We start from the raw sequence: 57,671 nt of genomic DNA, 5'->3' as shown, positions 1-57,671 counted from the left end.
CCTTTGTGTTCCCGATCTATGGCCGGGGGGCTACCCGGGTGGGCACCGTCTACCTGCTCGCGAATACCTCCGTCATTACGGACAAGCTGAAGGGCTATGCCCTGCCGGAGCATTCCCGGCTGCTCCTCACACTCGGCGAGCATCATTATCAGCTTAACGGAGATCAGGTCAAAGCCATTGAAGAGCCGTATGAGCCGGTAGCCTATACCAGTGACAAGCCTGTCGGCCCGGGTACCGAGCTGTCCATGGTGAAATTGCAGGATGATCGGGAAAGGCATATCGTGGTATCGTATCCGGTACGCAGCGGTGTCATGCTCTCGCAGACCTTATCGAACGACCAGTTCGCTCCCCGGAGCAATATATGGATTCTCGTCCTGCTCGGTGTCTGTCTGCTCGTGCTTGTCTTAAGCGCGATCATTACGCTGTATTTGACCCGCACGATCAGCCTGCCGGTGGAGAAGCTGAAGAAGCGCATGGACAAGATTGCCCAGGGCAACTTCCTGCTGGACTCGGGTATTGAATGGAACAGCGAGCTGGGCGATGTCGGCCGGGGCATTAACCGCCTGTCCCAGGATATCGTGGCCCTCATGGACAGCCGGCTCGCAGACGAGAAGCAGAAGCAGGAGCTGGAGTACCGGATGCTCCAGAATCAGATTAATCCGCACTTCCTGTATAATACCCTGAATTCAATCAAATGGATGGCTACAATCCAGAACGCCACCGGCATTGCAGAGATGACGACCTCCCTGTCCCGGCTGCTCCGCAGCATCGCCAAGGACAACCGGCGGCTGATGCCGCTGAAGGATGAGCTGAGCCTGCTGGATGATTATTTCCTGATTCAGAAATACCGGTACGGCAGCACGGTTACCATGGTCACAGAGATTGAAGAGGAAGCGCTGCTCGCCGGGCTTATTCCCCGCTTCACCCTCCAGCCGCTGGTCGAGAACGCGATCTTCCACGGCATCGAGCCCAAAGGCCGGGGCGATATTGTGGTCCGGGTCACGAAGAGCGGCTTCGCGGATCTGCTCATCACGATCGAGGACAACGGGGTCGGGATGAAGGAGGAGCAGATCTCCACCATCCTAACCGTTCCCGGGGACGAGGCTAAGGGAATGCTGGAGAATATCGGGCTGCGCAGTGTGAACGAGCGGCTGCAGCTTGCTTTTGGCGGGGAGTACGGCTTGTCGATTGAGAGCGAGGTCGGCCGTTACACCAGGATGAAGCTGCTGCTGCCCTTCCGGCAGAGAGAATAGCCCCCGGCGCCCTGCAAACTGAGCAAGGATGTGATGAGCTTGATCAAATTATTAATCGCAGATGATGAAGCCCTGGTCTGCATCGGACTCCAGTCCATGCTGAAATGGGAGCAATATAACATTGAAATCGTCGGCATCGCCCACAACGGTGCGCAGGAGGAAGAGATGATCGACACCCTCCGCCCGGACATCGTAATCAGCGATATCAAAATGCCGATTAAAAGCGGCCTCGAGGTTGCCGGCTCGGTCCGCCGCAAGTACGGGCGGCTTCCGCTGTTCATCATGCTGACCAGCTACGAGGAATTCCAGTATGCGCGCGGAGCGATTGAGGTCCAGGCCACCGATTACCTGGTGAAGCTGGAGCTGACCCCGGAGGCGCTGGGCGAATCGATCCGCCGGGCCATTAGTATCCTGGAGGAGTATCAGACGATAGAGAGCTATCCGAAGCTGGTCCACCGCGGCAATCTCCAGGCCCAGCGGGATAAATTCTTCATCCGGCTGTTAAGCGGCCTGTTCGAGAACAAGAACCAGTATCTGCTGCAAAAGGAGGATCTGGAGGTGGACCTCTCCGCGCCGGCCTATCTGGTCTGCACCTGCCGCATTCTCGGACCGGACACCGTCCCGCCGCGCGGGGATAAGCTGGTGGCCTTATGCTCAAGCACGGTACAGATGGCGAAGGATACGCTCTCTTCGCTTAGCGCCTGCTATGTAACCAGTCTGGATCTGCGCAACTTCGCGCTGATTCTGCCGGTTGCGGGACCTGATCCGCAGCTCTGGATGCCTGACATTCAGAAGCAACTGGCGGATATGGCTTCCGTGCTGCATAATTATTTCAACGTGACCATTATCGGGGCGATCGGCTTCGCGGCGGAAGATCCGTTTTTGCTGCAGGGGAGCTATCTAGCTGCCCGGAAGGCGCTGCCCGCCGCCGTGAAGGAGCGCTCCTTCGTCTTCTTCACGGAAGGCGAAGCCCCGCTGCAGGAGCAGCTTCTGTTTGACTTCTCGGAGTCTCGGCTGGAGATCCGCAGAGCTTTTGAAGAAATGGATACCCGCGCCCTGCACAGTATTATCTCCCGGATGATCGAGAGCTTCGACGGACGGGACGACCTGCTCGTTCCCGCCACCGATGCTGCCTGCAACATTCTGTATATGGCGACCTCCCTGCTAGCGGACGGCGAGAACATGGTGGAGCAGATCTTCGAACAGGAGCCGGAGGGTTACCGGGCGATCTACCAGATGCATACGATTGAGGAGATTATCGTCTGGCTCGTCCAGTTCCGGGACGGCTGCGTCCGGATGCTCGCCACCCGCAGACAGAGCTATAAGGAGCAGGTGGTGAAGAATGTCCAGGAGTATATCAAAAGAAATCTCGGCACCAAGCTCTCGCTTCATCAGGTGGCGGATGTGTTCAACTTCAGCCCCAACTACCTGAGCCACCTGTTCTCCAAGGTCGCCAAAGTGAACTATGTTGAGTATATCACAGAGACCAAAATCAACGCCGCCAAGGAGATGATGGTCCGCGGCGAAGGCCGGATCTACGAAATCTCCCAGAAGCTCGGCTATGAGAGCGCCTTCTATTTCAGCAAGGTATTCAAGAAGGTCACCGGGCTCTCCCCCCGGGATTATATGCAGCAGATTGAGGGGAATGCGGGAGGAGAGTAACGAAGGGAATAAGAGTAATGAAGGGAATAAACGAAGGAAGAAATTAAACGAAGCATGAAAGGAAGGAAAGGCAAATGAACCAAGGACAAATCGTATTTCTAAACGGAGTGACCAGCTCCGGCAAAACCTCAATCGTCGAAGCCATACAAGCGAGATCACCGGAATTCTTTTATGTGGTAGCCAATGATCTCTTCGAAGAGACGATCGGGGAACGCTACCTGCGTGAAGATTACTGGAAGTATCTTAGCGAAGCGATTATCATGATGTATCATACCGCCAAACTATTCTCGGATCATGGCAAGCATGTGCTGATTGACGGCATTATCGTGGAACGTCCCGGACTTGCGCCTCATTATGAGAAGGTAAAGGAGATTTTCAGCGGATACCCGCTATCCATTATTGAAGTATTCTGTCCTCTGGACATCTGCCGCCAGCGCAACCTTGCCCGGGAGCACCGGAGTGAAGACCAGTCGGAGGAGCAGCACAAGCTGATGGCCCGGGACATCGGGTATGGCTTCAAGGTGAACACGCATGAGAACACTTCTGAAGAGTGTGCGGATCTGATTGTGGGACATTTGTTCGGTGAGCATGCTGTAGGGTGATAGGGATGAGATAACTTTATTTGCTCGAAAAAAATGGACGAGGCTGCCTAAATAGGCTGCCTTTTTTTATTTGCGTACAAACGGAATAGTAGGCTGTGACATAGCTGTCTCCAAAGAGCAAGGGCTGAACAACAAAGCAAGACCTGTTGGGGGCTTGTTTGGGGCTTGTTCCAAACTCCTCCTAGGCTTACTTGGCATCTGGCGGACTGATATGACGCTATAACGCGAAAAAACCAACTTTTCTTATGTTTGCGGACTCAGGAGCGCCTATTTGACCATTTGCAGCTATAAATGAGGAGTAATAGGTTAGTTAACGGCCACTGAGTCCGCCCGGCCTGCCTAACCGTGTAATTTGGTGCTGATAAGGGCCTTCCAGTCCGCGAGGATGTTGGGGCGGGGCTAGGCGATGGGCGATGAGTGATGGGCGATGAGTGATGGGCGATGAGTGATGGGCGATGGGCGATGAGTGGTGGGCGATGAGCGATGGGCGATGAGTGGCGGGCGATGAGCGATGGGCGATGAGCGATGGGCGATGAGTGGCGGGCGATGAGCGATGGGCGATGGGCCGTACGACGAAATAGTGACGGGGTTATACGACGATAAGGCGGTACGTAGATGGGGCGGCGGCGATGAGGCGATGAGGCGATGAGGCGATACGGCGGTGCTCCTGCGTCCAATCCCCTCCCATGTAAGCGCTCGTCAAAATCTGCTTGAAAGAACTCCAAAGGGATGATAGGATTAAGGTGAAGATTTAGTAAATTTATTAACTAAAAAGGCGTGATCAGCTTGGCAACGATTAAAGATATCGCCCGGGAGGCCGGCGTATCAGCCGCAACCGTATCCAGAGTGCTAAATAACGACCTGTCCCTGGCTGTCAGCGAGGAGACGCGCAGCCGCGTATTCACCGTGGCCGGGCAGCTGGGCTACAAGCCCTCACGGGTACGGCAACTGAAGCGGGAGAATGAGCTGGGCAGCAAGACCGTCACGCTTCTGCTCTGGTGTTCAGCCGAAGAGGAACGGGACGACCCTTATTACGGCTCCATCCGGCGCGGCGTGGAGCTGCGCTGTGAGGAGCTGGGCATCCGGCTGGGCCAGACGCTGCGCGGACACAGCACGCCAGCCCCGCTCCGGCCCGCCGGTGACGGGCTTATCGTAGTCGGCGGAAGCTTCCAGCCGGGAGAGCTTGCGAAGCTGCACCAGGATACAAGCACCACGGTGCTTGTCGATCATTACTCGGAGCGCCCGGAATACGACTCCGTGCGGACCCATTTCCGGCAGGCTGTCGATCAGGCGCTGGGCCATCTGCTGGAGCTGGGTCACCGCGAGATCGCCTTCATCGGAGGCGGCAGCGGAGAGGAACGCCGCAGGCATCATTACACCCGGATCATGCAGAGCCAGGGCTGTTATGATCCGGCGCTGATCCGCACGGGAAGCTGGACCAGTGCTGACGGCTACCGGATGATGAGCGAGCTGCTGGCAGGTGTAAAGCGGCCTACGGCCTGCTTCGCCGCCAGTGATCCGCTGGCGGTCGGCGCCCTGCGTGCCCTGCATGATTACGGGATACAGGTGCCTGCCGGGATGGCTGTCGTCGGCTTCGATGATATCGAGATGGCAGCCTATGTTCAGCCTCCACTGACAACGGTCCGCGCCTACCCCGAGCAGATGGGCAAAGCAGCAGTTCAATTACTTGCCGAGCGGTTCGAAGGACGCGAAGCTCCTTCGCATACGATGATCGGCACGAAGCTGATTGTCCGCGAGACCAGCGGCGGGATAGCGGATTAGCCGCAGCCCGGTTTCACAGCAATCGCAGATTGCCTTTTCCAAGATATCCGCAGAAGTCCCGCTCAAGCTGGTCCAGATATTCAGACCTTATCCCAACATACAAGGAGTGTTAAGATCATGAACATTTTTGCAGATGAATCGCAAGGGTTGTTTCACCTTCAGTCCAAAGACACCAGCTACATCATCCAACTGGTAGAGGGTTACCCTGCCCATGTCTACTGGGGCGCACGGCTCCGTCATGATGACAGTCTGGCCGGAGCACTGGAGCTGCGTGAACGCGCCTCCTTCTCGCCAACCCCGCTGCCGCAAAAGCCCGCCCTCTCGCTGGATGCACTCCCGCAGGAGTATCCGCAGTATGGTACAAGTGATTTTCGCCGGCCGGCTTATCAGGTTCAGCTTGCAGACGGCACGCGGATCTCAGAGCTGCAATATGCAGGCTATGTAATCACGCCGGGCAAGCCGGCACTGGACGGACTGCCTGCGGTCTATGCAGAGAGCGAAGCAGAAGCCCTCACGCTTGAGCTCACCCTGAAGGATGATTACGCCGGTCTGACGGTCAGACTGCTCTATACGGTGTTCGCTGACCATCAGGCGGTTACCCGCTCTGTACGTTTCGAGCATAACGGTGAAGCCCCGTTCCGGCTGGAGCAGGCGCTTAGCGCATCGGTGGATTTTGCCGATTCTGCCTATGACACCCTACACCTGAGCGGCGCATGGGCCAGAGAACGCCATGTCCAGCGCCACCCGCTTAACCCCGGGGCCGCGCTGTCTCTGGAGAGCCGCCGCGGATCAAGCAGCCATCAGGTCAATCCTTTCCTCGCGCTTCTGCGCCCGGGTGCAGATGAAGACCAGGGTGATGTCTATGGCTTCAGCCTCGTCTACAGCGGCAGCTTCAGCGCTACTGCTGAGGTGGAGCAGTTCGGACAGACCCGTGTAAGCATCGGGATTAATCCGTTCGACTTCTCCTGGCTGCTGGAGCCGGGCCAATCCTTCCAGACCCCGGAGGCCGTGCTTGTCTATTCCAGCGAAGGCATCGGCGGCATGTCGCGCACCTATCACCGGCTGTACCGGACCCGGCTCTGCCGCGGTGTTCACCGTGATCAGGCCCGGCCGATTCTGGTCAACAACTGGGAGGCGACTTACTTCGACTTCAATGCGGACAAAATCGCAACCATCGCCAAAGCAGCAGGCCCGCTCGGCATTGAGCTATTCGTCCTTGACGACGGCTGGTTCGGCAGACGCGATAAGGACAACAGCTCGCTCGGCGACTGGTTCGAGGACCGCCGCAAGCTGCCTGAAGGTCTGGCGGATCTGGCAGACCGGGTCAATAAGGAAGGCGTACAGTTCGGTCTATGGGTAGAGCCGGAGATGGTTTCGCCGGATAGTGAGCTATACCGCAAGCACCCGGACTGGTGCCTGCATGCCGAGGGACGCCGCCGCACGGAAGGCCGCAACCAGCTGATCCTGGATCTCTCCCGCCCGGAGGTATGTGACTATCTGTATGAGACGCTAAGCGCGGTCTTTTCCAGTGCCCCGATCCGCTATATCAAGTGGGACATGAACCGTAACATGACCGAGATTGCATCAGTGAAGGCCGCCCCGGAGCGGCAAAAAGAAACCACCCACCGCTATATGCTCGGCCTGTATAATCTGCTGGAACGCCTGACCTCGCGCTTCCCTGACATTCTGTTCGAGAGCTGCTCCGGCGGCGGCGGCCGGTTCGATCCGGGCATGCTGTTCTATATGCCGCAGACCTGGACCAGCGACAACACCGATGCGGTGGAGCGCCTGGCGATTCAGTACGGCACTAGCATCGTCTATCCGGCCAGCAGCATGGGCGCGCATGTATCTGACGTTCCGAACCATCAGGTAGACCGCATTACTTCCCTCGCTACGCGCGGCGATGTGGCGATGAGCGGTAACTTCGGCTACGAGCTGGACCTCACCAGGTTCACCGAAGCCGAGAAGGACCTGGCCGCCCGGCAGATTGCCCAGTACAAGGAAATCCGCAAACTGGTGCAGCAAGGGGATATGTACCGTCTGCTAAGTCCGTTCGAGGGCAGCGGTGAGACCGCCTGGATGTTCGTCAGCGAGGACAAGACCGAGGCCTTCGTCGCTTACTTCCGTGTACTCGCGAGACCTAATCCGCCAATCTCGCGCCTTACGCTCAAGGGACTGAATCCGGAGCTGGATTACGTCATCGAGACCGGGGCTGCCGGCAGCAACGAGCATGTCCACGGCGGCGCTGAAGCTGCTGCGGCAGCTGGAGGCGATAGCTCCGGTCCGTTCCAGACGGCCTTTGACGGTACACCGCTCGGCGGCGACCGCCTGATGCGCATCGGCCTTGTAGTCTCCGACCTGCGCGGAGATTACGCAAGCTGCACTTACCGCCTGAGAGCGGTGCAGCGCTGATCTACAGCTTGCTTTTCATTATAAGGCTGCTGCTTCGTACAGCTTCGTACTGCTTAAGGCATACCACAGGCGTCAGCCTCCTTTTGGAGATTGACGCCTGTTTTTTTGGTGGAGAGATGCAGTCAGGAAGGCGGCTTTGCTGCCGGTTCATTAACTACTTACTACCTCCCCCTATTCCTCATCTACTCCTGTCCATGTTCATGATCCCGGCCAAATAACCCGCTGAGCGCCTCTGTTACGTCCATGCCGGTAAGTGTCTTGGTCAGCTCAGGCACCTGGGCCATGATTTTGGCGATATCGCCGGTAATTTTGTTCACGCCAGAGGAAGCGCCGTCCTGAGAGATGACCGTGATCTTGTCTACCTTGGCTAGCGGGGAGGCGATTTTCTCAGCCAGCTCCGGCAGGATTTTCAGAAATTCCACGGTCAGGGCAGCTTGAGTGAACTGTTTGTACGCCTCAGCCTTCTTCTGTAGTGCTCCCGCTTCCGCCGCTCCGGCGAGCTGTACGATCTCTGCATTCGCCTTCCCTTTTGCCAGCTCCGCCTCTGCTGTTGCCAGTCCGCGCTTGGTTGTGGTAGCTGCCTCGGCTTCCGCCTCCAGAATCTGCCGCTGCTTGGCGGCTTCTGCTCTCATGATCGTCGCCTGATTCTCCGCCTGGGCAGGCTTGATTACCGTCGCCTCCAGCTCCTTCTGCTTCAGCTCGACCTCAATCTCCCGGACTGTGCGGTTGGCTTCGGCCTCCATCTGAGTGATTTTCACCTGTTCCGTAACCAGTGACTGCTTGATCTTGTTCTGCTGCAATTCGTACGCCAGATCCGCTTGCGCCTTCTTCACCTCGGTCTCCAGCTTGAAATCCGCCTGCTTAATATTCAGCTCCTTCTCGAACAGGGATTCCTTCGCACGGGCGGCGGTTCCCGCTTCTATGGTCGCCTGATGGGCATTGGCTTTGGCAATGGAGGATTCCTTCTCCGCTTCGGCCTGCTTGATCTGAATGTCGCGTTCGGCTTCGGCCTTGGCAATACTGGCGTCGCGGCGGATACGCTCAATCTCGGGCACCCCCATATTGTCGATGTACCCTTTGTCGTCGGTAATCTTCTTGATGGTGAAGCTGACCACCTCCAGCCCCATTTTGTCGAGATCCTCTGAGCAGGTCTCCCGCATCTTGCTGTTGATTTCGTCTGGGGTCTTGAGTATGGATTCTACACTGAGCTGGCCGATGAGGCCGCGCAGATGACCCTCCACCGAATGCAAAATAATCGTCTCACGGTCCTCTTCCGGCCGGTCAATGAACTGTTCACTGGCAGTGAGAATCGCGGTTGGATCGCTTTTAATCTTAATTTGGGCGACTGCCTCCAGGTTCAGCTTGATGCCTTGACGAGAGAACATGGCCTGCGCCGGGATAACATCGAAGCTCATCAGCATCATGGAGATGGTTTTATTGTTCTGAAAGCCGGGGATGACGAACGTCCCGCCGCCCTGAACCACTCTTTTGCCGCCGAGACCGTATACGATCATGGCCTGATTGGGCGGAACCTTTTTATACGCGGTCACAATACTGGTTAACGCCAGCAGAATCACTACAACAATAGCTCCGGTTACATATAAAATTAACATTTGCTCCGACACTCCCCGTTAGTTATGTTCCATTTCCCGTTCGAACAGAGTGACCGCTGCGATCCCCTTATCCGTCTTCACAATAATCACCCGGTCGCCCCGCAGCAGCTGCTGGCCGGATTCCGCCCGCACGCCGATGGAGCGCATGGTCCCGTGCAGCACATACTTCATCTCTCCCACAGCCCCATCCGCTGCGGCGATGCTGATATACCCGAGCTGGCCGGCCGGATCATAATCCAGTTCACTCATACTGCTGTCATACCGGGTCATCACCCGTGCCAGCACGGTGTAGAGCAGAATGCCCGGCAGCAGGGCAATCAAAGTACAGACCAGCACTACGGCAAGCAATTGCATCCCGCTGTAATTGACAAGCATATACCCCGTGCCGCCCCAGACGGTGACAAACACCATCAACGGAAGAATCGGCAGGAAGCCCGGTCCACCCGCATCCCCGCCCCCGACATGCAGGTGGCCTGCCAGACCATGTCCATGAATGCTGCCGCTGAGGATAAGCAGGAGGCCCACCCAGAAGCAGACGATAAATACAGTAACGATGGTAACCCCTCCTTTCAATGTAATGTGATGATGCATTAGCTGACTATTTGGGTGATGCGGAAACAGACTAATGTGGTACATACAAGACTAATTCGTATTTAAATTGACTAATTAATGTTGTTATATGATTTAATTGTGCTTCTCTCCGTCACTATTTCCTTTAATTTTCACTTTAGGCTGCTTGGTTAGTAGGGGCTGAGACGCAACTTGGCATTGCCGGGATTCAGGTGCACTTGTGCTCTTCATTTGCTCGTTTAGCCAACATTGCCGGGATTCAGGTGCACTTGTGCTCTTCATCCTCCCACTTTCCTCTGCATTTGAGGGATTAATCCCTCTCATTTCCACCTCCAGCCCATTTTCAGCGCAATCTGAGGGATTAATCCCTCTCATTTCCGCATCCAGCCCATTTTCAGCGCAATTAGTGGGATTTATCCCTTTCCTGCACAACAAAAAGACCACAGCAGCAGCAGGGCTCTCCGTGGTCGGTTAATCGATCATGGCGCTCATCCTCTCTCTTCGAGGCTTACGGGGTTAGCTGACGGATTCGGACAGCGAGATTGCCCTACCTCACCAGAGCCATAGTAGCACGCTGGCAAGGATTCACCCCGGGTACTCAGCAGCCCATCCTTAAGCCGCCTGCACCAGTTGGTTCCCCCGTTCCCGTTACGGAATTCAGCCATTTCAAGAACAGTGTCATTTCATTCGGTTGTTGATTGAATCTTACGCCTGCAGCCATTTAATGTAAAACCTCACGGATGACAAAAGAAGCCAAAATTGCTGTCCCTTCGCGAATGAAGGCGCATTCTTCAGCTCTGCTCTTATCCGCCCGGGGATTTGCTCGCGCTATCGTCTGTTTACACCAACATTACTCATCCTCTCACTTACTCACCTACTCACTTACTCACCTAGTCATCTACTCATCTACTCATCTACTCACCTACTCACCTACTCACCTACTCACCTACTCACCTACTCACCTACTCACCTACTCACCTACTCACCTACTCATCTACTCACCTACTCATCTACTCACCTACTCATCTACGTACCTACGCACTTACTCGCCTACTCCACCATTTCTCATTATCCTCACAATGACTTCCTCCTAACTCATCCCTCATCCCCCACCTTTTTTCTCCAGCTCATTATTACAAATTTAAAACATTCACATTTCCGTCACTCGATGCTCATTGTGCAATCTTTCCCTTTGAGCAATAATAGAATCTATAGATTCTATAGCGCCTTTAACTTTTGAAGAAAGGAGGAACGTTGAAATTTGAATTCGAAACTGAATTTGCGGGACAAAAAAAAGGAAGCCACCTCCTACGCCTTAGCCGTAGCGGCCTTCGAGCTTGCGCTTGAGCATGGCATGGACGGCTTCATTGTCGACGATGTTGTTCAGAAGGCCGGGTATTCCCGGCGGACTTTTGCGAATTACTTCTCCTGTAAAGAAGAGGCAGTCGCTGCCTACTTCATTGGCATTATTGCTGTCCAAGAGAAAGAGGAAGAAAATAACCCGCTGGCTGCTCTGCCGCCCGATGCTACACCGCTCGATGCCCTGTACAATCTGCTGAAGCTGCAATTCACCTCGGAGTTCCTGCATAAGCTGCGGCAGTTCGTCTCCCTGGCGAATCAGTATCCGTCTCTGGAGCCTTACATTCTCAATGTCTTTCGGCATTTGCAGATCACCGCCCAGGACACGCTGGAGCAGTTCACCCGTGGACGGTATGCCGATGGATATACCCACCTGCTGGTAGGTGCTGTCTATGGGGCCTTCGTGCCTATCTTGGACGGACGGCTGAATGTCATGCTGCCAGGCGAACAGCTGAGTGAAGGCTCCGATGCCATGCTGTTTGAACAATACCTGAATTCCATGTTTGCTTATTTACGCAACGGCTTCTAAATTCACAGATAAAGAGGAGAAACCATTACATGTCTACCTTTCTATACCGCTTAGGAAAATCTGCTTATGCCAAGCCTTGGGCCTTCATTGCAGTCTGGATCATTGTACTCGGAGTTGTAGGCACCCTGATTGGAGTCAACGGCATTCAATCCAGCTCTGAGATGAAAATTGAAGGCACTGAGTCGCAAAAAGTGCTGGATAAGCTGACAAAAGAGCTGCCCGCTGCTGCCGGAGGGCAGGCAAGCATCGCCTTCACTGCTCCGGAAGGAGAACGTCTCGATACGCCTGAGCGTACTGCGCTGCTCCTGAAGGCCATTAATGATGTGTACAACATGGAATATGTCATCAACCCTATGGAGCTGGCAGCCCAAGCGGCTGCGGCGGCCCAGGGCGCCGGTGCTGACCCTTCCGCCGCTGATCCTTCTGCCGCCGCGGGCCAGGGCGCTGCCGCCGATCCTTCCGCCGCTGCCGATCCTTCCGCTGCGGCCGGCCAAGCTGCCGCCGACCCTTCCGCCGCTGCCGGCCAAGCCGCCGCCGCCGATCCTTCCGCCGCTGCGGGCCAGGGCGCTGCCGCTCAGGCAGCCCCGTTCGGCCCGCTGATGGCCGACGGGATGCCGGTTCCCGGCGTGATGCTGTCGGCTGACGGCAGCATTGCCCTGTTCCAGTTCCAGTTCACCGTTCAGCAGACATCTCTGCCATCGGATGTGCCGGATAATATCATCGATACCGTAGCCGAGGTCGAACAGTCCGGTTCAGGCATTACGGCGATTCCAAGCGACTCGCTCAAAAGCATGCCGGCCATCGGCTCCACAGAAGCGATCGGCGTGGCCGTTGCTGCCGTCGTATTGTTCCTGACACTGGGCTCAGTCGTAGCCGCAGGCCTGCCGCTGCTGACCGCGCTTCTCGGAGTCGGCATTAGCGTCGGAGGTGCGTTTGCCCTCGGCAGCCTGATCCAGATGAACGATATTACACCGGTTCTTGCCGTGATGATCGGTCTCGCCGTAGGGATCGACTACTCGCTGTTCATTGTGAACCGGCAACGCCGTCTGATCCTGGATGAGAAATTAAGCGCAGCGGAAGCAGCCAGCCGTGCTCTGGGCACCGCAGGCAGTGCTGTATTCTTCGCGGGTCTGACCGTTATTATCGCCCTGTGCGGCATGCTCGTCATTGGCATCGGCTTCTTATCGACAATGGCACTTGTGGCTGCGGCCAGTGTTCTGATCAACGTCCTGCTGGCCTTATCCCTGCTGCCTGCGCTGCTCGGACTGGTCGGTGAACGGATCGTAACTGCCAAAGCCCGGACCAAGCACAGCACCGCAGCCAAAAAATCACAGCACAGCTTCTCCCATCGCTGGGCGAATGCCACAGTGAAATACCGCTGGGCCATCATTGTACTCGTAGTGCTGGTGCTTGGCACAGCCGCAATTCCGGTGACCAAGATGGAGCTGGGTATTCCATCCGGCGCCTCGGCGAACCTGGATACTCCGGCCCGCCAGAGCTATGATGTCATCTCCAAAGGATTCGGCGAAGGCTTCAACGGCCCGCTGCTGCTGGTCGCTGAGACGAAGAATCCGTCTGAGAAGATCTCCATGCCAGTCCTGGGCAAGCTGGTTCAGGAGCTGCAAATGCACGATAATGTGACCCTAGTCTCTCCGCTTGGTGTCAGTCCCACCGGCGATATCGCTATTATCAGCCTAATTCCGAAGACGGGTCCCACTGACACCGCAACGAGAGATCTGGTGCAGGAGCTGCGCGATCCGAATTCCGCTCTGACCACCGGCAACAATATCAATCTTGGCGTGACCGGCTTCACCGCCATCAATATTGATATGTCCTCCAAGCTGTCCGATGCCTTCCCTGTATACATCGGGATCATCGTAATCCTGTCGCTGATCATTCTACTGCTGGTGTTCCGGTCGATTATCGTGCCAATCAAAGCGACCGTCGGCTTCGTGCTAAGTATTCTTGCCACCTTCGGCGTGACCACCGCCGTCTATCAATGGGGCTGGCTGCATTCGCTGTTCGGCTTCGATACCGGCGGACCGCTGCTCAGCTTCATGCCAATCCTGGTTACCGGTATTCTGTACGGACTCGCCATGGATTATCAGGTCTTCCTGGTCAGCTCCATGCGTGAAGCCTATGTCCACGGCCGCCATGGCAAGGACAGTGTCGTTCACGGCTATGATCTGGCCAGCCGGGTCGTACTGGCCGCAGGTGTGATTATGGTATCCGTCTTCGCAGGCTTCATCTTCGCCCCGGATGCGATGATTAAGCAGATCGGCTTCGCACTGGCCTTCGGCATCCTGATCGATGCCTTCATTGTCCGGATGACGCTGGTTCCGGCCGTCATGGCCGTCTTCGGCGACAAAGCCTGGTGGCTGCCGAAATGGCTGGACCGCCTGCTGCCGAATCTCGATGTCGAAGGCGATAAGCTGATCGCCAAGCTGAATGCCGAGAGCGGACACAACAAGTAGAAACGGCTTTGCCGTCCTAATAAGGACGGTACCGTTTCAGCGAGAAATAGAAGGATAAATTATCGTGTAAAACATATAAATTCTTCTATTTGCACTACATCTCCACGGAATAACGGACGGCACTCCCGCCGTTCTCCCTGTACAAATAGAGCCTGCGGCTTCGTCCGCAGGCTCTATTTTGATATAATGGCTATCATTGAATTCATATCCTAAGGAGGCATACCCATGAACATCATAGAACTGGACCTTGCTCAGAATCAGCAGGAAATCTCCAGGCTCCTGGAGGAACACAGCCGCCGCATGGACAGCAGCATTCCGCCTTATCAACGTGAGGTAATCTCCCTCGCCGCTTACGAGAACGGTATCTTCGTTGGCGGCATTACCGGGGAACTGGTCTGGAATATCCTGAACGTGCACTTACTGGCCGTTGATCCCGGATACAGGGGGCATGGACTCGGCGGAACTCTGCTGAAGGAGCTGGAAGCCAGAGCAGCGGGGCGCGGCTGTAAGGTTAGCGAATTGACAACGATGAGCTGGCAGGCACCGCATTTTTATCAGAAGCAGGGGTATGAGATCTTCGGTGAAATCAAGGACTGTCCGAATGAAGGCCAGACGAAATATTATCTTCAGAAAAAATTGCAGCCGTAACCCCCCACTCCTATGCAGAAACGGTACCTCCTTGTAACAAGGACAGTACCGTTTCTGTTAGCTATATAAGGAGGATAATTCAAGCCACACTGAAAATAACATGCTTCCCGGCAGCCGCTGCCCTCCGGTAAAAGTCCAGAAGTCCGGTAAACTCACTTGTCACCTGCTGCCTTAGCGCCTCTTCAATGTCACCTGTCTCCAGCGTATCTAAATCCACCTGCTGCATCGCTGCAATAATATCTTCCAGTTCATCCTGCTCCGTGCACGCGAAGAACCCGTCCTCCTCTTCCACCTCAAACACATGGACGCCGACAACCGCTTCACTTAACGGATCGCCTTCGATAGGCTCACTGGCTGAGACTCCGGTTAGCGCGAGATGCAGTTCCTCCCACAGCTTGTCGATATCGTAGTGTTCACTCCCGCCTTCAATCAGCTTCTCCAGCGTATCCATCAGCTCCGCCCCGTCCATCTCCATCATCCGCTCCAGCGTATCCTCATCCACCATCACGTATTGGCCCAGCATCCCCATCTGTCATTCCTCCTTTTATAGGTACGGCTGCATCACCAGTCTTCTTACAGAATAGGTGACAGCAGCCGGGAAATCCCCTCTTTCAGCTTAATTACCAGCGAGCGCTGCGCATAACGCTCCACGGTCAGCTCCGAGCACAGTTTGACATCATTCAGGAAAATGTCCTGGAGCTGTTCGGCAATCGCCCGGTCATACACAATGGCATTGACTTCGAAGTTCAGCCGGAAGCTGCGTGAATCAATATTCATCGTCCCGACAGAGGCAACCTCCCCGTCTGCGACAATCGTTTTGGCGTGCAGGAAGCCGTTCTCGTAGAGCAGGATTTTGGCCCCGTAATTCAGCAGATCTCCGGCATACGCCCAGGTGGCCCAATACACGAACGGATGGTCAGGCTTGTTAGGGATCATGATCTGCAGATCCACCCCGGAGAGCAGGGCGATTTTGCAGGCATCCATGAAGCTTGTGTCCGGTATGAAGTAAGGGGTCTGGATATACACGCTCTCCTTGGCTGACAGAATCAGCTTAATATACATGTTCTTAAGATGCTCCGTCGACGAATTGGGGCCGCTGGTAATGATCTGGACCGGGCTTGTCCCTGTATGCTGCTCCATGTTGAAGACGAATTCCCCGTAATCTCCGCGCTCATGCTTCCCGGCCTGATGCCAGTCGAGGATGAATCTGCCCTGGATATGGCTGACGGCGTTACCGGTAATCCGGAGATGAGTGTCCCGCCAATAGCCGAACTTCGGAACCTGCCCCAGATACTCATCCCCCACGTTGAACCCGCCGATATAGGCAATGCTTCCGTCAATAATGCACAGCTTGCGGTGATTCCTGTTGTTGATCCGGAAGTTCAGCGGCTTGATCAGGGACGGGAAGAACACTTCAACCTCGCCCCCTGCTGCACGCAACTCTCTGAAAAAATGCCGCGAAATCCGCTTCGATCCCACCTCATCATATAACAGCCGCACCTTCACCCCTTCCCGCGCCTTTCGGGTTAATTCATCCCTCAGCTGCTTGCCCAGAGCGTCCGGCTGAATGATGTAGTACTGAATATTGATCTCTGCGCGGGCTGAGCGGATATCCTCGAACAACGCGGCGAACTTCTGGTGGCCGTCACTGTAAATGACAATATCATTATCGTTAGATAACAAGCCGTGCGACGAGCGGATATTCATGTTGATGAGCTGGGCATAGTTCTGCAGCAGCTGCGACCTGTCATCCGCCCCTTCCGCAAAAGCTGCCAGCTGCTTGTCCGCTTCAGCCTGGACATATTCCTGCTCTTCGATGAAGAGCTTGTAGAAATTCTTCTTTTTGAGATTGCGCCCGAAAAAGATATACAAGACAAATCCCAGAATCGGGATGAAAAACAGCACCATCAGCCAGGCCCAGGTATACCCGGCCTCCCTGCGCTCAATGAACAGAAAGCCCAGGGCCAGAATGATGTTAATGAGGGTGACGACTGTGGTTAGACTTGCAAACTCCATGCTCTTTCCCCTTTCCTCTCTGTCTCTCTCTGCTGCCTAAAAGTCCTCCAGCACCTTGGACCTGTCGCCATGAATCCTGTCCAGGTGCTCCTCTCCCCAGTAGCATAACAGGTCCAGCGCGGGCTTCAGCCCCCAGCCGTAGGCCGTCAGCTCATACTCCACTCTGGGTGGAATCTCCTGATAGATGGTCCGCGAGATAATCTCATCGTTCTCCAGGCCTCTTAACTGGGCGGTCAGCACTTTCTGGGTGATGCCCGGAATGAGCCGCAGCAGCTCGGAGGTACGCTTCTGTCCGGTCATCAGATGGTAGATAATTAACGGCTTCCACTTGCCGCCCATCACTTCGAGCGCCGCCTCCACGCCGACTCTATACTTTTTGGGAACGCTATCGTCACTCTGTTCAGTCATTGCTTCTGCCTCCGTTATGTAGGGTACCTCAATGTTCCTATGGAACATACACCTTCCTATAGAACAGCAAAGTGCGTACTTCCGCATTATTTTATTCCTGTATATAATAGCATCAGCCAAGGAACATGGCTACAAACCTGCTGTTAAGAAAGGTAGTGAAGATACCAGCATGAGCATATTAATCGTCGTATCACACCCGAGACAGGATTCCCTGACCTTCCAGGCTGCCCGCCGTTTCGCAGAGGGGCTTACCGCAGCCGGACACGGCTATGAGATATTGGATTTACATGGGATTGGGTTTGACCCTGTTCTGCAAGGAATGGAGGAACTCCATATGACCGCAGGTGAACAGGAACAGCCCTATTCTCCTGAATTAGAGCGGGAAATGGAGCGGTTGCGGCAGCATGACGGCCTGGCATTTGTGTTTCCGCTGTGGTGGTGGCATCTGCCGGCCATGCTGAAGGGGTATATCGACCGGGTGGTGAACAACAGGGTTGCCTACGGTACAAATAATCTGCATGGTTATCGTGCACTGTGGCTGGCGCTGGCAGGCGTAACAGAGGCGCAGATGAAAAAGCGCAGCTATGATGAAGCAACCGCCCGTCTGCTTAACGTGGGAATTGCCGATTATTGCGGAATCACGGACTCCAGAGTAGAATTCCTCTACGATACTGCGAGTTCCGCACCCGGACACCGTGAGGCGTTGCTGGAACAGGCCTATCAGGCGGGATTACATTATGGCAAGGGGGAAAACTGACAAATCGCAGGAATAAGGGAGATCACAGAGTCACATTAAATTCATTCACATAAACGGCGTTGCCCGTCACTTCTATAGTATTGCCGTTGTCCGACACGGACACTCTGACTCTGCCGTCCCTGCCGATCTCTTGGCCCTGCTCGATCAGCAGCTCGAAGGAGGGGGCTTGTCCGCCGATGTACCTGGAATAATAAGCCCCCATCACCCCAGAGGCTGTGCCTGTAACCGGGTCCTCAATAGTCCCTGAGAAGGGGGAGGAGAAATGGCGAGCGTGCATATGTGCCTCTGGATCATTCGTCTCCAGGCAGAACGGGTGAATGGACGAGCGGGGCATCTCCTTCAGCACCTCTGGAAACCGCTTGTTGTCAGGCTGCATCCGGGTGAAGGCATCAAGGCTTGTAATCGGGACCAGTAAGGTCCACGTTCCAGTGCTGCCGTACATGGTCGGCAGGGTCTGATCAATATCACCGGGCTCAAGGCCGAGCGGGCGGGCCAGGTCCTCAAGTGATCCTTTAAAAGCTTCAAACTGCGGACTGGCCTGCCTCATCGTCATATAGAGTTCGCCGCTATCTTCTGTGATGCGGATGGGCAAGACTCCTGCCTTGGTCTCGATGGTTAACTCTTTTTTGTCCCCCAGCATCCCCTTGGTCTTCAGGGCATACAACAATGCCATGGTCCCGTGACCGCAGAGATTCATCTCATGCCCCGGGGTGAAATAACGGATTCTGAGATCCGCCTGGTTGGATTTTAACGGAAACGCCGTCTCATTGAAACCCACCTTCGCTGTAATCTCCTGCATTTGCTGCTCTGTAAGACCCTCGCTGTCCAAGACAACCCCTGCCGGGTTCCCTTTGTTCGGAATACTGCTGAATGCATCGTAATGATAGACTTTGATGTTCTGCACACCTGCACCGCCTGTCTTTTTTGAGTATTATGTTAGCATAAATTAATAGAATGTGAATTTAAGATATTTAGGCATTATGATTATCCCGCAGAAATTCTACAGTCAGCGCAGAGAACTTCTCAGGTTCTTCTATAAAAGGCAGGTGGCGGCCGTCCGGGAATATTATTTTCGTGGAACGTCTGATGCCTTTGTGCAGAATTTCTGCGGTCTCTCTATTGTATGGGTGGTCCAATGCGCCAATGAGGATAAGAACTGGTTGAGCAATCTCCGCTAATCTATGAATGGCATAAGGCTTAGGGACGCGCGATAGGCTTGGAGGGAACCGACAAAAGTTGCCGGGATTCCGCACATTGTCTATCGTTTTCTGTCTGGCCTTTTCTTTTGTTGCCGCAGGGAAGTAATAGTCCCAATAAGAATTAGCGATAAAATGGTCAATAGCTTGTTCAGCACCCTTCAGCCTGACCTGAATATGCTGTTTGATCCCCTGCCATAGCATCCTGGCGGGATAGCTGCGGCCGCTGACCGAAGGGGCTGCCAGAATGAGGCGGTCCACATAGCCTGGATAGACCAGCGTGAAATCGGTGGCTACGCTGCCGCCCAGGGATGAACCAACTAGAGTTACTTTTGTGAGGCCAAGGGTGTCCAGCAGCAGCTTCAGGTCCTCTACATGAGAGAACGAAGCGCGGGGAGTGTCCGAATGTCCGTAGCCCCGCAGATCATAGCCGATAACATCGTAGCTGGTGGAGAACCTCTCCATCTGCTCCTCCCATATCCGGTGGTCATTATAATTGCCATGGATAAATACGATCGTTTCGCCGCTGCCTCTGCGCTGATGGAACAACACTCCGCCTTCAACCTCTATGTATCCCGGACTCAACAACCACCCTTCGCCCCGTCCCTTCATAGCAGATCTGCCTTGTGCAGACTGTCTTCAATGATCGACCGCAGCACCTCAGAGACGGAATAGTCACCTCTGCCGCAGCTACGGTCAATTTCATTCCAAACTTCCTGCGGCAACGTCAGCGAGATTTTGCGCGTAACACCGATTGGTTTGCGGCCGGCACCTCTGCGTGCCCCGCCCTGTTTGCTTACCTTATTCACGCCGGTTGACACTTGGTTATCCTCCATCATTTATCACCCGCCATTATCATTACACATCGTGATGCCATGTTCAATTTATGCTACCTTAATCAAAACGCATACACCCGGTGCATGGATGCTATGCGTGCCCAATGTGGTCGGTTTTTCGATTACATTTGGACCACGCACCTCCGACACGCCCAATGTGTTCGGTTTTTCGATTACATTTGGACCACGCACCTCCGACACGCCCAATGTGTTCGGTTTTTCGATGACATACAAAAAAAACAGCAACGAACCTCGCCCTAAAGCGGACGATATCCGTTGCTGCAATCATAAAAAGCTATACGATTTGTCTATTCTGTTGTCTACTCAGCCAAGCCATTTATTCAGCCATCTACTCAGCCGCATCTTGCTTCCCCAGCCAAGCCAGCTCCGCCATCGCCCGCAGCGGGCCGCGAATGCCTGCGGCCACTTCCGCTTCGGTCTGTGCTTCCGGCTTGTCGCTCCAGATGGAGAAGGTGGTGCCAACCAGTTCGCACGGGTAGGCTCCCGTGTATTCCTGTTTGGCTTCACCGGTGCGGTTCGGGAACAGTCCGGGATGCCAGGAGGCGCGGATTTTCTCGGCTGTCGGATAAGTGTAGCCTGCATGTTCGCCCAGCACGTAATACAAGTAGCCGTCGTTGTAGTTGATCACCTGATGCCCCTTGGCGAGGATGTCCTCCACCGGGGCCATCATCGGGTGCCACTTCGTCCAATATGTGATCTGAATAGACGGCTTGGGCGCGACCCGCTGGGTCTGATCCGCACGGTAGAGGCCGTCATTCCAGGCGCGGACCGTCCAGCCCTTCGACTCCAGATGCTCAGCGACCTCATTCAGGTAATCAATGTACGTGTCCACACCCGTGCCGCCGCTTATGTTCAGCACATTCTGAGCATACTCCGCGAGCTGCGGATACTTATCGAACTCCGCAAAGTTGATGAATTCATCCCCGCCGATATGAAAAAAGCGGCTGCCCGCAAACAACTCGGCGTATTCGTCAATCAAACCCAGCACGAACCGGCGGGCTGCCGGATTCGTAATATCCAGCGCACCCGGGGCCGGGTTGCCTGCTGCATCCTTGAGCAGCCACTCTGGGTGCGTCCGGAGGGCCTGTCCCAGATGCCCCGGTGAATCCAATGAAGGGATGATATCCACATGATAACGCTGTGCCTCAAGGATAATCGCCTTCATCACCTGCTTGGTTAAAGCTTGCTCCGACACCATCTCAGGATGGCTCTCGCTCATCAGCCGGAAGCCCTCATTCTCGGAGAAATGCAGCTGCAATGTATTGAGCCGAAGCCGGGACATTTCTCTGATCCGCTCCGTAATCCAATCCTCGCTGTAGAACTTGCGGCCGATGTCAATATGCAGCGCCCGCTCAGGCATTACGGGATAATCGGTCACTCTACCATAAGGAACGAAGCCGTCTGCCGCCAGTCTCTGCAACAGCGTCCGCAGACCATACATCAACGCACGTTCACTTGATGCGGTGATCTTCGCATAACGTCCGATGTCAATGACGTAAGTTTCCTGACTGTCCAAGTCTCCCGAAGCTTCATCACCCGTCAGTTCAATGACGATATCGCCCGAAGCAGGTGTCTCCGTTTCTCCATGAACAACAGGGATGATCCTGTCAGCAGGTGTCAGAATACCCGCGTATTCCCCCAGAACAATGAAGACCGTTTCGTTCAGAACACTGTTATTATCCGATCTGGCATTGTCCACAATCCGGGTTTTGGACCCGGCAGACAGCCGCCATTGTCCCCCGGATGCCGCCGCAATCTGCTGCTGTACACTGGTGAGCGGGCCGTTATTGGAGGTGCGCCGCTCTAATGGTTCATTCTTATCCATATCCATACCTCCCACCTCTCCCTTCTTCGCGTGGATCAGCGCAGCCGGAGGCCGACCGTTGTAATCTGATGTCCGCCAAGCGGCAGCTTGAGCGAAGCATCTCCTTCAGTCTGAAGCTCTTCACCTTCTGCTTCCAGCACATTCGAAGTATAGAAGGCAGCAACCGGCAGCGCGGATTCTAGCTCCAGCTCGCAAGGCTCAGCCGTCAGGTTGAACCAGCGGAGCAACACATCGCCGCGTTCCTTGTTCAGCTTCATAGAGGAGAAGGCAGCGGTCTCGCCACTCCAGCGGACAGCCGAATACACGGCGGGAATCGTTCCTGCATGAAACTCTGCCTGCGCGCAGGTCCACGGAATCTGGAACTGGTAAGCAGCAGCGGCAGCACCGGAGGTTACAACGTCCCCGCTATGCGGCAGAAGCAGCATGTCTGCGGTCTGTTCCCCCAGGCACTGGGCTTCCGGTGTAGGGAACCAGCCCCAGTCGCCCATCTCGCCGACACTGCGGAGCAATGTCACGGCGATGGTATTGCGTCCGTCCCGCAGAATCTCGTATTCGTGTAGTCCGAGATTAGCGACTGTCAGGCCTGCATTCTCCCCGGCAACATCCACGAAGCACTGCTGATGCTGCGCATTGCTCGGATTCTGCCATTCCGGTGCCGGCTCATTCGGACGTTCCGCCAGCTCGAACATCGAATCAACACTGTGCGAGGCTGCAGCCAGATCCGCCGGGAAAAGCATCCGCAGACGGTGGTCTTTAGCCGTGTTATCTATGAAGCTCTTTACTTCCAATCCCTTGCCGTTGCGCTCCAATCTCAAGACCGTCCGCAGCTTAAGGGTAACAGTAGCCGCACTACGCTTAGCCTGCCGTTCCGGGTAATAGACCAGTGCCCGCTGCTCTTCTTCCAGCAGGGCATCGGCCGAAGCCGGGATCTCCCAGGCATGGGCGATTTCGATGGAAGCGCGGTATGGCGTATCTTCAATGACAGCGATCTGCGCGTCAAGCCCCAGAGTCGTCAGCGGTACTTCACCCGCAGGCTGTCTGTACATATATTCATTCCCGATGTCACCAGTATTCTCGTAGACACCGAGGTCTCGGTAGACTTTGCCGCTAGGCTTATGCTCCAGCGTGAAGGAACCGTCAGCCATAACCTCGACCCGCAGCGTATCGTTCTCCAGTACGCGTGCGCCTTGAACCAGCGAAGCCGTGACGGAAGCCACAGCTTGCAGGTTCCCCTCCGAAGCGCTTCCGGCAGCATCGGCTTCCGACGCAGCCGCCCCAACAGGGCGAACCCAGGCATAGGTGCGCAGCCCCAGGGCAGGCACATCCGCCGCCTCGAAGGTCAGCCGCACCTTGCGGCAGCTATACGGCTGGCGGAAGCGGTCATCCGGCAGGTCGTAGCCGAAGGACAGGCCGAGATCCTCCACCGTACAAGGAACCGGCTGGCCTTGTTCATCGACCAGTACCCGTCCGGCCAGCTCCACAGCCTTCATCAGCCGGGCATTCTCTTCAAGAGGCAGCCCGTCGCGCAGATACTGGCGGGCAGCATCCAGCTCAACGGTCACCGTACCGGTGCGGCTCCAGCCGCTGGTATTCGTCACCACGAGCGGAAGCGCCTCTTCGCCGTAAGCGGCGAAGCCGGAGGTGTCGACCGCTGCGGTGATCGCCTGCATACTATCCGCCACGATGCCTTCGGCCGTGTGATAGCTCTTGTCGAAGCGGGTGACCAACTCGCGGTGCACCTCATCCACGCTGCAGCCGCAGATGGAATCATGTGGATGGTTCTGCAGCAGCGTCTTCCACGCATAATCCAGCAGATGCTGCGGATACTCGCCGCCATGCAGCTTGGCGATAACCGCCAGCGGCTCGGCCACCTTTTCCAGCATGGCCTGGCCGCGCTGGTTGAGCTGCTTCAGGTATACCCGGGCGGAAGCGGTATTAACCAGCGTTCCCCAGCCGTCCGTGCGCTGGCTCCGCAGTTCGCCCTTCACCGTGGACAGGCTGCGGCCAGCCAATGAAGCTTCCACTGCCTTGATGTACTCCGGGAAGTTCGAGTGAACGAAGGCGACCTCCGGGTGCAGCTTCTCTGCCGTGCGGATCGCCTCCGGCAAGTCGGTCTGCAGCGGCTGGTGATCGCAGCCGTTCATGAACAGCAGCTGATCAGTCGCTGCGTACTGCCGGGCATCGCCCAGCTTGCGCTCCCAGAAGCGGCTGGCCTCCTCAAGCTCGACCGGAACTTCATTCCCGTTGGAATACCAGTTGGCGAAGAGGATGCCCAGCACCTGCGAGCCGTCCGGCCCTTCCCAGACCAGCTCCGAGAACGAGGATTCATAGCCGTCATCGGAGACCATATTGTTGAAGCCCGTCGGCTTCACGCCGCGCCCGAAGAAGGCGTTGGTAATACCGGCCTGCTGCATAAGCTGCGGAATCTGTCCGGTCAGGCCAAAGGTGTCCGGGAAATAACCGATTTTGGACACTTCCCCATAGACTGCCGCATCCTGATGTCCCAGCTGTAAGTTACGCACATTGGCTTCCGGGCTGGTCAGGAATGCATCCTGCAGAATATACCAAGGGCCGATGAAGATCCGTCCCTCCCGGATATGCCGTACCAGCCGCTCCCGGTTCTCCGGACGGACCTGCAGATAATCCTCGATGATAATCGTCTGCCCGTCGAAGAAAAAGCTGCGGAAGTCCGGGTTCTGCTCCAGCGTGTCCAGAAGTGTATCCACGAGCTGAATCAGCCGGATGTGATGGCGCTCATAAGGCAGATACCATTCCCGGTCCCAGTGCGTATGCGAGATAATATGTGCCGTCTGTTGTTTGGTCATAACCAGTTACCCCTCAATCTCCAGCGGATATTCATCCATATAGCTGATCAGCTCATCCACCGTCGTGAAGGCCAGCCCCGTCACCGTATCCGCACAGCCGTAGTAGATGGCAATCCGTCCGGTAGCCGCATCGGTCAGTGCCGCGCAAGGGAACGTCACGTTCGGCACATCGCCCACACATTCATATAGCTCTTCCGGGCCGAGGATGTAGTTGCGCGAACGCGCTTTTACCTTCCAAGGCTGATCCAGATCCAGCAGCGCTACCCCCATGCGGTAGACGAACCCGTTGCAGGTGTTGATAACGCCGTGATAGATCAGCAGCCAGCCCTTGTCCGTTTCAATCGGAATCGGTCCAGGACCAATCTTCTTGGACTGCCACGCCGAAGCGTCACCGTCAACCGTACCCATCACATAGCGGTGCTTGCCCCAGAAGGTCAGGTCAGGACTCTCACTGTAAAAAATATCGCCAAACGGCGTATGCCCGGTATCACTCGGACGGCTGAGCATTGCATAGTTGCCGCCGATCTTGCGCGGAAGCAGCACCCCGTTCCGGTTATACGGCAGGAAGGCATTTTCCAGCTGGTGGAAGGTTTTGAAATCGAATGTATACGCCAGTCCAATTGTTGGGCCGTGGTAGCCGTTGCACCAGGACACATAATACCGGTCGTCGATCTTGCAGACACGCGGATCATAGCGGTATTCGCGCTTGGTGATCTCTTCATCGCCCTCGAATACGATCGGCTCGTGGTTGATCTTCCAGTTCACGCCGTCTTCACTGAAGCCCGCGAAGATATCCATGCTGACCGACCGCGAATCACAGCGGAACACCCCTGCGAAGCCGCCTTCAAACGGAATGACTGCCGAGTTGAACACACTGTTCGAGTTCGGAATGGCGTTGCGCGGAATGATCGGGTTGGCGGAATATCTCCATACCGGCGAATTCGTGCCCTCAGGCTTCTCCTGCCAAGGGATGTTCGGTAGTGCTTCTCCAATAATTGTACTCATGATCAGGTCTCCTTTATCTGTGAAAAATATTTAAATTGAACTTATGATTTTCATGTTATGGATTAGCCGTGACTCCAGAGAAGTTTTGGACTTCCGGCCACTGTTGTATGCAGATTTCTTGATTTTATACCGCTATTCGCGGTGGAAATCCGCATACAAAGGCGGACGCTATCGCTCCTCCAGTTCCAAAATTCCCCTCCGCCACTTTTCCTTAAACTTTAATGTTTTAGTTCAATATTTAGAGAATGCCTTCCTTCAGTGCCCGCAGGATCAACTGCGAGAACAGGCTGTTCGACCAGGCGAACCACTTGCGGGTGAACACAGACGGATCGTCGGCGTGGAAGCCTTCATGCATATAGCCGGTGTCAGCATCGGTCGCTTCCAGCATGGCGATCACCGCCAGCCGTTCTTCCTTGCTGTCAGCCGTGATGCCCTGCATCGACAAGGCCATATGCCAGATATAGCCGGGAGGGGTGTGCGGACTCCCGATTCCTTTTGCAGCCTTGCCCTCGAAGTAGAACGGATTCTCCTTGCTTAGTGCGAAGCGTCTCGTATTCTGGTAGACCGGATCGTCATTGTTCAGATAGCCCAGGTACGGAATGGACATCAGGCCCGGCGTTCCGGCATCATCCATCAGACTGTAATTGCCATAACCGTCGGTCTCATAGGCGTAGATCGGCCCGAATTCCGGGTGGCGGTAGGTGCCGTACAGCTTGATGCCGTGATCGACCTCCTGCTCCAGTTCTTTCAGCTCAGCCAGGAAATCCAGGTCCCGGAAGACCCACTCGGCAAAATCCTGCATCTGCCGCAGCGCCACCACGGCGAACATGTTCCCCGGGATGTTGTAATGGAAGTCACAGGCATCATCGCTGGAACGGAAGCCGGACCAGATCATGCCAGTGTAATTCACAGGCATCCCTAAGCCGCCGTTACGGATGGAATCCTCCATAATCCCGTTGTTCCGGGTGAAGCGGTAAGGGGACTCTTCCGCATGATGCTGCTCGCGCTTGAACAGATCGGTGATGACGCGGAGCATTTTTTTGAAATCAGAGGTGAAGAAATCGGTCTGTTTCGTCTCTTCCCAGTAAGCATGGGCCAGCCGGATCACAAAGCACAGCGAGTCGATTTCGAATTTGCGCTCCCACACCCAAGGCGACATCTCCGTCACATCTGCGGCGTTCCAGTGCCAGTCGTTGGCCGATTCATTGAACGCGTTGGCGTAAGGATCGATCAGCACATACTCCGTATGGCGCTTGATCAGCCCGCCGATAATCCGCTGCAGGTCAGCATCTTCCGCGGCAAAAGGCACATAATGAATGACCTGCTCCACCGAATCGCGCAGCCAGCAAGCAGGAATATCCCCCGTAATGACAAAGGTAGTTCCGTCATCTAGCAGCTTTGTAGTGGTCTCTAGTGTATTCGGGAAGCAGTTGCGGAACAGCCGCTGCAGCTTAGGCCGGTGGGCCAGCTTCGCTTCGGCGTCGGCCAGCACGGCCTGAATGGATGACGGCAGCGTTAGCTCCGGCATCTCGATGCGGGGAAGTCTGAATTGTTCCAAGGTAGTAGTCTCCTTATCGCTTGATCTATAGTTTAGAAGCTGAATTTCTTGATGGGAGTGAGAGTTGAGATTGGCTTAATTGGACCTTACGCTCAGCCCCCATTTGTTTCTATTCAGCATGAATAATCTTAATCGTCTTTATCTCAAACGGATGGAAGTCTAGCGTCAGTACGCCGTCTTCATCCGGCAGCAGCTCGGTCTCTTCCTCTAGCGCATTGGACAGATAGATACCAGCGTGCGGCAGCGGCCAGCTGATCCGCACGGTCTCGCGTCCACCGGCGGATTCATACAGCCGCAGGATGCTGCCGCGTCCGTCTTCCGCCAGCTTGACGGTATCGAGCACCACTTGCTTCCCTTCATAAGGAAGGAAGGAGCCGGTCGACGGATGCTGCCCTGCACTTGCCTCGCAGCCTACCGCGTAGGATGCGTGATTCAGCTCAGCGGCCTTGCGCTGGGTATGGGCTGAACGCCAGTCTCCGGTATGCGGGTAGAGCGAATAGGTGAATTCATGCTCTCCCTGATCGGCCGAATGATCCGGCCAGCGCGGTGCGCGCAGCAGGGACAGACGGATGGTGCTGCCCTGCGTGTCATAGCCGTATTTACAGTCGTTCAGCAGGCTGACGCCATAATCATGCTCCGACACATCGGCATACCGGTGCCCGCAGACCTCGTACTGTGCCTGCTCCCAGCTGGTGTTGCGGTGCGTGGTCCGCTCCAGTGCGCCGAACGGAATCTCATACGTCGCCTTGCTGGTCACTACATCAATCGGGAAGCCAACCTTCAGCAGTTTGTGGGCTTCGTGCCACTGGACCTGTGTCTTGAAGTCGATCCGCTTGTCGGTGTGGTACAGGATCAGCTCCTGCTGGATTTCCGATTGGCCTAGACTCCAGCGGAAGAACAATACATCGCAGACAGGACCTGTGGACAGCAGCCGCTTCTCCAGCAGGACCGCCGCTCCGGCAGGTTGCTCCTCATAACGGCTGTCGATATCCCAGGCATCCCAGAGAATCGGACGGTCATGGAAGAAATGCAGCCGGTTCAGCGCTTCCCCGGACTTCACAATCTCGCGCCCGGCTTCCTTATCGTACAGGCTGATGATCTCGCCCAGCCCGTTGAACTGGAGCCGGTAATAGCCGGTCTCCCAGCGATTCTCGAATGCAGCTGCGGCTGCCGCAGAGATGGAGTTGTTGCCTGCATCCGATGCATCCGCCCCCTGCTTCTCTTCCCGCAGCCACACGGTTGCATACCCGAATGCCGGAACCTCCGGCACCCGTACACGAAGCACTGTTTGCTTTCCTGCTGTAGTCAGCTCTGCCGGAAGCTGTGTTCCGTTTCCGTCATAGACGGCCGGAGCAGTGAGCTTCAATCCGGCGGCAACCTCAAGCTCGGCTACCATATCCCGGGTCCAGCCCAGTCCGTTCAGGATGACATAAGGCTGCCCCTCTCCACGGGTATCAATATCCGATACAGCGGCCTCCATCACGGACTTCAGGCTGCTCTCCCCAAGGACGAAGATATTCTTGTATTCCTTGTCCGAAGTCTCATAGACCTCAGGAATCGACGAGCCGGGGATAATATCATGGAACTGGTTCAGTAGAATCATCTTCCAGCCTTCATGCAGGGCTTCCCCTACCTCTTCCCTCCGCTGCGGTGTCAGCCCGTGTCCAGCCAGCGTCTGCCATAGCTCAGCTTCCCGGTACAGAATCTCGGCCTTGCGGTTATTGCGCTTGTTCCGTGCATGGGTCGTATAGGTCCCCCGGTGCAGCTCAAGGTATAGATCGCCCTGCCAGACCGGCAGCTCAGGTGCAGCCTGCTCGATGCCTGCGAAGAAATCTGCCGCCGTGCTGTAGCTAGAGGCAGGTTGACCTACCATAAGCTCTGAACGCGACAGGTATTCCAGCATCTCCCGCGTCACGCCGCCGCCGCCGTCCCCGTGTCCGTAGAGCAGCATTTGTTCGCTGTGAACGGCTTTTTGGCGGTAGGATTGCCAGTGCTCATGGATATCCTTCGGCAGCGTATTCTCATTCACGCCATGGTTCATATAGGATAATAGCGCTGTCCCGTCGATTCCGACCCAGTGGAACAGATCATACGGGAACAGGTTCGTGTCATTCCATCCAAGCTTCGTGGTCATGAAGTAACGGACCTTGCCGTGCTTCAGGATCTGCGGCAGAGAGGCACAGTAGCCGAAGGTGTCCGGCAGCCATTCAATCTCGGATTGCTGGCCGAACTCCTCCTGGTAGAAGCGCTGTCCGTACAGCATCTGCCGCATCAGCGATTCCCCGCTCGGAATATTCAGATCGGGCTCTACCCACATGCCGCCGACCAGCTCCCACCGGCCTTCCTGAATCCGTGCCTTCACCTTCGCGTACAGCTCAGGATCATTGTCCTTCAGATAAGCGAACAGCTGCGGCTGGCTCTGGGCATAGCGGTATTCCGGGTACTCCTCCATCAGAGCATGTACCGTCGAGAAGGTCCGGCTGGTCTTGCGCACCGTCTCCCGGGTAGGCCATAACCAGGCAATGTCGATATGCGACTGCCCGATCATATGAATGAAGCCCTCGCTGTTGCCGCCGATGGCCTTCACTTTTGCCGCCAGCTCCTGCTCAATCGCCTCTATCCCCTTGCCAGCCTGCGAAACGTCAGTCCCCAAATTCACATAAGCATCCATCGCCTGATGCAGCGCCTCCAGCATGCGGATACGCCGGAAATCCTGCTCCGGCAACAGCAGCATCGAATCCCGGATGACGGTCACTGTGTACATCAGCGACTGTACAGGCAGATTCACTCTGACCAGCGCTGCGGTGATGGACCGGACCGGCGGCTGAATGACCGCCTGCTTATTCAGCGGATCATCCGGCTCAGGGATCGGATCATAGAGCTCAATCTCAATCTCAGGGTGTCTGCCGCCCGTCTCCGGATTCAGGGAAGCATAGGTATGATTGCGGTCAATCCCCTGTTGCGAGGCTCCGTTCACACGCAGCAGCCCTTCGCCGCCGGAGTGGAAGATCAGCCCGGTGTCCGCGTCGGTCCAGTCCGCCGGGATATCCAGGGTGGTGCGGAAGTAATAAGTGGTGCCTTGCACGCTCGGAAACAACCCGAACGATTCGCTGCCCAAATAAGGCTGTGCTTCGTCATAGTGGCCCGGCTGCCGGTAGATGGTGGAGAAGACCTGCCAGTCATCAAGCACCCGGTATTCCAGCCACTGCTGCTGTGAACATTCCCGAATGAACCGGTTAATGCGTTCGATGTTTATCTGCTCCATCTTTAGTCCTCCATGACCGCAAGATCAGTATCCAGCGTATCGTTCACATTCCTGCCGACACCGATGCGGAAGCTTCCCGGCTCGACCACCAGCTTGTAGTCCGTCCCGATATAGCTCAAATGCTCTGCATTCAGTGTGAAGCTCACCTTCTGCTTCTCTCCCGGCTCCAGTACGATTTTGCGGAAGCCCTTGAGTTCCTTGGCCGGTCTAGTCACCTTGCTGACCAGATCGGAAATATATAGCTGCACGACCTCCGCACCGCTGCGGGAGCCTGTATTCTCCACTTCCACTGTAACCTCAGCCGTTCCGTCAGTCCCGATCACCGCAGGCTCGACCTGTAGTCCGCTATAGCTGAATTCGGTGTAGCTGAGTCCGAAGCCAAACGGATAACGCGGCTGCGAATTCCCTTCCAGATAGCGTACTCCCCGGGAACGTTTGCCTAAGTAATACACTGGCAGTTGTCCTACATCCTCAGGGAGGGAGAGAGTCAGCCTGCCGGACGGATTGACATCGCCGAACAGAATATCTGCAATGGCGTGGCCGCCTTCCTGCCCTGGATACCATGCTTCGAGAATGGCATCTGCCTGCTCATCGATCCAAGGTTCAGCAATGGGACGCCCGTTGATATACACGACGACTACCGGCTTACCGAGTGCCTTCAGCTCCTTCATCAGCTCCAGCTGAACACCGGACAGATGAAGCGACATGCGGTCGATGCCTTCACCGCAGTCCATATCGCTAAGCGCATTCTCCGTGACCTTCGAGGCTCCGGTCCGCAGATCGATGCTGCCTTCACCGAAGTCACGGGCGCTCGAACCGCCCAGGGCGAGCACAATGATATCCGCTTCGCTTGCTACCTTACGCGCCAGCTCGAAGCCCTCGGTAGAGCTGTCCTTGATCCGGCAGCCCGGCGCATAACCTACGCGCTCCGGCTGCCCGGCAAGCTTGGCGCGTATTCCGGCCAACACTGTAACCACACGGTCACGCGGCTGCGGAGAGGTGTAATCGCCAAGCTGATTGTAGCCGATGTCCGCGTTCGGCCCGATAACCGCAACCCTCCCCTTGTCCTTAGACAGCGGAAGCACCCCGTTATTCTTCAGCAGCACAATTCCCTCTGCCGCCACGCTGCGCGCCAGCCCGGCGTGCTCTGCACTGCCGATTACCTGCTCTGCCACATCGGGATCGGCATACGGCTGTTCAAACAGGCCCAGCCGGAACTTCAGCTCCAGCACACGCGCCGCCGCCTGATCCACCAGCTTCTCATCGAGCCGCCCGGAGCGCAGCGCCGCAAGCAGATATCCGCCGAACATAACGCCGGACATCTCCATATCAATCCCGGCGGAGAGCGCCTGCACCGCTGCATCCTCCCCGCTGTCTGCCGTATCATGGCCCGAGGCCAGCATATCGATCGCACCGCAATCGGTAATGACCATGCCGCCAAAGCCCCACTCGCCGCGCAGAATATCCTCCAGCAGCTCCTGATTGGTGGTGCAAGGCACGCCGTCAATCTCGTTATAGGCTGGCATAATGGAGACCGCTCCCGCTTCCACCGCTTTGCGGAACGGGTACATATCGACTTCCAGCAGCTCGCGCTTGCCGATATGCGCCGGACCGGCATTCCGGCCGCCCTCTGAGCTGCCATAGGCTACGAAGTGCTTGAGGGTTGCGCCCACACTGGACGCGCTGTCCAGCCGGTCGCCCTGTAGTCCTTCTACAGAAGCTACGGCATATTCGCCGATGAGATACGGGTCTTCCCCGAAGCATTCCTCGGTCCGGCCCCAGCGCGGATCACGTACCACATCCAGCACAGGGGAATAGGTCACGGCTCCGCCCTGCGCCCGGGTCTCACGCGCTACTGCCCGGGACATCTCCCGGTAGAGGTCCACATTCCAGGTGCTGCCGATCAGCAGCGGAACCGGGAATACCGTGGCCCCGATGGCCATGTGTCCATGCGAGCATTCCTCACCGATCAGGAGAGGAATACCAAGTCTCGAATGCTCCAGCGCATAACGCTGAATCGAATTCACAGCCTCTGCTCCGGCCCGTGCATCCAGCCCGCTCTCCAGCGTAACTCCTGTCCAGGGATCGGCCCGCAGGGTTCCGTATAATGCGCCGACGCCGCCTTCGCGGATCTGGCGCTTGAAATCTTCGGTCAGTTCTATTGTTCCATCTGTATGATTATAGGTCTGCCATCCGAACAGCTGCACCAGCTGGCCGACCTTCTCTTCCGGCGTCATCAGCCCGAGCAGATGCTCTGTCCGCTCCTTGACGGGCTGTGTACGGTCTCTATATAACATCCTGGCTCCACCCTCTCTCCCTTTGTTCTCTATAAAATACATTTAAGATTTCGATTCAAAGTATGGTCGTCACTGCGGTGAACATTTGGACTTTCGGTCGCTGTTGTCCCCAAATTTCTTGATTTAAACCGCTGTTCGCGGTGGAAATCCGGTGACAAAGGCGAACGCTACCGCTCCTACAGTTCCAAATTTCCCCTCCGCTCCTTCTTACTTTTCATTAATATCTTTAAAAATTTATATAGAAGCCTACTCCTTAACCGCACCCACAGTAAGACCCTGAATGAAGTAACGCTGGAAGAACGGATACGCGAAGATAATCGGACCGGTTGCCAGCACCACCATCGCCATACGCGAGGTATCCTGCGGCATGGAGCGGAGCGCCTCCAGACTCAGCGAGCTGTTCTGGGAATTCTGCAGAATGAACTGCATACTGGTCTCGATCCGCATCAGCATCGACTGCAGCGGCACCAGATTCGGATTGTCAATATAGAGCAGCGCGTTGAACCAGTCATTCCAGTACCCCAGGGTGCTGAACAGACCAATCGTAGCGAGACCCGGCAAGGACAGCGGCAGCACAATGCCGAGGAAGGTGCGGAACTCTCCGGCGCCGTCGATTTTGGCCGATTCGATCAGCGCATCCGGCACACTGGTAATATAAAAGGTACGCAGAATCATAATGTAAAAAGCATTCACCGCCAGCGGCAGCACCAGCGCCCAAATGCTGTCCTTCAGGCCCAGCATCTGTGTTACCACAATATAGGTCGGAACCAGCCCGCCGTTAAACAGCATGGTGAAAAAGGAAAAAAACGCGAAGAAATTGCGGTATTTGAAGCTTTTACGTGAAATGGCATAGGCATAAAGTGAAATGATAAGCAGGCTGACAATCGTACCGATGACGGTTACAGCAATCGTCACCCCGTAGGAACGGAGCAGCGTGTCCCCTGAGCTAAATACATATTTGTAGGCTTCCAGACTCCATTTGGCCGGGATTAACCGATATCCGTCCCGCGCAAGCGCCCCTTCGTCCGTGAACGAGATGAGGACAACGAACAGGAACGGGAAGATACACAGGATGGCAAAGCCTCCGGCGATACAGTTGAAGATGGTATTGAGCACCGGCGACAGCCGATGGAAATCGCGCGATTTCGCAGCGTTAGCAGACATTTGGATGACCTCACTTTCCTTCTTTTTCCCTAGAATAATGCACTGTCCTTATCGAATTTGCGCACGATGTAATTGGAGGTTAGAACCAGCACGAACCCGACCACTGATTGATACAAGCCCGCAGCCGTACTCATTCCGATCTCGCCGGTAGTCTTGAGTCCACGGTATACATACGTATCGATAACGTTGGTCACGCTGTAGAGCGTCCCCGAATCTCTCGGCACCTGATAGAACAGCCCGAAGTCCGCATAGAAAATCTTCCCGATCGCAAGCAGCGTCATGATGATAATGATCGGCTTCAGCATCGGCAGCGTGATACTGCGGATCTGCTGGAGCTTGCTGGCCCCGTCGATCATCGCCGCTTCGTAGAGGGACTTGTCGATACCCATAATCGCGGCTAGATAGACCACGCTGTTATAGCCGACGGCCTTCCATAGGAATACGAATATAATAATGAACGGCCAGTATTTCGATTCCGAGTACCAGGAGATATTACTGCCGAACATGGAGTTAAGCAGGCCACGCTCCGAGCTCAGGAAGCTGAACGCAAAGTATCCCACAACTACCCACGACAGAAAATACGGCAGGAACATGCCTGTCTGATAGAATTTGGCCAGTTTCTTATTGGCAATCTCGGACAGCACCACCGCCAACAGCACTGACAGAATCAGGCCCAGGCCGATGAAGGCTATGTTATATAAAAGAGTATTACGTGTGATCAGATAGGCATCATTGGTGCTGAACAGAAACTTGAAATTATCCCAGCCGACCCACTTGCTGTTGATGATGCTGGCCCAGAAGCCATCCCGGCTGAACCGGTACTGCTTAAACGCAATGACCGTACCCACCATCGGCAGGTAAGAGAAGAATAAAAACCACAGTGTGCCCGGCAGAACCATAAACAGCAGCACTTTATTTCTCAATATATCCTTGGCGGACTTTCCTATTTTCCCCATACTTCTAGTTCCTCCTATGCCGGAAAATTCTTATATTTACAAAAAAGATCGGGCCAAGTCTAATCACCCGCCCGATCCTCTAATAGAATGCTACTTATTATTCGCTGCTTTCCAGGCGTCGATCTGTGATTGAGCTTCGGCAATGATTTTATCCAGACCGGCAGCCTTCAATTTCTCGTTAGCCTTGGTCAGGTACTCTTCCGAATCTACAGATCCGGTCATCAGCGGTGCCCAGAATTCTTCCTTCACGTTCTGAACAGCAGCGATTTCATTCGTTACCTTGGAGGTATCGAAGTTGAAGCCGAGCAGCGGTGCGTTGATACCGGCATCATTAAATTTCTTGAATTCTTCCCATTTGTTCTCAGGGTCGCCTTCATTCAGATAGTTGATCATGATGTTACCCAGGGAGAAGGTAGGCATATCGTAGTTCTTCGCATCCGGGAGGTTCTTGATCATGTTGTCGCTGATCTTCTCGTAATGCACGCCTTCGATCCCGGAGTCAATCATGTTGCGCAGCTTAGGATCCGTGTTAAGCAGGTTCAGGAATTCCATCGCTTTCTCAGGATACGCGGAGTTAGCAGAAATCGCCTGCATGGAGCCCATTACGGACCAGTTGTAGATATAAGGCTGACTGGCTGGTGTGGACACGACTGGATACCCGTAGCTTGCGGACCACAGATTGTCGGCCATCGGCTGGGTGGATGCACGGTCAGTGAACCATTTGCCGGCTTTGTACAAGTCATCTACCGATGAGGTAGTCGCAACTTCAGGGGAGATGTAACCTGCCTGATAGAATTTGCGGACGGTCTTAAGCGCTTCCTTGATCTCTGGAGTTTCCAGGATGTTGACCACTTTGTAGTCCTTGGTGTCCAGATAGACAGCCATCGGCATCTTCTCAATCACATAGTCAAAAGGCATAATCGGCATGAAGTCCTTGACCATTGCGTAAGGAGTGACTCCAGGCTCGTTTTCCTTGATGGTTTTGAGCAGCGGCTCCAGATCCGCCATCGTCTTCACGCTGGTCATATCCAGCTTGTATTTGTCGAGCAGCTCTTTGTTGAAGCGGAAGACCTCTTGAGCCGGAAGCTCTTTGTTCGCAGGAATCGCATAGTTGTGGCCGTCTACCTTGGAGCCTTCCAGGAAGGCCGGATCAATTGTATCCACAATGCCCTTGCCCTGATTCTTCAGCAGATCATCGATCTGCAGGAAGGCACCCTTACGTGCATTCTGCACATAATCGAAGGCCCAGGAGGAGGTGAACAGGATATCCATCGGCTCACCGGAAGCCGCCATAACCTGCATTTTTTGCGTATAGTCCCCGAAGTCGAGCATTTTGATATCCAGTGTTGCGTTGATTTTCTCTAGTGTGTATTTATTGACTTCTGTGAGCACCTTGTCCATATCTTTCTGCGGCGGCCCGATTGTGTACCAGATCAGTTCTACTGGCTTTTCGGTAGCCTCCGAGGCTTTGTTGCCGCCTGAAGCTGCTTCTCCGCCTGCATTGTTCTTACTGTTTCCCCCGCACGCCGTTAGCGCCAGTGAAACGGTTAAAAGCGTTGTCAACAACAAGGAGAAGTGTTTCTTTTTCTTACTCATTTGCCGTACCCCCTTTTAATTAGCTGTCTGGTCTTTCAGGCTTACCGGATCTTTCCGGCTGCTGCTTTCCTTGAGCTATACCTTAACTTTATAAGATGAAAGCAGTTTCAAATAGAAGAGAAACTATAGTTTTTCAGGTATGAAATAAAGAAAATAAGCTTACCCGCAAAGGCAGGTTATTGATCTTTTACAAGGGCTGTAATGTTCTGGTCCCGTGATGCGCAGGGAGGACTGCCTCACAGCAGCCCCTTGAATTCCGTCGGCGAGATGCCTACATATTTCTTAAATTGCTTGTAGAAATATCCCATTTCCCAGTATCCCACATTCCTTGCGATTTCATGCACCTTCAGATTCGTTGAGCGGAGCTGCTCCTTGGCCTTATCGATCCGGTAGCGGTTCATATACTCGGCAAACGATTCGCCGGTCGTCTTGTGAAACAGCTGTCCCAGATACACCGGATGAATGTTGAACATGAAGCCCAGCTTCTTCAGCGACAGATCCTCACTGTACGATTTCGCGATATAATTCAGCACCTGGTTCACCACCGGACTCTTCAGCTCCCGGTCCAGCAGCCCGATGATGCCTGCCGAGGTCTGGCGGAGCGCAGCAGACAGAGCAGGCAGCGAATTCGCCCGGCGGATCGCCGTCAAGCCCTCGGCAATACACTCCCGCTCCGTCTCACTGCGGATATCCTTGATCAGTACCCGGAAGAACAGAATCCATTCCAGCGAGATCTCCTCCAGCATCGCTGGTGTTAACCCGTCCATACTTGGGGCTGCAAAATATAGCTCCAGCTGCTCCGACAGCCCCGCCACATTCTTGGACATAATGAGCTTAGCGTAATCGCTCCAGTCTGCGGGCAGGACCGACCCCAGATCCTCTTTCCGGTCCCTCAGCTGCTCATAATAGATACTGCTGCGCTCCGGGTGAATCTCCAGGAACTCCTGTGCCTGCTTCGCCTGCTCATAGCTTGCGGGAGCGGCGTCCACCCCGTACACAGGCGAGCCCACTGCCGACCGCAGCTTCTCACCGCCGGTGCATAAGCCGTTAATCTCCTCCAGCATGAACGCCATCTCCGCCGCACCGGCGGAGGCTTCTTCATAGTTATGTATCAGCACCAGATCATTGTCGGAATCCCAGAACATGAAGAACGAAGCCTCTGCGCCGATGCGGTCGGCCACCCTCTTCCTGAAGTCCTCCGTTGCAGACTCTACCTGCAGGAGCGCAACCTGCACATAACGGCTGCTGAGCGGCAGACCGATCAGATTCAGCCGTTCGGAGCGCTCCTGCGGATCAATCTGCCCCCGCAGCCAGCGCAGCAGCACATTATCCTTCAGCACGGAATTCGTATATTCCCACCACTGCATATCCTGCCTGGAGACATTCAGCTTCTCCACAATCGTCTCCAGCGTCTGCTGGAATTCCTCCAGATTAATCGGCTTCAGCAGATAATTCTCGATTCCGAGCGACAGGCCTTCCTTCACATACATGAATTCATCGAAGCCGCTCAGCACCACCACCTTCATGTCCGGGCGAAATTCCCGGACGGCGCGGATCAGCTCAAGACCGGTCATCACCGGCATGGAGATATCGGTAATCAGAATATCGGCGGGATTCTCCCGCAGCTGCCCCAGTGCCTCCTGCCCGTTCTCGGCCTGCCCAACAATCGTGAGGCCCAGTTCCTCCCAATTGAGAATATCCTGCAATCCGCTCAGAATGAACGGCTCATCATCCACAATAAACACCTTATACATCTGCGTTCTCCTCCTTCAGCGGGTATGGAAAAGTAATCGTAACCTCTGTTCCGCTGCCTTCCTCACTCTCCAGCTCTACGCCGTAGGGCTTGCCGTACATCAGTCTCAGCCGCTCATGAATACTGCGCAGCCCGAACGACTCGGACCCGGACATTTCGCCGTGATCCTCCAGCACCTCACGGAGCCGGGCCAGCCGCTCCTCTGCAATCCCCTTGCCGTTATCCGTAACCTTGACCCGGATATTCTCCGGCTCCGCTGTGATCACAATACGGATCACATTATCAGTCTGCCCTGTCCGCATGCCGTGCAGAACATAGTTTTCAATGACCGGCTGCAGCGACATTTTGAGTACAGGAAGCTCTTCCAGCTCCGGGCTGCATTCGATGGTATAAGCGAATCGGTCCTTGTACCGGATACGGAATAATTCCAAATACAGGCGGCAGGCCTCCAGCTCATCCTTGAACGTATATTTCAGCTTCGGACGGACGTACGATTTGAACAGCATGGACAGGCTGTAGATCATTTCCCCCACATCCTTCGCCCCGCTCGAAATCGCCCGCATCCGGATAACTTCTAATGTATTATACAGAAAATGCGGATTCACCCTGGCTTCCAGCGTAGCGATCTCCGTATGCTTCTGCTTGATTTCCGCCTTATAGACCTGGTCGATATATTGGTTCAGTTCATCCAGCATGCTGTTGAAGCTCTTGGCAATCTGCCCTAACTCATCTTCCTTGCCGTCCACAATCCGGGTGTTCAGATCCCCGTTCTTGACTTTGCGTGTGAAGCGGATAATGCGGTGGGTCCGTTTGGCAAAATTAGAAATGAACATCGCCGGCAGCAGCACGGCAAACAGAATACAGACGAGTGCGATGGACACAATGGTGCTCCGCGCACTGCTGTAGGTCTCGGCCAGCTCCTTCTTCGAGATCAGGCTGACCACCGTATACCCCGCCTGACTCTGCGTCTGGCTGGTGACAACCATTCCATCCACGGTAACCTCCTCGCCGGCGTTCATTCCCTGCAGCTTCGGCAGCTTCCGGCCATATCCCTTCCCTGAGGAATCGAAGATGACTTCATTCTGGGCCGAGAGCACGAGGAGGTCGCCTTTGAAGTCCTGCTTATAATTATTCATGGCCTGCCAGATGGCCTCGGAATCGAAGTAGACCAGCAGCTGGCCGATATTGAGCAGCGAGGACTTATTATTGATGGGTATTTTCACAGAGAACAGCGGGGCTGCCGGCATCCCTATGCTTTTCAGCACCCAGATATTCGGAACAGAGACGACACTCTCCTCACCCAGCACCATCGAATCGGGGACAAAAGAATGCGCCGCATTGGTCGAGATCCGCTCGAACTGCCGGCGGTTGTCGTAATAATACATCACCTGCTGGTTGGCGCTGTACAGGATCAGGCCGCGGATGTCGGGATCATCGTCAATCTTGTTCTGGAAATACTGGATGGCGTTCGAAGCGGACTGTTCCCCCAGCAGAAAACGGTCCAGCCGGTGCTCAATATAATCGCTTAAGGGATTCTCCAGCAGGAAGGTCGTGTTACTGGCCAGACTCGCGTCCCTGTACACATCACGGAGCATATCCTGAACAGATTGATATTTGTTCTCCACATAATTGCTGACGCTCTCCATGCTCTTGCGCTGGATATCCATCTGGCGCTGCACTGCCGAATCCGAGATTAGCATCAGCACCAGAATGGAGAAGGCGATAATGGTGGCTATGAAGATACAGGACACGATCAGCGTGAAGCGCAGGAACATATTGTCTTTAAAATACTTGCGGTACAGCGAAAGGCTTCGCATCATTCACCTCCTAACATACTTGATAGCCCTGCAGGCACGGCTAGCCGGTATACACAAGAAGCGCTCCCCCCTGCTAATTTTGCCAGAGGGTGAGCGCTTTGTGTATGTTGTGCAGAATGGGCGGTACTTATTCCCTACCCGCGCCTTACGGCGTTGGTTGGCCTTTAAGGTATACAGGCTGCGACTTGTTGCCGCTGTAATCCTCCATGACCACGGTAACTGTTGCTGCGGTAGAGGTGAAGCTTAGCGCAGCTTTGGTTGTGCGGCCGCGGATAATCATCGGCTTCATGCCCGCAGCACCGGACAGATAGGTGACCGGGAACGACCGGTTCTGGCCGTCTTCATTAATGTACATATACCGCCAGTCCCGGGTGCTTGGCATCGGCAGGTTCAGCGTATTGCCGTTCCAGGACCAGTTCTCTGCATAAGGCTCGGACACCTTATCGGTGAACGTTCCGTTATAGGTTATTTTATCGGTATTTCCGGCTTGAACGGTAACCGTATACTCATCTCCGTTAACGGGCATATCCTGGAACAGCGCTGAGGTTGCCCCCTGCGGCACAGTCAATTCCTTAGATACCGGCTGCGGCGTGGTAGTCCAGTTCACCGACTTCACCGTAACCTTGATACTGCCCTGAGCGGCGGCGGGATTCGTCCACTTCACCAGGAAGTCCCCATTCGCAGCGGATTCGGCGGTCACCTTGGATACCGCAGCATTCAGATCGAAGGACAGCGTGGCCGCATCGCCCTCCAGCCCGTCTGCACCTACTGCCGCCACCTTCAGCACGCCGGATTTGGCCGGAAGCTTCTTGATATAGAAGGTCTCATCATATTTCCCGCCCACATAGATATCATTCACGTAGACATTGTACTGCTTCACCTTGGAATAATCGGTGTCCATGCTCCACTTCACGATCATCTCATCCGTGCCCGGCAGCGCCTGGGCAATGGAGAGACCGGCAGGAGCCGATGGTCTTACCGCCGAGCCGTCATGAATCCGCAGCTGGCCGATGTTCATCTGGTAATTGGCTGCTGTAGTGGCTCCAGGGGCGAACACCAACCCGAAAGCCGCGATCTCCCGTCCGGCATAAGCGCCCAGATTAAGCTCGGCTGTGGTCCAGCCCGTGGTATGCTTCCCGCTATTCGCAACAGGAATCTTCACAACCTGGGAAGGCTGGTCACGGAAGATGAGGCCCGCACTCAGGACAGAGCCATCATCGGCAGACGGCTTATTGTATACGATGGACAGCTTGGAACCAGCCTTAACGGCAAGATCGCTCTTGTAGAGACGCAGGAAGTTCTCGCTGTTCAGATTCCCGCTCACTGCCAGCGAGCTGCCGCCGTTGTAACCGCCAAGCTGCTGGTAGTTCATGCGCGAATTGGCGGTCTGGTCATAATCCGGACCATAATCGAAGTCCACCTTCAGGCGGTTGCCTGTGGTGTCCTGCCACCATTGCCAGGTGACCGGAACATCCTGAAGGCTCATATTGGACCACTCCGCTGCACTGGATACCGCTCCATCCTTGTAATAGGAGAGGCCGTGGCCGGTATTGAAGCTGGTATAGAAGTTAGAATCCTTCACCACCGAGCGCTCAGCAATGACCGAAGCGATCCCCGGCCAGTAGCGGGTATCAGCATATACGTCAGCTGCCGTATTGGAGGAGGATACCGCTGTGTTCTTCGGATTCACCTGCGGCCCTGACCACCATAGCTGCTCGCGCAGGTTCGTCATCCATTGGTAGCTGTTATCCGTGCGCTTCGAGACCGGCCAGGACTGATTCATATCCTCATCCAGACCAGCATGGACAAAATCCGCGCCCAGTGTCGCCAGGCTGGTCCGTGGAATTCCCCCGGACAGCTTGCTGCTCAGCGCTGAGCCCTGCACGCTTTTGAAGCGGTCGCGTCCGGCTTCAAGGCCCGCGAAGCCGGTCTCAAACAGATTGTAGCTCGTCCCTTGAGCTGTGTTGAAGCTATTCAGATAATTGGCAGCCGCAGTGATCTGGGAGCTGCCCATGCCATAATCGAAGAAAAACGAATTCGAGACCGGCTTGTGGGCCGCTTTATCGTAGAGCATGGAGATATTATTGTTATTGAAGGTTCTGGCAAAGACATTGGCTCCTGTTGCGGTATTCAGAGAATCATACCACTGTACATACAGCCCGCCATCCTGCAGCGCTTTCATAAAAGCAATATAATCAGGAAGATCCGCTGGCGCCACATTCGGATTCTGCTCCTCCTGATTCAGGAAGTACCCGTCATACCCGAAGTATTCGGCCATTTCAATCATTTTCTCAGCTACCGGGAACTTGCCGTTCGCGTCCTTCACAATCATCTGCTTATAAGTCTGCTGCCCCCGGTCATTGTTCGAGAAGAAGACCCCGGCTAGTGACATAACCCCATTCTTGTGGGCGGCATCGGTATAGGCCGGATTGGGAATATTCAGCATACCGAACTCGAACCATTTCTGCTGCCAGTCGGACTGGGCCAGATCGTCGTAGTATTCCGGCGGTGTATAAGCTGTCGCTGTTCCATGCCAGTAGGAATAATAGTCAATGTACTGCCAGAAGTTGAAGTGATACTGGGCGAACTTGTTGGTGTACGGGGCATTCTCGATAAAAGCATTGCCATAATCGCCCGCAACATTCATCATCTGCACCGCCGGATTCAGCGCCGGATTGGCCTGAGTCTGCTGAAAAGGTGCAATCCGCTGCTGTAAGGGAACCCGGGAGCGCAGCAACGCCGCGTCCTGATCTCTCTGCGGACTCCAGTCCGCAATGTGCTGGCTGGTATAGCCGTGTACGCTGGGCTGATTCGCACCGTGTGCGCTTTCGCCTTTGAACGGCCAGGTGTCTCCGGCCATGGCTGTCTGCGGCAGCAGGGTCACCAGCAGCGCTGTGCCTAATACCGCTGAAGTCAGCTTACGAATTCTGTGTGTCCGGGATGTAACTACCATTGTTCACTCTCCTCATTTTTCAGATTGATGAGAACGCATTCATAATAACCGGCTTCTTGCTCAACGAAAGGGTCACACTAACTACTCACCACTAACCAATTCACAATAAATTCCAGTTTGCTCCTATTTATTGTTCATCCAACCTTACTATATAGCAGCTCTTCCCTGCTCTAATAGAAGCCAAATTAAAGATTTGCTGGTCAAATTAAAGGAAAAGTAGGGTGAATCGAACTGCAAATGATTAGTTCGTTTTTTAATGCCTGAAAACTTTAAATTGCAAAAAAATAGAGACAAAGTGACTTCCTTATACTAAAAAGCAGTTATACAACCTACTTTTTCACTAAAGGAAGATCTCAATTGTCTCATGTATTTCAAACTCATTTTTCTTCATTTTCAGTAATATATAATAACCATTTATCAATATGGTCTTTTAAATAAAAGTGCTTTCCATTTAATTCTCCATAAGGAATGAATTTAAACCTGTCATAAAAAGATAACTTACTTTTCGCCTCATTTTCTTGATTAATGATTTTTTTTAGATCATCATTCGTTATTCGCAGATACGCTGCAAGTTCATCATCATTCATTACATTTTTATTACCATCGTATAAACTCCTGGTCTCTCCAGAAACCGATGTAGGTCTCCATCCATCTGCAAGTATGTAAGCACCAACTATCAATGATAAGCCGATTATAAAAGCACTTACGATATAACCAAGGTTACTTTTCAAATAATACACCTCCTCACCATTTGTTACTGCAGATAGTTTTCCAGACATTGAGAATAGATCAACAATTTTCAAAAAATATGAACCTGTTGTAGATTTGAATACAAGAATAGAATTTGTAGATCCTACCCTTTCTCAATCAAATGGTTCTGCAACTAATAGGGCAGGTGATAGAAGGGTCTATGTTAGTAGCTCAATTGGCATTGGCTCCTCTCAAATCACTGGTTATGATGTTGGTCCTATACATAAGCAGACATTTTTACTTAGTGTACTGAAAGGAAAGGTTTTACAAATGTCCTCTTCTAAATCCGTAAGTGGTACATTATCTATAAGCGGAACGTATAATCAAAACGTTCTAAATCTAATAAAGACAACCTTTACGGGTTCTGCTAGTGGAACTGTTTCTAAAACATGGAGCACTACTGAAACTTGGTCTGGTCCACCTGAAAGCAGTTCTTATACTACTCGCAATTACTACGGTGCTATCAACTATGACCAATACAATTCTACATGTGTTCAATACGATTTTTATGACGTCTATTTAGGCAATACTTACCTTGGTAGAGAAACAGAAACAAAGTACTATTATGTAAATGGTTTCAAGGTTCCTAAGCCAATAGAATATGTTGTTGATACTAATTATTAATAGAAAGACTAAAGAGGCTATCTCATAAGTAGACTTCTACAAAAGAAAATAGCTCATACTATTCAAGTAGTAGTAAACAATCAGCAGGGCATCTATTCTCTCGTTATTAGAGAATAGATGCCCTTCGTTTTTAGTCATTACGGCTAGCTTTAGTACATTACGGGCAAGTGAACGCCAACATGCCATCCACAAAGTAATGTTTCAGAGATACGCATTTTTCGTCAGCCTGACTGAAGTACGGCAGTAAATAGCGTTTCGATGAAACTTCTCATCTGTTAGGAACGGAACCGATTAAGGGGGCGGAAGTCGGGATGTTGCCATCCAACCAGCCACATGAATGGGATGTTCTCTCGCACGGCTTTAGTGATTTGACAGGAGGAACTGATTCGCAGAGTATAAGCGTAAATCATGACTTTAGTAAGCAACTAAACTTGGTTAAAAAAGAATTTAGATCCAATTCCCGCTTAAACAGTGGAGAGAACGGGCTGATTGCCGCACGCCTCCGCTGCCGCCATTGTGTTCACTTTTCCGCATACATCCGGCCCACACGCCCCGCGCCAGCACATTGTAATCGGTTTTCCGACTACATTCAGCCCACATACTCTGCATCTGCCAAATGTAATCGGTTTTCCGATTACATTTGGCCCACACACCCTGCGCCAGCACATTGTAATCGGTTTTCCGATTACATTCAGCCCACATACTCTGCATCTGCAAAATGTAGTCGGTTTTCCGATTACATTCAGCCCGTGCGCCCCGCGCCTGCACATTGTAATCGGTTTTTCGATTACATCCGGTCCACGCACCATTGCCACGCCAAAAAGCAGCCCCGTTAGGAGCTGCCTCATGTTTGTCTCATATGTTACTTACCTTCATTACATATTTCCGCCAGCTTACTCCGCATCCGGATAAGGGTTGATACTCTGGATCGTGCCGTCTTCGTTGTACTTCAGCTCGGTGTACTTCACGCAGCGCTTGTGATTGACGCCTTCGGACAGGGAGCTGTCGTGATAGAACAGATACCACTTGTCTTCCACTTGTACAATGGAGTGGTGAGTCGTCCAACCGATAACCGGAGAGAGAATCTCGCCCTTGAACGTGAACGGTCCCATCGGGCTCTTGCCGATCGCATACACGAGCTTATGCGTGGTTCCTGTGGAGTAGGACAGGTAGTAATCGCCGTTATATTTGTGCATCCATGGGCCTTCAAAATATCTGCGTTCCTCATCCCCGGCCAGAATCGGGTTCCCGTCTTCATCAACAATCGAGATCTCGGCAGGCTTGCCCTGGAAGGACAGCATATCATCGCTAAGCAGCGCAACTTGCGGCCCAAGCGCCGGCTGGTCGGCAGCCGGTCCTTCTGCATCCGCTACGAAGCTGCCGGTCTGCCACTTCTCCAGCTGGCCGCCCCAGAGCCCGCCGAAGTAGACATACGCCTGATTGTCGTCATCCACCAGCACGGCCGGGTCAATACTGAAGCTGCCTTCCATATAATTCGGCTGCGGAGTGAACGGGCCTGCCGGAGACTCCGACGTTGCCACACCCAGGCGGAAGATTCCTTCATGGTCACGGGCCGGGAAGAATAGATAGTAGGTGTTATTCTTGTACGCTGCGTCTGGTGCCCAGAGCTGCTTGGAAGCCCATGGAATATCTCTCACATGCAGCGCTTCGCCGTGATCGACCACCGGGGAATCGAAGCTGTCCATCGAGAGAACATGGTAATCTTCCATTTTATACTGGTCGCCGTTATCATTGCTCGGCTCGTCATGATCCAGATCGTGGGAAGGATAGATATAGATTTTGCCTTCATAGACATGGGCGGACGGGTCCGCTGTATAGATGTGAGTTACGATCGGTTGATTAGGCTTAGGGGGTTGTTGCTGAGTCATAAGGCATCTCCTTTGATATTGGAATAATAGAATCCTTCATAATAAGCAGGGCTGGCATTCTCTGTGCCGTTGCCCGAGGCATGTACGCCCAGGCAGACACCCGTGAAGCCGCCGTTGACCTCCGGGGACAGGACCGATACATGAACCGTCTCCGGCACTTCATGCCAGGACACGCCATCTGCCGAATAGGAGCAGTGGTAGTGATGACCGTCGCAGCGGAGGCGAAGCTGAACGGCACCTTGACCGCTTACCTCGTACTGGTGAATCTGCCGCTCCTCACCGTTCTTGACTACAAGCTCCATCACCCGGCGTCCGCTGCGGCAAGCAAGTCCCCAGAAAAGATATCCACGGTTGTTAAGCCGCGCAGCCAGCCCGGCATGCTCGCCTTCGGTCACCGGCGTGAAGTCAAGGCTGACGCCGGTCTCCATCCGGTGATGCTGCTGGCGGAGGCACGCGAACACGGCCGGCGCTTCATCGTCCAGCGTGTAAGCATTCCCACGCACGGTGAGACTGCCTTCGCGCTCGGTCCAGGAATAACGCTCCGCTTCATAGGCGCGGAGGAAGGCCCACTCCGGCCCGAAGCCGTCCCCTGGCGTAAAGCGCAGCACCCGGTCCTCCAGGCTGGACTCGTCCGCAGCTATAACGGTGCCTTCATTATTGTCAATCATCGGCCAGCCGTCCTCCGTCCAGGTGACCGGAGCCAGGAAGGTCTCCCGGCCCAGCGGGGAATACTGGCCTTCTACCGGGCGCATGCCCAGGAAGACCGCCCACCACTGACCGGACGTATCCTCCACCAGATCGGCATGTCCAAGGCATTGGACCGGGTGGTCCTTCAGTCCCCGGTGGGTCAGGATCGGTTCCGGCTTGTCCTCGAACGGGCCGTAAGGGCTGCTGCTGCGGGCAATTATCTCGCGGTGATCGCCGGCGGTGCCGCCGGAGGCGGTCATCAGGTAGTAGATGCCCTTGATCTTGTACAGATGCGGACCTTCGACCCACGGGCCGTCATCTCCGCTCCAGATGTTAACCGGCTCCGACAGCACTTCGCCGGACAGCGGATCAATCTCATACTGGATAATGTGCGATTCATAGCCTGCCCCGTTCTGCACCGTGACATAGGCGCGCCCGTCATCATCGAAGAACAGGGATGGATCAATGCCCCCGTGCGGCAGCAGAATCGGATCAGACCAGGGGCCCTCAGGCTTGTCCGCAGTCACATAGAAATTGCCGATGCCTCTGACATCGGTTGTAATCATGTAGAATCGCCCGTCATGATAGCGGATGGTGGCAGCGTAGATCCCCGACGAGCTCTTGGTGGTCCGCAGATCCAGCTGGGACTGGCGGGTCAGCACATGCCCTATCGGGGTCCAGTCGATCAGATCCCTGCTATGGAAGATAGGCACACCCGGAAAATATTCAAAGGTACTGTTAATCAGATAAAAATCTTCATTCACACGGACCACACTGGGGTCCGGATAATACCCGGCAATCACGGGATTCCGCACATTCATGGAATGCATCATACCCTCCTCTGGAATGAAAGCAAGCGTTTACAATCGCTAGTGTTATTGTACAAGCCCGGATTAAGCTTTCCTATGCGCAGACTAAAGGATTTCCCCCGAAAAAATGTACAATTTCCGCATACATCCGATTGTACTGGAAATAAGCACCGTTTGCTCGTCATTTTGCTTGAGGAAATGGTCATTTTTTGCGGATTTTTATAACAGACCTCTCCGCACAGCAAAAAGCCGCCCCCCCAGCGATATTCTGCTTGAGGGACGGCCCTAGTCTTGCTTATAAAGTACTTATGTGATGCTTGTACTTACGGATTAATCAGGTTCGATTGGATCAGCAGTCTGCGGATAGCCGCTGATGCTTCGGAACGGGTAATATTCTCATTCGGTGCAAGACGCTGCTCGTCTCTGCCCAGAATAATGCCGGCCGACAGATTCAGCTTCACATTGGCAACCGCCCAGCCCGCTACCGATGCGGAATCGGCGAAGGACTTCAGCAGCTGCTGAACCTGCGCTTCGCTGCGCGAAGCTTTCAGCTCCGTAATGCTCATCGCTCTGCTGACAATCGCCATCGCTTCCTGTCTGGAGATGTTGTTGCCTGGTCTGAACGTTCCGTCCGGATATCCGGTGATCAGGCCGTTCTCCACCGCAACCTGAAGCTCCAGTCCGTACCATCCGCTTGCGGAGACATCGCTGAACCTAACCTGCTGCTCCCCATGCGTAACAATACCGAGCGCTCTTGCCAACATAGCTGTGAATTCAGACCGCGTGATCGCCCGCTGCGGTTCAAATACAGCTTCCTTCGTGCCGCTTGCTACCAGTCTTGAGCCCATATCATTTACATCCGGCTTGCTCCAGTGCTTCGCCACGTCCGGGAATTCGAGCGGATTCCAGATCAGGCCGAATTCGCCGCTCTCCAGGCTGTTGATCGTAGCGTAGTAGCGACCGTCCTTAACGGTTACATAAGTCGGTTGATGATAGATTTTACCATCCCGGTACAGTACGCCAGTTGTAATCTTCATATTGGCAGGCACTTGAAGCTCGTACTTCGCCCAGCCATGGCTGGTTACCGGTACAGTCTGCCCCTGGTACTTCGCCTGGATGGAGAAGTTAGCCAGTGTGCCGACCGTCTGCGCATTCCGCAGCCCTGCGGCTAGCTTGAATCCTTCGAGACTGTCCGGAGTGGACTCCGCCAACCCTGCAGTGATGACAATATCATTCACATTCACATTTCCGTGACCGAACTGCTTGCTGATCTCAGCGAGATCAATGGCAGCCGGGTCAATTTTAACCGTACCCAGCTTCGATTCGATTACAATTTCACTGCCCTTTTTCTGCAATTCCTTCAATTGCTCAGCAGTCCATTCAACAGTGGTGGAAGGAACCGTCTCACCTTTGACTGAAGGAGCAGCTGTTGGCGCTGCTGTTGGTGCGGGTTCCGTTGGTTTAACCGGCTCCGCAGCCTTGTCTGTAATCCGTACAATCTGGAAGGTGCTGAATTTGTTAATCTGAATCTCCAGCGCTACAGGCTCGCCGCCCGAATTATACACAATTGCTGGAGTGTAGACTGTAATCTCGCCATCGCTGTGCTCAACGTATACCCGCAAGCTGTCCAGGAAGGCATCACGCACCCCGGAGCTTTGCAGCGGAATCTGATCCGCGAACTCGGTTAACGGCAGTTGAATCATAGTATTGATCTTGCTGTAGTTCGTCTCAATCTCGCGAGGCGCCCCCAGATTCTGAAGCGTCTTGTCACTGGCAAGCGCCAGTTTGGAGGTACCGTTCAGGATCGCATTGCTCTGAACATTCGCCTTCAGCTGCGGATTCTTCACCGGTACAATCCGGAAATACAGGTCGGTAGTGCTCGCATCAAGCTGCGCCAGGCTGTCTGCATCCAGATGGATGGAACCAAGAGCAGTGACAATATCCAGTGAAGCCTTGCGTCCGGCAAGAATCGATACGGCTGTTGATGGAATCTCAACTGCAATCTCGTCCGCACGTGCAGCCGGATCGTCCACATGGGTGATGGTTACACTCCGGTTGGCGGCATCCGGGTCATTCGGATTCACGCCTTCCACAAGGTCGTACACTTCGTTCTCATCAATCACAATGGTGTCGATCTTCGTTCCGTTTGACAGGTTCGTTCTGAGAATCGTCACACCCTGCTCCAGCGGATTGCCTTCATTCGGGGTAGACAGTCCGGCTTGTCTGGACGTTGCCTCACGGACGGCACCTTCCTTGACTACGCCTTTCGCCTTCACAATCAGCAGGTATTGCTTCACTGCGCTCTTGCCGCCACGGGTGAAGGTTGCAGTCAGAATGACATTCGTATCCTGGGCCGGAAGGGTTACATTGCCCTTGGCCTGATCCCCATCCTGCTGAACGGCGATCACCGAAGGCACACTTGAGGTCCAGGTAATCTTCGTATCGTATTTACCGGTCTGAAGCAACAGGAAGGCTTCCGTAACACTCTCCCAGGTATCTCCCTCAGCGAAGGTTGCCGCAGGATGAATTCCTGTAGTTCTGGCAGCTTCGTCTGCCGCCTCCTGGTCACTGAGTTTTTTGATAACAATTGTAAAAGTCTTAACCAGCGTCTCGCCCGGACGGTCCGGGTCAGCCAGCTTCACGGTAAGCTCTACCGTCACATCCTCTTCATCCGGCCCTGGTCTCTTGACCCGTCCGGTATTCGTCAGAACATCCGGCTTGTTCGAAGTCCAGGTCAGGACTGAGCCGGTGTCGCCTGTCTTCGGCAAGAAGAGGTTACGGGTCACAGATTCCTCGGAATCTCCAGGTGCATAACCAATCTTGACATTGACTTCATCCTGAGGAAGGTCAACGGTGGCCGTTCCTTTGACCGTAATGTAGAAGTCCTGCTCCCGGAAGAAGCCTTCCTTCGCAACACGCGCTGTCAGTCGTACTACTGTATCCTTCAGCGGACGCTGAACCTCACCAGTGCTGCTGACAATATCGCTGCGATGGCTTGTCCATACGACCTCGGAATCATAGTAGCCCTTGGAGATCAGCTCAACGTCTTGCGTTACGCTCTTGGCTGTATCCTGTCCTTTGTAGCCGATTCTCAGCAGCTTCATAGCTTCATCTAGCTGATCGTCGATGCTCTGACGCTTAGGCTTAACAGTTACTATGAACTCTTTCTGATAGGTCACACTTCCTTTGGTTACTGTTGCTGTCAGGGTAACCTTCTGGTCTCCGTCAGCATAACCGGGGCGCTTCACATCACCGTCCGGAGTAATAACCGATTCCTCGGAAGAGGTCCAGGTAATCCTGCTGCCATTGGTACCTTCGGCAATCAAATCAAGATCCGTCAGGACCTGTTCCTGCTTCTCGTTATCTTCCCGAATCATGTCCCAGTCCAGCTTAGCCAAGGTCTCGTTTACAGATTCCTCGTCTGTCATCGGGTGCTTGATAACTGTGAGCACGAAGGATTTGGTCTCTACCTTATCCCCCTTGCGGATGACCGCAGTCAAGGTTACCGCCTGGTCTCCCTTCGAATAGGAAGGTGCCGTTACGGTGCCGTCTATATCGATTACCCCTTCATCGGAAGAAGTCCAGGTAATCGTGCTGCCATTCGTCCCATTCTTCGGCAAATACACATCAGAAGTTACGGATTCCTGCTTTACATTCTCCTCACGGATCGTATTCCAGGTGAGCAGTTCCGCATCTTCTGCTACCGACTGTTCGTTGGTTCCCGCCTGCTTTTTGACAATCAGTTCGAAGGTCTTCGTCAGCTCGAAAGTCCCATTCTTCAGCACCGCTGTCAATGTAACCGGCTGATCGCCTTTATTGAACGGTGGTCTTGTTACCGTACCGTCTGCAGCAACAGCCGTTCCATTGCTGGAGGTCCAGGTAATCGTGCTGCCGCCCGCTCCTTTTAACGGTAGATTCAATCCCGTAGATACGGAGGTCTGCTCAAGATTGTCCTTACGGATCATATCCCAGGTTAAGGCTTCCATATCGCGGTTTACCAGCACACCTGCACCGGGTAACTGCAGATCAATATTATTGGAGGTCATCGGCTTAACCCCGTCTACGATAATAGAAGGATCTACTGTGACTGAAGCAAAGGCAGAAGCCTCGTACTTTCCAGCCGCCTGACCGGTGAAATGAATTTCAAGTACAGTGCTGCTAATCCGCACCACGTTGAAGCTTAAGCCTTCAGGCATATTATTGACGCTTACGCCGCCTTCAACCTCTTCTGTGAATGCGCCGTTGCGCAGGGTTACCGTCAGCGTCTCTGCTGCTGAGCCGTCACCTGCATCATGAATCACATCAGGAGACGCCGTAATCGCTGCAGGCGGAGAACGGAACAGAATAGCAAAGGTTCCCGATGGAATACCCGCTACCGTAACCTCTGCCCGGTCTACGCTGTCAGCAGTCTTGTGGCTGGCAGCCTGTCCGGCAATGGCGATCGTAATTTGATTCGGGCTGTCCATCGTAATCTTGCCTGGTGTCAGGCCCGGCGGCCAATTCAACGCTTCGATGGCATCCACAGCCGACTCATCAAAAGAACCGTTCTTCAGTTCCAGTACAAGCGAATCCCCAATCGTGCCGTCGTTCTGCTCAGATTCATAGAGCAGTGGTGTTTTGACTACCAGATAAGGCTCTTTATCCAGGAAGTCGAATTTGAAAGTGTTCGTGCTGAGAGCTGCCGGACTGCCCTCAAGCTTACCGGAGGCTACGGTCACATAAGCTCCATAGACATCGCTTGTCACCGTTGCTGCACCGGTGAATTTGACCTCCAGCTCCGTATCGGAGACTCGGGTCACTTCCGTCCCAAGTCCGGCCGGCAGACCATGAATCAACACATCTTCTGCACCAACCGTTTTGGCGAACTTGCCGCCGGTCAACGTCACGCCAAGCGTCTCGGTGATCTCACCTGTGCCGTAGATGGCTTCGGATACAATCCCTTTGTTCACACTAAGCGTGGCAGGGTCTCTGAACGTTACACTGAAGGTCTTGGTCGTCAGACCGGATGAGATCCCCCGCAGATTCTCTTTATCAACTGTAACGGACAGGTTCTTCGTGGTCGCATCCTTGCCGTGTTCAACCGCTGTACCGGTCAACGTGAAGTTAAGCTCCGTATCACTCAGCCGGGTTACGGCGAAGTCAAGCCCTTCCGGCAGATTGTTGATGCGGATATGGCTTGGATCAATCGGTTCAACTAAGGTCGCACCGACAATTTTCACCTTCTGGTTGCCGACAACCGTTCCATCATTCGCCTTAGCTTCTACCAGCTCGGTGCTGGCGCCTTCATCCAGCTCGATGTCTGAAATGACTTCACTGAAATCCCGCTCATCCAGACTTGTGTAATAGGTGAATGTCTTGCTCGCATGCGGAGCCAGCGTCCCGGAATCCCAGGTCATGGTAATCCCCGCATCCGCCTTGACTTCCACGTTCTTCGCCTTCGGAGTGTTATAAGCTTCCAAGGCATAGGGGTTAGTATTTGTAAACCCGAAGACGGAAGCTTTAGCCCGCAGATCACTGGAATAGAAGAAGATAGGGGCTCTCGAATTAAAAGCCTTATACAGCGGATCAGTATCAGCAATCGTACTCGCCTTCACGACAGCTGCGCGATCTTCCTCGATTGTGTGAGTCACAATATTTGAGGTGACATATGCCCCTCCTTGATCCACCGTATTATCCGGGTCCATCGTGCGCATATACCGCGCCCCGTCCCAATTCCCATCGGTAAGATTGGTAAGGGTCACATCATTACGGTAGAATTTCTGGTTCTCCTCGAAGCTGATTACCTGCTTAATCTCCATAGTGTCAGTCCATGTGGATACTGTTGTCGCACTCAGAATCCCTTTATCCGTCTGTGAGGTATTTACTACTGTGGTCGGCATCTCCCACGAGTGCATCTGCGCCGAATTGGACTTCGCATATGTATTGTCACCGATCTGGTAGCCTACCGCGAACCGTTCTTCAGGGGTACCCGGCAAATAATAATCGACCGGCAGGTCCTTGCCTGTGCCATAGCCATCATGATCTGCACTCATTCCCAGGTACGGTCTGGAATTCGTTCCACGGAAGTTAGCGGGCTTACTGCCCAACGTACCGAAATTCCCCCAGTTGCTTATCCCCAGTTCAATGAATTTGCCTCCCAGGAAAAGCTCTGTCCCACCTTCTCCGCCATAGGCAGCCCGTGCTCCCCAATCTGCTGAATCTGCATGTACCGCAAGGGGTGCAGGAAACATAGACAGAATCATTGTGGGCACCATTAGCAGTGCTAGCAGCTTCTTACGCTTCATTGTCTCACTCCATTCTTAGTAATTGAAATGCAAGCTTATACATATAGAACCAAATCATTCTCACAAAATTCTCACAAATGATCGAAAAATGTCGATAACACAGGCAAAAAGTCAAAAAAAGAAGCAGAGCACACGATTATTCGTGAATACCCTGCCTTATAGCGCTTTATTTCAGTTACGATCATGACTGCTCTTCCGTCCAGCCTTTCCCTGACCGTTCACCGCCTAACCCTTCTGGCGAAATCCACAAACTGAAACTTATCCAGCCGGTGCCGGGATTCGGTGTATTGGAACAGCACGGTATTCTCCAGATACACATAGTTCCGCACCACGACAATATGCTGGTATTGCTTCAGGTCCAGCAGACGCTGATCCTCCCCGGTCACGGGCTCAACGGAGATCAGCTTTTTGGCATAACTGATCTTCAGACCCAGCTCCGCCTCCAGATATTCATAAATAGAGCCTTCTGCGATCTCTTTGCTGAGGAAGGGAACGATATCGGACCGGAAATAGTCCTTGTCCAGAATAATCCGCTCGGCTTCAATCTCTCTGGCGCGGATGACCTTCCATACCGGCGTCTCTTCAGCGAGGTGCAGCTGCCGGGCCAGCAGGGAGCCTGCCGGCTCCAGGACCGTCTCTTCTACCAGTGTCCGCGAGGGAACCCCAAGCGTCCCGGTCAGCTCCTGGAATGAGATCAGCCCGGTTACGGGAAAATCCATCCGCGTCATATCCAGCACGAACGAGCCCCTGCCTTTGATTTTGTTAATATAGCCCTCGCGGAACAAAAGATTCAGCGCCTTGCGCACCGTCTCCCGCGAGGTCTTATAAGCCTCCGCCAGCTCACTCTCAGAGGGCAGCTTGGTTCCGGGCGCGAGCTGGCCGGATTGGATACGGCTGCTGTATTCCGTATAGATCTGCAAAAATATATTCTCTCTCATCGAACATCACCGCCCTAAATTGTAGAAAAACAGCCCCGCAGGGCTGTCCTCCATTCCTTATATTGCATGTCTGATCCGCACGGGTCAACCCTTAAGATGAACAGTTAGAATACGGGTCTGCTTCGCTGTGGCCGGTCCGCTCTGCTCCTCAATCCGCTCCACCATCTCCTGCCCGGCAGGGATGATTATTGGAGTAATTAAAGGATACCCGGCGGCGCGGATAGCCTCCATATCGAATTCCAGCAGAAGCTCGCCAGCCCGTACCTTATCTCCGATCTGCTTCGTTGTGGTGAACCCTTCGCCTTTGAGCGACACGGTGTTAATCCCGACATGGATCAGCACCTGGACTCCGCTGGCATGCTCCAGAATCAGCGCGTGCTTACTCTTAATCACGTGGGCTACTGTAGCATCGAAGGGAGCATAGACCTTGCCTTCGGAAGGTTCAATCGCAATCCCATCCCCCATCTGCCGCTCAGCAAAAGCGGGATCAGGAACCTGCTCTAGCGGTACCGCCGTTCCATTAAGCGGTGACGCCAGCTCCAGGATATTCACCGGCTCCTGCTCCTGCGAGCCTTGTACGGAGCTGCGGCTGCTTAGCTCAGGGGCTGTAACAGAAGAATCGGCTGCTGTTACGCCTGCTGTTGCTTGCGCTTTGTTCAGTGCACGCTGTGCAACCGCCCGGCCATACAGCACGGTGGCCGCAAACGGTACGATCAGCACGATCGCCATCCCGATGAAGAACACACCCCACTGGTTAGGGAAGATCGACAGGAAGCCGGGAATTCCCCCTACCCCAATGGATGTAGCCCGGATCTGATTCACAGTGAGCAGCACACCGCCTATCGCGGAGCCGATCATCCCGAAGATGAACGGATAGCGGTAGCGGATATTCACCCCGAAGATGGCCGGCTCGGTAACGCCGAGGAAGGCCGAGACGGAGGAGGTCACAGCCAGACCCTTGGTCTTCTGCTCTCTGACCACGAACATCATCGCCAGTGCTGCCGCACCCTGGGCAATATTGGAGAGTGCCAGCATTGGCCAGAGGAAGGTGCTTTTCTCGCTTCCGATCAGCTGGACGTCAACGGCCAGGAAGGTGTGATGCATGCCTGTAATGACCAGGAGCGAGTAGAATCCGCCGTAAATTAATCCGCCGAGTATGGCAAAATGATCGAAGATATACACCAGGCCGGAGGTGATGGCATTGGCAATGCCGAACGTAACCGGCCCGATGATGGTGAAGGCCAGGAAGCCTGTAATCAGCAGCGTCACCGGTGCCACCACCAGCAGCTTGACGGAATCATGGACGCGCTTGTCCAGGAACTTCTCAATTCTGGCAAGGATATAGGCCGATACCAGGACCGGCAGCACCTGTCCCTGATAACCGATCCGCTCCAGATGCCAGCCGAACAGATTCCAGGTTGGAACCGTACCTTCCGTAGAAGCGTTAGCATAGCTGTAAGCACTTAATAAGTCTGGATGCACCAGAATCAGACCCAGCACAATCCCGAGCAGCGGGCTGCCCCCGAAGCGGGTCACGGCGGCCCAGCCGATCAGTGCGGGCAAGAATGTAAATGCCGTACTGGCAATTGTATTAATGATAGCAGCAATGTCCTTCCACTGCGGATAGACATCGACCAGCGAATCGCTGAAGAATATCCCCGGGCCGGTCAGCAGGTTATTGATCCCCAGCAGCAGACCCGCAGTAACGATGGCCGGAAGAATGGGAATGAAGATATCGGCCAGTGTCTTGATGATCCGCTGAAGCGGATTCAGGTTCCGGGCTGCGGCTGATTTCACCTGATCCTTGGAGGAACGGGCACCGCCGGTCAGCTGAATCATCTCATCATATACTTTATCTACAATGCCCGGTCCAATAACAATCTGGAATTGCCCCTGGGAAGAGAACTGCCCTTTCACTAGGTCATTTGCGTCCAGCGCCGAAGCATCCACTTTACTCTCGTCATAGAGCGAGAATCTCAGCCGCGTTACGCAGTGCGTAGCTACCTCAATGTTCTCCTTGCCGCCCACTGCCCGGACGATCTCTTCAACATTTTTGCGGTTTATAGACATATTGTCACTCCTCGCATAGTTGATGAAGGCATAGTAGCCCTCTCAGATTTTAACGTACATTCACGCAATTTCGGTCTCTTCTAGTTCCGGCTGACTAGCCACAGATATGAAGCATACGGGCGAAGCTGAAGCTCTTGCGTAAGTGCAGGATGCTCTCCGGTATTGCCAATCAGGAGCTTCCCCTTCCCCTTAGCGCTTAAGTCCGCCCAGTGATCATCCGGAAGCCGGAACATCATCTCTTTGCTGCTGAAGTTCGAGACCACGACAAGCGCCTCATGATCTCCGGTCCGTGCATAAGCGAACACCTCGGGATGTCCTTCGTCCAGCCTGCGGTATAGCCCGTCTACGAAAATAGCGTGCGATTTGCGCAGAGCGATCAGCTTGCGGTAGTGATGGAAGATCGAATCCGGCTGCTCCAGCGCCTGACGCACATTGATGTCTGCGTACCGCTCATCCACTTTTAGCCAA

37 protein-coding genes, 1 pseudogene and 1 riboswitch (2 of these 39 running past the window's edge) are annotated in these 57,671 nt (G+C 54.2%); of the genes and pseudogenes, 10 read left to right on the top strand and 28 right to left on the bottom strand.

Annotated elements, in window-relative coordinates; translation table 11 throughout:
* The 5 genes from NST04_RS13810 to NST04_RS13790 form a co-directional block, all read left to right on the top strand.
* Positions 1–1,253 carry the 3' portion of a sensor histidine kinase gene (locus NST04_RS13810; RefSeq protein ID WP_341184710.1) on the top strand. 475 nt of this gene lie to the left of the window's left edge, so the window shows 1,253 of its 1,728 coding nt (coding positions 476–1,728); its start codon lies beyond the left edge, outside the window; it ends in the stop codon at positions 1,251–1,253.
* Between the two features lie 39 nt (positions 1,254–1,292).
* The gene (locus tag NST04_RS13805; RefSeq protein ID WP_341184709.1) at positions 1,293–2,915 is read left to right on the top strand and encodes a response regulator transcription factor; all 1,623 of its coding nucleotides are present in this window, start codon (positions 1,293–1,295) and stop codon (positions 2,913–2,915) included.
* Positions 2,916–2,989: 74 nt separating this feature from the next.
* On the top strand, positions 2,990–3,517 hold the full coding sequence (locus NST04_RS13800; protein WP_341184708.1) for a phosphotransferase-like protein: 528 nt from the start codon (positions 2,990–2,992) through the stop codon (positions 3,515–3,517).
* A gap of 786 nt (positions 3,518–4,303) precedes the next feature.
* On the top strand, positions 4,304–5,299 hold the full coding sequence (locus NST04_RS13795; RefSeq protein WP_341184707.1) for a LacI family DNA-binding transcriptional regulator: 996 nt from the start codon (positions 4,304–4,306) through the stop codon (positions 5,297–5,299).
* Between the two features lie 117 nt (positions 5,300–5,416).
* A complete protein-coding gene (locus NST04_RS13790) occupies positions 5,417–7,711 on the top strand; it encodes an alpha-galactosidase (protein WP_341184706.1) in 2,295 nt (764 codons plus the stop codon).
* Positions 7,712–7,893: 182 nt separating this feature from the next.
* Here NST04_RS13790 and NST04_RS13785 read toward each other — a convergent pair whose 3' ends face one another.
* Together NST04_RS13785 and NST04_RS13780 are read right to left on the bottom strand one after the other, a co-directional pair.
* A complete protein-coding gene (locus NST04_RS13785; RefSeq protein ID WP_341184705.1) occupies positions 7,894–9,324 on the bottom strand; it encodes a flotillin family protein in 1,431 nt (476 codons plus the stop codon).
* Between the two features lie 18 nt (positions 9,325–9,342).
* Positions 9,343–9,897 carry a hypothetical protein gene (locus NST04_RS13780; RefSeq protein ID WP_341184704.1) on the bottom strand — a complete coding sequence of 185 codons (555 nt, stop codon included), beginning with the start codon at positions 9,895–9,897 and terminating at the stop codon, positions 9,343–9,345.
* A 487-nt stretch (positions 9,898–10,384) separates the two neighbouring features.
* A riboswitch (cyclic di-AMP (ydaO/yuaA leader) is annotated at positions 10,385–10,567 on the bottom strand.
* 588 nt (positions 10,568–11,155) lie between these two features.
* Here NST04_RS13780 and NST04_RS13775 point away from each other — a divergent pair.
* From NST04_RS13775 to NST04_RS13765, 3 genes are all read left to right on the top strand, one after another.
* Positions 11,156–11,782: a TetR/AcrR family transcriptional regulator gene (locus NST04_RS13775; RefSeq protein ID WP_341184703.1), complete on the top strand. Its 627-nt coding sequence runs from the start codon at positions 11,156–11,158 to the stop codon at positions 11,780–11,782.
* A gap of 29 nt (positions 11,783–11,811) precedes the next feature.
* Positions 11,812–14,256 carry an MMPL family transporter gene (locus NST04_RS13770; protein ID WP_341184702.1) on the top strand — a complete coding sequence of 815 codons (2,445 nt, stop codon included), beginning with the start codon at positions 11,812–11,814 and terminating at the stop codon, positions 14,254–14,256.
* 225 nt (positions 14,257–14,481) lie between these two features.
* On the top strand, positions 14,482–14,904 hold the full coding sequence (locus NST04_RS13765) for a GNAT family N-acetyltransferase (protein ID WP_341184701.1): 423 nt from the start codon (positions 14,482–14,484) through the stop codon (positions 14,902–14,904).
* A gap of 79 nt (positions 14,905–14,983) precedes the next feature.
* On the opposite strand, the gene NST04_RS13760 is transcribed toward NST04_RS13765, so the two are convergent.
* From NST04_RS13760 to NST04_RS13750, 3 genes are read right to left on the bottom strand one after another with little or no spacing between them, the layout of a single operon-like run.
* Entirely contained in the window at positions 14,984–15,433 is a 450-nt protein-coding gene (locus tag NST04_RS13760) for a DUF1877 family protein (protein ID WP_341184700.1), read from the bottom strand.
* Positions 15,434–15,477: 44 nt separating this feature from the next.
* Complete coding sequence (gene cls, locus NST04_RS13755; protein WP_341184699.1) at positions 15,478–16,920, bottom strand: cardiolipin synthase; 1,443 nt, start codon at positions 16,918–16,920, stop codon at positions 15,478–15,480.
* Positions 16,921–16,956: 36 nt separating this feature from the next.
* Positions 16,957–17,328: a winged helix-turn-helix transcriptional regulator gene (locus NST04_RS13750; RefSeq protein ID WP_341184698.1), complete on the bottom strand. Its 372-nt coding sequence runs from the start codon at positions 17,326–17,328 to the stop codon at positions 16,957–16,959.
* A gap of 169 nt (positions 17,329–17,497) precedes the next feature.
* On the opposite strand from NST04_RS13750, the gene NST04_RS13745 reads away from it, so the two are divergent.
* Positions 17,498–18,085 carry an NAD(P)H oxidoreductase gene (locus tag NST04_RS13745; protein ID WP_341184697.1) on the top strand — a complete coding sequence of 196 codons (588 nt, stop codon included), beginning with the start codon at positions 17,498–17,500 and terminating at the stop codon, positions 18,083–18,085.
* A 22-nt stretch (positions 18,086–18,107) separates the two neighbouring features.
* Here NST04_RS13745 and NST04_RS13740 read toward each other — a convergent pair whose 3' ends face one another.
* The 16 genes from NST04_RS13740 to NST04_RS13665 all read right to left on the bottom strand — a co-directional run bounded on the left by NST04_RS13740 (position 18,108) and on the right by NST04_RS13665 (position 43,955).
* The gene (locus tag NST04_RS13740) at positions 18,108–18,989 is read right to left on the bottom strand and encodes a PhzF family phenazine biosynthesis protein (protein WP_341184696.1); all 882 of its coding nucleotides are present in this window, start codon (positions 18,987–18,989) and stop codon (positions 18,108–18,110) included.
* 67 nt (positions 18,990–19,056) lie between these two features.
* The gene (locus tag NST04_RS13735) at positions 19,057–19,893 is read right to left on the bottom strand and encodes an alpha/beta fold hydrolase (RefSeq protein ID WP_341184695.1); all 837 of its coding nucleotides are present in this window, start codon (positions 19,891–19,893) and stop codon (positions 19,057–19,059) included.
* On the bottom strand, positions 19,890–20,102 hold the full coding sequence (locus NST04_RS13730; protein ID WP_341184694.1) for a hypothetical protein: 213 nt from the start codon (positions 20,100–20,102) through the stop codon (positions 19,890–19,892). The genes NST04_RS13735 and NST04_RS13730 overlap by 4 nt, the downstream gene beginning before the upstream one ends.
* A gap of 364 nt (positions 20,103–20,466) precedes the next feature.
* Complete coding sequence (locus NST04_RS13725; RefSeq protein WP_341184693.1) at positions 20,467–21,963, bottom strand: beta-N-acetylhexosaminidase; 1,497 nt, start codon at positions 21,961–21,963, stop codon at positions 20,467–20,469.
* 35 nt (positions 21,964–21,998) lie between these two features.
* On the bottom strand, positions 21,999–24,788 hold the full coding sequence (locus NST04_RS13720) for an alpha-mannosidase (RefSeq protein WP_341184692.1): 2,790 nt from the start codon (positions 24,786–24,788) through the stop codon (positions 21,999–22,001).
* A gap of 6 nt (positions 24,789–24,794) precedes the next feature.
* The gene (locus NST04_RS13715) at positions 24,795–25,793 is read right to left on the bottom strand and encodes a glycoside hydrolase family 130 protein (RefSeq protein WP_036731574.1); all 999 of its coding nucleotides are present in this window, start codon (positions 25,791–25,793) and stop codon (positions 24,795–24,797) included.
* 238 nt (positions 25,794–26,031) lie between these two features.
* The gene (locus NST04_RS13710) at positions 26,032–27,351 is read right to left on the bottom strand and encodes a glycoside hydrolase family 125 protein (protein ID WP_341184691.1); all 1,320 of its coding nucleotides are present in this window, start codon (positions 27,349–27,351) and stop codon (positions 26,032–26,034) included.
* A 109-nt stretch (positions 27,352–27,460) separates the two neighbouring features.
* Positions 27,461–30,601, bottom strand: coding sequence for an alpha-mannosidase (locus tag NST04_RS13705; RefSeq protein ID WP_341185245.1), 3,141 nt, complete (start codon positions 30,599–30,601; stop codon positions 27,461–27,463).
* A gap of 17 nt (positions 30,602–30,618) precedes the next feature.
* Positions 30,619–32,913 (bottom strand): glycoside hydrolase family 3 N-terminal domain-containing protein, encoded by a 2,295-nt coding sequence (locus NST04_RS13700; RefSeq protein WP_341184690.1) that lies wholly within the window; start codon positions 32,911–32,913, stop codon positions 30,619–30,621.
* 246 nt (positions 32,914–33,159) lie between these two features.
* Complete coding sequence (locus NST04_RS13695; protein WP_341184689.1) at positions 33,160–34,077, bottom strand: carbohydrate ABC transporter permease; 918 nt, start codon at positions 34,075–34,077, stop codon at positions 33,160–33,162.
* A 29-nt stretch (positions 34,078–34,106) separates the two neighbouring features.
* The gene (locus NST04_RS13690; RefSeq protein WP_341184688.1) at positions 34,107–35,033 is read right to left on the bottom strand and encodes an ABC transporter permease; all 927 of its coding nucleotides are present in this window, start codon (positions 35,031–35,033) and stop codon (positions 34,107–34,109) included.
* Positions 35,034–35,123: 90 nt separating this feature from the next.
* A complete protein-coding gene (locus NST04_RS13685) occupies positions 35,124–36,629 on the bottom strand; it encodes an ABC transporter substrate-binding protein (RefSeq protein ID WP_341184687.1) in 1,506 nt (501 codons plus the stop codon).
* Positions 36,630–36,865: 236 nt separating this feature from the next.
* The gene (locus NST04_RS13680; protein WP_341184686.1) at positions 36,866–38,383 is read right to left on the bottom strand and encodes a response regulator transcription factor; all 1,518 of its coding nucleotides are present in this window, start codon (positions 38,381–38,383) and stop codon (positions 36,866–36,868) included.
* Positions 38,376–40,199 carry a cache domain-containing sensor histidine kinase gene (locus tag NST04_RS13675; protein ID WP_341184685.1) on the bottom strand — a complete coding sequence of 608 codons (1,824 nt, stop codon included), beginning with the start codon at positions 40,197–40,199 and terminating at the stop codon, positions 38,376–38,378. The genes NST04_RS13680 and NST04_RS13675 overlap by 8 nt, the downstream gene beginning before the upstream one ends.
* Before the next feature lie 145 nt (positions 40,200–40,344).
* On the bottom strand, positions 40,345–43,152 hold the full coding sequence (locus NST04_RS13670; RefSeq protein WP_341184684.1) for an endo-beta-N-acetylglucosaminidase: 2,808 nt from the start codon (positions 43,150–43,152) through the stop codon (positions 40,345–40,347).
* A 377-nt stretch (positions 43,153–43,529) separates the two neighbouring features.
* Positions 43,530–43,955 (bottom strand): hypothetical protein, encoded by a 426-nt coding sequence (locus tag NST04_RS13665; RefSeq protein ID WP_341184683.1) that lies wholly within the window; start codon positions 43,953–43,955, stop codon positions 43,530–43,532.
* Positions 43,956–43,977: 22 nt separating this feature from the next.
* Here NST04_RS13665 and NST04_RS13660 point away from each other — a divergent pair, with 22 nt between their 5' ends.
* Positions 43,978–44,526, top strand: a complete 549-nt coding sequence (locus NST04_RS13660) for a hypothetical protein (RefSeq protein ID WP_341184682.1) — start codon at positions 43,978–43,980, stop codon at positions 44,524–44,526.
* Positions 44,527–44,707: 181 nt separating this feature from the next.
* Here NST04_RS13660 and NST04_RS34010 read toward each other — a convergent pair.
* The 7 genes and pseudogenes from NST04_RS34010 to treC form a co-directional block, all read right to left on the bottom strand.
* Positions 44,708–44,951 (bottom strand): annotated as a pseudogene (locus NST04_RS34010) (transposase); the annotation flags it as partial.
* 468 nt (positions 44,952–45,419) lie between these two features.
* Positions 45,420–46,415, bottom strand: coding sequence for a glycoside hydrolase family 43 protein (locus NST04_RS13650; RefSeq protein ID WP_341184681.1), 996 nt, complete (start codon positions 46,413–46,415; stop codon positions 45,420–45,422).
* Positions 46,412–47,923, bottom strand: a complete 1,512-nt coding sequence (locus tag NST04_RS13645) for a glycoside hydrolase family 43 protein (RefSeq protein WP_341184680.1) — start codon at positions 47,921–47,923, stop codon at positions 46,412–46,414. Before NST04_RS13645 ends, NST04_RS13650 begins: the two co-directional genes overlap by 4 nt.
* 311 nt (positions 47,924–48,234) lie before the next feature.
* Positions 48,235–54,195 (bottom strand): S-layer homology domain-containing protein, encoded by a 5,961-nt coding sequence (locus tag NST04_RS13640; RefSeq protein WP_341184679.1) that lies wholly within the window; start codon positions 54,193–54,195, stop codon positions 48,235–48,237.
* Between the two features lie 218 nt (positions 54,196–54,413).
* A complete protein-coding gene (gene treR, locus NST04_RS13635) occupies positions 54,414–55,133 on the bottom strand; it encodes a trehalose operon repressor (RefSeq protein WP_341184678.1) in 720 nt (239 codons plus the stop codon).
* An 84-nt stretch (positions 55,134–55,217) separates the two neighbouring features.
* Positions 55,218–57,203, bottom strand: a complete 1,986-nt coding sequence (treP, locus tag NST04_RS13630) for a PTS system trehalose-specific EIIBC component (protein ID WP_341184677.1) — start codon at positions 57,201–57,203, stop codon at positions 55,218–55,220.
* Between the two features lie 80 nt (positions 57,204–57,283).
* Positions 57,284–57,671, bottom strand: partial view of an alpha,alpha-phosphotrehalase gene (gene treC, locus NST04_RS13625; protein ID WP_341184676.1) — the 3' end only. Its footprint extends 1,331 nt past the window's final position; the window shows 388 of its 1,719 coding nt (coding positions 1,332–1,719); the start codon falls outside the window, past its right edge — the gene reads right to left on this strand; it ends in the stop codon at positions 57,284–57,286.

It is taken from the genome of Paenibacillus sp. FSL H7-0756, from assembly GCF_038006765.1.
Taxonomy (GTDB): domain Bacteria; phylum Bacillota; class Bacilli; order Paenibacillales; family Paenibacillaceae; genus Paenibacillus_AQ.
The sequence above is the reverse complement of the archived record's forward strand: the minus strand, read 5'-3'. Positions and strand labels throughout refer to the sequence as shown.

What these genes read in the sequence shown, in the direction of transcription:
- NST04_RS13800 (WP_341184708.1), top strand. Translation starts at nt 2,990, where the DNA reads ATGAACCAAGGACAAATCGTATTTCTAAACGGAGTGACCAGCTCCGGC.
- NST04_RS13790 (WP_341184706.1), top strand. Translation starts at nt 5,417, where the DNA reads ATGAACATTTTTGCAGATGAATCGCAAGGGTTGTTTCACCTTCAGTCC.
- NST04_RS13785 (WP_341184705.1), bottom strand. Translation starts at nt 9,324, where the DNA reads ATGTTAATTTTATATGTAACCGGAGCTATTGTTGTAGTGATTCTGCTG.
- NST04_RS13770 (WP_341184702.1), top strand. Translation starts at nt 11,812, where the DNA reads ATGTCTACCTTTCTATACCGCTTAGGAAAATCTGCTTATGCCAAGCCT.
- NST04_RS13765 (WP_341184701.1), top strand. Translation starts at nt 14,482, where the DNA reads ATGAACATCATAGAACTGGACCTTGCTCAGAATCAGCAGGAAATCTCC.
- NST04_RS13760 (WP_341184700.1), bottom strand. Translation starts at nt 15,433, where the DNA reads ATGGGGATGCTGGGCCAATACGTGATGGTGGATGAGGATACGCTGGAG.
- cls (WP_341184699.1), bottom strand. Translation starts at nt 16,920, where the DNA reads ATGGAGTTTGCAAGTCTAACCACAGTCGTCACCCTCATTAACATCATT.
- NST04_RS13750 (WP_341184698.1), bottom strand. Translation starts at nt 17,328, where the DNA reads ATGACTGAACAGAGTGACGATAGCGTTCCCAAAAAGTATAGAGTCGGC.
- NST04_RS13745 (WP_341184697.1), top strand. Translation starts at nt 17,498, where the DNA reads ATGAGCATATTAATCGTCGTATCACACCCGAGACAGGATTCCCTGACC.
- NST04_RS13735 (WP_341184695.1), bottom strand. Translation starts at nt 19,893, where the DNA reads ATGAAGGGACGGGGCGAAGGGTGGTTGTTGAGTCCGGGATACATAGAG.
- NST04_RS13725 (WP_341184693.1), bottom strand. Translation starts at nt 21,963, where the DNA reads ATGGATAAGAATGAACCATTAGAGCGGCGCACCTCCAATAACGGCCCG.
- NST04_RS13720 (WP_341184692.1), bottom strand. Translation starts at nt 24,788, where the DNA reads ATGACCAAACAACAGACGGCACATATTATCTCGCATACGCACTGGGAC.
- NST04_RS13715 (WP_036731574.1), bottom strand. Translation starts at nt 25,793, where the DNA reads ATGAGTACAATTATTGGAGAAGCACTACCGAACATCCCTTGGCAGGAG.
- NST04_RS13700 (WP_341184690.1), bottom strand. Translation starts at nt 32,913, where the DNA reads ATGTTATATAGAGACCGTACACAGCCCGTCAAGGAGCGGACAGAGCAT.
- NST04_RS13695 (WP_341184689.1), bottom strand. Translation starts at nt 34,077, where the DNA reads ATGTCTGCTAACGCTGCGAAATCGCGCGATTTCCATCGGCTGTCGCCG.
- NST04_RS13690 (WP_341184688.1), bottom strand. Translation starts at nt 35,033, where the DNA reads ATGGGGAAAATAGGAAAGTCCGCCAAGGATATATTGAGAAATAAAGTG.
- NST04_RS13685 (WP_341184687.1), bottom strand. Translation starts at nt 36,629, where the DNA reads ATGAGTAAGAAAAAGAAACACTTCTCCTTGTTGTTGACAACGCTTTTA.
- NST04_RS13680 (WP_341184686.1), bottom strand. Translation starts at nt 38,383, where the DNA reads ATGTATAAGGTGTTTATTGTGGATGATGAGCCGTTCATTCTGAGCGGA.
- NST04_RS13675 (WP_341184685.1), bottom strand. Translation starts at nt 40,199, where the DNA reads ATGCGAAGCCTTTCGCTGTACCGCAAGTATTTTAAAGACAATATGTTC.
- NST04_RS13670 (WP_341184684.1), bottom strand. Translation starts at nt 43,152, where the DNA reads ATGGTAGTTACATCCCGGACACACAGAATTCGTAAGCTGACTTCAGCG.
- NST04_RS13650 (WP_341184681.1), bottom strand. Translation starts at nt 46,415, where the DNA reads ATGACTCAGCAACAACCCCCTAAGCCTAATCAACCGATCGTAACTCAC.
- NST04_RS13645 (WP_341184680.1), bottom strand. Translation starts at nt 47,923, where the DNA reads ATGAATGTGCGGAATCCCGTGATTGCCGGGTATTATCCGGACCCCAGT.
- NST04_RS13640 (WP_341184679.1), bottom strand. Translation starts at nt 54,195, where the DNA reads ATGAAGCGTAAGAAGCTGCTAGCACTGCTAATGGTGCCCACAATGATT.
- treR (WP_341184678.1), bottom strand. Translation starts at nt 55,133, where the DNA reads ATGAGAGAGAATATATTTTTGCAGATCTATACGGAATACAGCAGCCGT.
- treP (WP_341184677.1), bottom strand. Translation starts at nt 57,203, where the DNA reads ATGTCTATAAACCGCAAAAATGTTGAAGAGATCGTCCGGGCAGTGGGC.